We start from the raw sequence: 43,031 nt of genomic DNA on the forward strand, positions 1-43,031 counted from the left end.
CGGCCACGTAGAGCGCTGTCAGTGTGGCGATCCCGCTCATGCGCTGCACGAAGTTCAAGCCGATGCGCTCCGCCTGCAGAATGCCGCGGGCGGACCCCGACACTTCCGCCAGGGTGTCACCGGCGTCGAAGACGGTGCCGTCGGCCACGAGCATCCGAACGACGATGCGCGCGTCGGTCAGTCGGAAGGCCGCCGCGAACACGGCACCACCGCTGAAGACGCCGGATTCCCGGGCGACCAGCTGCGCGGTCGCGGCGGCGTCGGCGGGGATCAGCACCTGTGAGGTGAGGTCACCCCAGGGGGCGTCCTCCTCGAGCGCGGCGCGCACGACGGTGTCGATGGCGTTCATGGTCAGCATGCAATGGCCTCCTCGGCCTCAGTGGGGTGGTCCAGATTCAGGGTGCTCCGCATGCCGTCGGCTGTGTCCGGGGCTGTGCCGCGGGTCCAGGCGACGGTGCGGGCGAACTCGGGCCGGCCGTCGGGGTAGTCGGAGCGGTGATGTGCGCCGCGCGATTCCTCCCGGGCCAGGGCGGAAGCCACGGTGACCCGCGCCAGGTCGAGCAGGTTGGTGTCTTCATATGCCCGAACCCGCATATTAGGTGCAGTGGTTTCGTCCGGGCCCGTCGGGCGGGTGGCCCAGTCGGCCAGGGTGACGGATGCCTCGGCGAGTTTCTCCCCACTCCGCAGCACTCCCGCGCACTCCCACATCAGCTGCTGTACCGCGTCACGGTCGACGCCGGCAGGCAACCCCCCGGTGGTCGAGCCGGTCACGACCGAGACCCCCGCCGACACCCGAACCGGCAGGCGCAGCGCGCGCACGGACCGGTCGGCGAACACGGCCGCCTCGAGCAGAGAGTTGGAGGCCAACCGGTTGGCGCCGTGGGCGCCGGTGCGGGCCACTTCCCCCACGGCGAACAGGCCGGGCAGGCTGGTGCGGCCCCAGATATCCGTGAGCACCCCGCCCATCCAGTAGTGCGCCGCCGGGGCGACCGGGATCGATTCGACGGCCCAGTCCAGGTCGGCAGCACGGCAGGCCGCGGTGATGGTCGGGAAGCGTCGCTCGAGAAGTTCGCGGCCGAGACCGGTGGCGTCCAGTCGCACCGGTTCGCCGCCCTGGCTGGTCATTTCTCGGGCGATGCCTCTGGCCACGATGTCGCGCGGGGCGAGTTCCGCATCGGGGTGCAGGTCGAGCATGAAGCGGTGGCCCGACGCATTTCGCAGCACGGCGCCTTCCCCGCGCACCGCCTCGGAGACCAGCGGGGTACCGGGAACGGCGAGTGCGGTCGGGTGGAACTGGTAGAACTCGAGGTCGGCGACGGATGCCCCCGCGCGCCACGCGGCGGCCACGCCGTCGCCCGTCGCCAGAGCCGGGTTCGTGGTGTGCGGGAAGAGCTCGCCGGCACCGCCGGTCGCCAGGATCACCGTGTCGGCCAGGATCGTGCGGAGTGCTTCGTCGGGCCCGAGGAGGACAGCCCCGGTCACGCGACCGTCCTGCACGGTCAGATCAACCAGCATTGTGTGTTCCTGCACGCGCAGGCGGGCGCCCACGCCCCGCAGCGAGCGGGCGGCCCGTTCACGCACCGTCGCCACGAGGGCAGCCTCGATGGCTGCGCCCGTGGCGTCCCCGCCGGCGTGCAGCACCCGCGAGCGGGAGTGGGCAGCCTCCAGTCCGCGGGTCACCCCGGACTCGTCGCGGTCGAAGTCCACACCGAACCGGATCAGGTCCCGCACCCGAGCCGGTCCCTCGGAACAGAGCACGTGCACTGCGACCGGGTCGCAGAGTCCGGCCCCGGCTCGCAGGGTGTCCTGTACGTGTGACTTGACCGAGTCGTCGGGGAACATGGCCGCGGCGATCCCGCCCTGGGCCCAGCGGGTGTTGCTGTCGGGCAGGGCCGCTTTCGTGACGAGGGTGACCTGGTGGCCGGCATCCGTCGCACGCACCGCGGCGATGAGTCCGGCCAGCCCACTGCCGACGACGAGCACGCGGGTCACGGTCAGGCCTCGATGGAGACGGGCGGCTTGGCGGAAAGCATCCGTTCGAGGGCGACGCGGGCGTTGCCGGCAATCTCGCCCGATACCTGGATGCGATTGAGCACCTCGGGCGCGCGGTCCGCGGTGCCGACCAGCGCTTCGAGCACCCAGGCTAGGTAGCCCGAGTGGATGCGGTACATGGTGGAGCAGGGGCAGACCACCGGGTCGAGGCAGAAGATGGTGTGCTCGGGGTGCTGTGCGGCGAGCCGCTGCACCAGGTTGATCTCGGTGCCGATGGCGAACGTGGACCCGGCCGGGGCTGCCTCGATGGCCTTCTTGATGAAGTCGGTCGAGCCGTAGGAATCGGCGGCGTCGACGACGCCCATCGGGCACTCCGGGTGCACGACCACGCGCACGTCCGGGTGCGACTGGCGGGCCGCGGTGATCTGGTCCACCGTGAAGCGCTTATGCACGCTGCAGAACCCGTGCCAGAGCACGACCTGGGCGGCCTCGAGCTCCTCGGCCGTGTTGCCGCCGAGGGCCTTGCGCGGGTTCCACATCGGCATCCGCTCGAGGGGCACCCCCATCGCCTTGGCGGTGTTGCGGCCGAGGTGCTGGTCGGGGAAGAAGAGAACGCGGCTGCCGCGGGCGAAGGCCCACTCGAGCACGGTCTCGGCGTTGGAGGAGGTGCAGACGATGCCGCCGTGCTCGCCGCAGAACGCCTTCAGCGCGGCCGAGGAATTCATGTAGGTGACCGGGATCACGGGCACGCGGCCGTCGACGCCCTGCTCGCTGCCGTAGAGGTCCTCCAGCTGTTCCCAGCAATCGGTGACGGAGTCGATATCGGCCATATCGGCCATCGAGCAGCCGGCGGCGAGGTTGGGTAGTATGACCGCCTGCTCCGGCGTGGAAAGCAAGTCGGCGGTTTCGGCCATGAAGTGCACTCCGCAGAAGACGATCGCCTCGGCATCCGGACGGCTCTTCGTGGCCTGCGCCAGCTGGAAGGAGTCGCCCACGAAGTCCGCGTGCGCCAACACCTCCTCGCGCTGGTAAAAGTGCCCGAGGACCACGACCCGGTCGCCGAGCGTGGCCTTGGCGGTACGGATGCGGTCGCCGAGTTCCTCCGTCGACGCGCGACGGTAGACCTCGGGCAGCTCACCCTGCCGCGGTGACCCGGTGGGGATGACATCGCCCATCGACGACCCCGGGCCATAGCCCGGCGTGCCGGAATCAAACTCCCACGGAGCGGTGAGCAGGTCGGGGCTGCACGTGCTGCCGGTGGCAGCTCCCGTGCTGATGAGTCGAATGGTCTGGTCGACCGATGCGATGGTCATGCGGTTACTCCTTGATATTCATACAAAGCGACAGTCGGACAAGCGGTGGCCAGCAGGAGGGTGCTGGGAGGAAGAGTCAGGCTCAGCCGATGGCCGGCTCGAGCGCACCCGGAGTGGTGGCATGAACGGAATCGTTGTAGCGGTAGAGGCGGGGCGGCCGATGCGGTACGCCGGCTACGCGCTGGCCGGTGTCGACCACGGTGCCTGACCCCTCGATCGTGCGGCGGAAGTTGGCCGGGTCGAGGGCCTTCTGCAGCACGGCCTCATGCACCTCGCGCAGCTGCGCGAGCGTGAAGGTCTCGCCGAGGAACGCGTGCGCGATGCGGGAGTACTCCACCTTGGTGCGCAGGCGCCAGAGGGCGTATTCCACGATGAGGTTGTGGTCGAAGGCGAGCGGCGACAGGTGGTCGGCCGGAAACCACCGCACGTTCTCGTCCTCGACGGCCAGCGCCGCCTCACCGGACTCGACGAGCGCCCAGTAGACGACCGAGACGACCCGGCCGCCGGGGGAACGCCCCGGATCCCCGAAGGTGTAGAGCTGCTCGAGGTACTTGGGGGTCAGGCCCGTGGTCTCGCGCAGGGCGCGCGCGGCCGCGCCGGCCAGGCGCTCATCGGCCCGCAGGCCGCCGCCGGGCAACGCCCACTGACCGAGGTAGGGTTCCCGGGTGCGGCGTACAAGCGGCAGCCACAGGGTCGAGTGGCCGGATTCCGGATCCGGCCGCAGGGCGAAAATGACTGTCGACACGGCGAGGGCCGCCTCAAGCTGGGTGTTTATTCGCGCATCCACTGTTATTCACCAAGTAAAGGTCATTGTGACTCTAACTGAATGGATTCATCTTATAGTCACTCTGACCAGAAGTCACGCCCTATGGGGCGGCCTGCGGGTCCGGTCAGCGGGCACGCGGCAGGGATGTCGGTGCAGACGCGGCAACGCGGCGAGCGTTCCTGCCGGTGAGACCCCAGATCGTGACACGGGCCATCGCCTCGGCCACGATCGCGGCACTCATCTTCGAGGAACCGACGGTGCGCTCCACGAACGTGATCGGCTTCTCGACAACGCTGAGCCCGGCCCGAACCGCATGCAGCAGCATGTCGATCTGGAAGCAGTAGCCCAGGCTCTCGACGCCGGAGAGGTCCATTCGCCGGAGGGCATGCGCCGTGAAGACGCGGTAACCGCCGGTGACGTCTCGCTGGGGCAGCCGGAGCAGCACGCGCGAGTAGACCGATCCGCCCCGCGACAGCAGACGCCGGTGCCACGGCCAGTTCCGCACCATTCCGCCCGGGACCCAGCGGGAGCCCAACACCACATCCGCCGTCTCCGCGGCCTCGAGCAGGGTCGGCAGTTGCTCTGGCAGGTGCGATCCGTCAGCGTCGAGCTGCACCAGTCGGTCGAAGCCGCGGGAGAGCCCCCAGGCGAAGGCCTCGAGATAGGCGGCTCCGAGGCCGCTCTTCCGGGAGCGGTGCAGGGCGTGCACCTGGGAATCGGTGGCGGCCAGCGCGTCAGCCAACTGCCCCGTGCCGTCCGGGGAGGAATCATCGACGACCAGAACGTCGGCCGCCGGCACGCTCGCGCGCACCCGGGACACGATCGACGCGACGTTGCCCTGCTCGTTGTAGGTCGGGATGATGATCAGAGTCCGAGCCATGGGGCTACCTTGTCATTTCGATGATCTGCGTGCGGTTCAGCATGGTCGACTCGGCGACCGTGAACCCGAGTTGTTGCAGGATGCGGATGTTGTCCCCCCGCCTATTCTCACCGCTGGCCTGGTTCAGCAGCACCCAGACCCGGTTCGTGCCGGAAAGTCGGTCGGTCACCTGCTCCAGCGGCACAGCCACGTCCCACAAGTCGTTGGTGGCGTCGAACGGTACCGCGAGGGTGACGTCCCGCAGGCCCTCGAACGCGGCCGGGTAGAGCCGCAGGGCGAGACGGGGCTTGCGGGAGGGCCGCACGCTCTCGTCGAAAACGACCGCGTCTCCGGGCTGCGCGCCGGCCCGCACGACCTCGGACGCCTGGCGCAGGTCACTGCCGTAGTTCTTGCCGAACTCGCCGCGCTGGTCGAGATAGGTGGGCAGCATGAGAGCCGTGATCAGGCCCAGCGCGGCGGCCTGCGGCCAGAGCGGCCGGAGGCAGGCGATCCCCATGGCGATCGCGATCGCCGCCGCCGGCGTACCCACCGACAGGTACCGCAGCGAGTACATCGGCGTGACGAGGTGCGTGCCGATCAGGAGCGCTGCGCTCGGCACGATCAGCCAAGCCAGCATGACCGCCAGGGCCGCCCTGTTTGCTGTTGGTGCGGCCCGCCGCCCGCGCACGGCGAAGACCATCACCACCGCCAGCAGGATCAGACCCCACGCCAGAACGGCCAGCGGTACGTTGCCGAACCACTGGTGCACTGCGGCGGTGAGCACGGCGATCGGCGGGCGCCGCCCGATGAAGGCGATCTGATCGCGCTGCTGAAGGCTGGCCGCCATCACGGGGGCAGCCAGGGCGAGCCCGGAGGCCGTGGCCAGGGTCCAGGCGCGAATGCCCGCCCACCTGTCGCCCTCCGGCGGTATCAGCAGCACGGCGAGGCCGAGCACCGGGATCAGCAGCAGCACGAAGAGGAAGAAGTAGATTCCCAGGGCCAGGAGCGCGGTGTAAGCCGCCCAGAGCGCGAAGCGGGTGGCGCGATCCTGATAGCGGCTCCGCAGCAGGTGCACCAGCAGAACGGTCAGCCACACCACAACGGCCGTGGCGACGGCGGCCGAACGGGCTTCGGCGCCCATGTAGGTGACCCGGGGGAGCAGCGCGAAGACGATGGCCGCGAGCACGCCGACCCGGTGGGAGATCAGGGTGCGTGCCAGCACGAAGGTGCCGGCCGTCGCGAAGCCGACGAAGAGGGCGCTCAGCCCGCGAGTCGCCAGCTCCGAAGAGCCGAAGAGGCCGATCCAGACGTGCAGCAGCAGATAATAGGCGCCGTGCACCGCGTCGACGTTGTCCAGAAGTCGGAAGAGCCCCGGCAGGGAACGTTCCGCCGACATCACGCTGGCCGCCTCGTCGCCCCAATACGAGGGCCGCCACGATCCTGCCGCCGAGACGAGGAGGCCGAGCAGCCCGAGGATCGCTGCCAGTCCTTCGGTTCGGCGCAGGGGCAGGGTCAGCGCCTCGGGGCGAACCAGGCGGGAGACCAGCGGAGGGGGAGACACGCATATACGTTAGGCCACCCCGCTGAACCCTGGAACCCAGGACCGGTACGGACCGAGGGCTACGGATGCCGCGACCCCGGCCGACGCGTTGCCGGCGGCTAGGCTGACGCCATGATCGATCCCCTCGAGACGCGCGATCCTGCTCCCGCTGCAGCTGCAGCTGCCGGCGCTGGCTCCTGCCCTGTGGCTGCCCTGGGGGTTGCGGTGGCCCAGTTCGCCCCCGGCCGCGAGCCGGCCGTGAATCTCGCCGCCATGCGTGCCCTCGCCGAGACGGCCGTCGGCCGCGGAGCCCGGCTGGTCGTCTTCCCCGAGTACTCCTCTTTCTTCGAACCGGTCCTGGGGCCCTCTTTCGCCGCCGCGGCCGAACCTGTGGACGGCCCCTTCGTGGCCGCCCTCGCCGCGCTCGCGGTAGAACTCGGCGTGCATGTCGTGGCCGGCATGCTGGAGGCCACGGATGACCCGAGCCGCTTCTTCAACACCCTCGTCGCGGTGGATCCGGCCGGCGAACTCGTCGCGAAGTACCGCAAGCTGCACCTCTACGACGCTTTCGGCGACCGTGAATCGGACTGGGTGCGGCCTGGCGCCGTGGAGGAACCCGAGACGTTCGAGGTGGCGGGACTGCGGGTGGGACTGCAGACCTGCTACGACATCCGTTTCCCGGAGGTGACGCGCCGCCTGGTCGACGCGGGGGCCGAACTGGTGCTGGTGCCCGCCGAGTGGGTGCGGGGACCGTTGAAGGAACAGCACTGGCGCACGCTGCTGACAGCGCGCGCCCTGGAGAACACGGTCTACGTGGCGGCCGCCGACCACGCCCCGCCAGTGGGCGTCGGCAACAGCATGGTGGTCGACCCGATGGGCGTGGAACTGGTCACCATCGGCGAGACAACGGATGTCGCCGTCGCCTGGGTGCTGTCGGAGCGCCTCACAGCCGTGCGCGCCCGCAATCCATCGCTGGCCCTGCGTCGCTTCGCGGTCGTGCCCCGCTGAGCGTGCAGCCAGCTCAGAGTTCGGTGGCGATGGTGTCCTGCGAGGCGGGCGCCGCGCGCACCGTGAACTTCTGATCCGGGCGATGACCGCGGTCGGTGCGCTCCGGATGTTCGGGTTCACCCATCGCCCGCTCCTCGCCGGTGGCCACCAGACCCTGGGAACTGTTAGCGGAACGGGTGAGCTGGGCGAGCCATAGCGGGTTGATGCTCGGCGGCTGACCGCCGGAGAACTTGAAATACAGGGGAATGGCCGGGTGCAGCCACGCGGAACTGCGACCGTTTCCGGCTTCGGCGGCGTTTCGCCACGAGAGCAGGAAGCTTTCGCCCCGGCGGAGTTTCTGTACGATCACGATCTGGAGATGCGCCAATATCCGGTCGTCGAATTCGACCGTGACCCTGTCATACGTCAACGAACCCATGGGGAGCCGCTTTCAATCGGTGGGGCTGTTCAGAGGCCGGCCGCACAGGGTGACCAGATCTCAGGACTGCTCCTCAGTTTGGTCGCTATGAACTCGCTTGACAAGGGAAACAGCCGTGCCGCGGGATCGTCCAGGACACAGCGACTACTACTGCGGGAACACGCCTGACCGGGGCAGGCATCCGTTCGGCAACAGGTGAAGCAGCGTCTCATACGGTTTCTCCACGTGCGCGAAATGCCCGGTGCCCGGCACCGTGACCAGATCGAAGCCGCGGATGACCGCGCGGAGCCTGGCCGCATCCGTCGCCGCCACGAAAATGTCGGCGTCACCCTGGGTTGCGTGCACGGCGCACTCGATCCGGGCCCAGCGGTTGGCGTCGTAGGTTCCGGCGAGGTCGGATGCCACGGCGAACGCCTGCGGGCGCAGCTCGGTCGCAAGGGCCCCGATGACGCTCTCGTGCAGCAGCTCCGGTCGGCGGAACAACGGCGCCGCCAGCGTGCGCAGCAGCCCGGTGCGGTGGAGCAGGCGGATCAGACCGTGGCCGGCGCGCCCGGCCCGGGCGACGGCCCGCAGTACCGGCAGCAGGGCGCTGTACCCCGGCAGCGCGGCGAACCGGGCGACCGGGTGCCGCACGGTGTCGATCACCGAGAACGTCGTGGCCGAGACGAGGCCGACGAACGCGGTCGACCGGGTCTCGCTTGCGGCAAGTTCGAGTGCCACGAAGCCGCCGAGGGAGTGGCCGATCACGGTCCAGGAGCGGTAGCCGAGCGCCCAGGCGATCTCGGCCACCACCGCAGCGGTTGCCTCGATGGAACGAGAGGGTCCCGCCGCCGGAAGCGGCGAGTCCCCCCAGCCGGGCAGGTCGGGGATGATCAGGTCGGTCAGGCCGAGACCGGAGGCTTCGGCCGCGGCCAGCAGCGGCGTCCAGGTCGTCCAGGATCCCGCGGCGCCGTGCAGCAGGATGGTCGCGGTTTCGCTCCCGGTACGGCGGCCGTGCCGCACCGAAACCGTTGCCTGGCGCAGCCGCATGGAGCTCGTGGTCAGTCCGAAGGCCCGGGCGTCGGACGACAGAGGGAACGGGCAGTATCCGGTGCGGTCCGGGTCCTCCCGGGTCGGTGCATCCGGGGTCGGGAAGCTCCGTGGCGACGTCGTCGGCCGGGTCTCGGCGATGGTGCTCATAATGTTGGTTCGGTGCGTCGGCTCCTGTGGATTGCCCGACCGTGACGGGTGAGGGGAATGCGCGGGAGAGCAGGGCCGTTGGCCCCAGGGGGAAGCTTCTTCCCCTGTCCGAGACGGCGCACGCTTCGTCCGGCGACACCCTGACCCACAGAAAGAGCTATTCGTGAATCTTTTCTCCCCGTTGTCCCTCGGCGACCTGGAACTGCCCAACCGGCTCGTCATGGCGCCGCTGACCCGGGTTCGGTCCGGAATCGAGGGCGTTCCCGGCCCCCTCGTCGTCGAGCACTATAAGCAGCGTGCTTCGCTCGGCTTGATCGTGACCGAGGGCACCTACCCCAGCCACGCCGGTCAGGGCTTCCCCGGCCAGCCAGGGCTGGTCACCCCCGAGCAGATCGTCGGCTGGACCAACGTCGCCGACGCCGTGCACTCCGCCGGCGGGCGCCTGGTCGCCCAGGTAATGCACGCGGGCCGCGTCACCCACGAGGGCACCAACGGCGGCCACGAGGTCGTGGCTCCCAGCGCCATCGCCATCCAGGGCGATACCCGCACCTACGCGGGAAAGGCTGCCTACCCGGTACCGCACGCCCTCACACTCGACGAACTCCCCGGCGTGATCGCGGACTTCGTGCAGGCCTCCCGTAACGCCATCGCCGCGGGACTCGACGGCGTCGAGATTCACTCCGCGAACGGTTACCTCCTGCACGAGTTCCTCTCGCCGGCCTCCAACCAGCGCGACGACATCTACGGCGGCTCCCCGCAGAACCGGGCCCGTTTCGTCGTCGAGGTCGTCACCGCGGTGGCCGAGGCGATCGGCGCCGGCCGCGTCGGCATCCGGGTCTCGCCGGAGCACAACATCCAGGATGCCCTCGAAACAGATGCCGCCGACCTTATGGCCACCTATGGCGCGCTCGCCGACGCACTCGCTCCGCAGGGCCTTGCGTACCTGAGCATCCTGCACCGCGAGCCGGCCGGCGAACTGGTGCAGCAGCTGCGTGCCCGTTTCGCTGGGCCGCTCCTGGTGAACAGTGGCTTCGGCGAGGTCACCGACCGGGACGAGGCGATGGCCATCATCGCCGACGAACTGGCGGATGCGGTCGTCGTGGGCCGTGCCGTGATCGCCAACCCCGACCTCGTGTCGCGCTGGCTCAAGGACCTGCCGCTGAACACTCCCGACCCTCTTACCTTCTACGGTGCCGGAGCCGAGGGCTACACGGACTACCCGGCACTGGCGCACTAGAACCCCTGTCGGCACCTCCAAAGCGGCGGCTGCCGGGCTGCTAACGGGCGATGATGCCGGCCAGCTGGGCGGCGGCGCGCTCAAGCACGTCCACCTTTTTACAGTAGGCGAATCGCACCAGCGAGGCATACTCGGACCGGTGCCGGGCGGAGCAGAACGCGCCGATCGGAACCGCGACCACCCCGGCGAGATCGGGCAGCACCCGGCAGAACTCGGCGCCGTCAGGGTAGCCGAGCGGCGCGGCATCCGCCACGATGAAATACGACCCCTGAGGTCGACTGACCGTGAACCCCGCTTCGATCAGGCCGCTCTCGAGAACATCACGCTTGGCCTGCAGGTCGGCGGCGACACCAGCGTAGAAGGTGTCCGGCAGGTCGAGGCCCCGCGCGATCGCCGGCTGGAACGGCGCGCCGTTCACATAGGTGAGGAACTGCTTCACGGCCAGGATTGCGGTGACAAGAGCGGATGGGGCGGTAAGCCAGCCGATCTTCCAGCCGGTGGTGTTGAACGTCTTCCCACCGGAGGAGATCGTGATGGTGCGCTCGCTCGCGCCCGGAATCGTCGCGACGGGCACGTGGGCGACACCGAAGGTGAGGTGCTCGTAGACCTCGTCGGTCACGATGAGCGCGTCGTGACGGTGTGCGAGGGACACGATGAGTTCCAGGGTCTCGCGCGGCAGCACGGCCCCAGTGGGGTTGTGCGGATTGTTCACGATAATCAGTCGGGTGCGGTCCGTGATGGCGGCGCGCAGTTCGTCGGGGTCCGGCTGGAAATCGGGCGCCCGCAGGCGCACCGTGCGATGGATGCCCCCGCCCAGCGCGATCAGGCCCCCGTAGGCGTCGTAGAACGGCTCCAGCGTGACAACCTCGTCGCCGGGGTCGAGCAGTGCGAGAATGGTTGCCGCCAGCGCCTCGGTGGCACCCGCCGTCACCAGGACCTCGGTATCCGGATCGACGGACAGGCCGTAGAACCGGTGCTGATGCCGAGCGATGGCGCCTCGCAGCACGGGCAAGCCGCGCCCCGGCGGGTACTGGTTCGCACCGTCGGAGATCGCCTGGCGTGCGGCTTCGAGAACCTCGGTAGGGCCGTCCTCGTCGGGGAATCCCTGGCCGAGGTTGATGGCGCCGGTGCGCAGGGCGAGGGCACTCATCTCCGCGAAAATGCTCGCGGCGACGGTGCCGTCCGCGGCGAGCAGGCCGGCCCCACGGGCCGTGCGTCGCCAGGCCCCGGAGATTGTCATGATGTCACCTGCATGGCTCCAAACTACGACATGTGGAAAGTTCGAGCGGGGCTGCGCCGGATGCCCTAGGTTGGCCGCATGCGGACCGTGCAGCGCGACCTCCTCGTTCTGGGCCCGCTGCTGCTGCTCGGCACACTCGCGCTGACCGGTTGCACGCCCGAACCGGTGCCCCAAGCGCCCCAGGCGTCCGAGACGACCGGGCCGACGGATGCCCCCGTCTTCGCGTCCGATGAGGAAGCTCTGGCTGCGGCCACCGAAGCCTATGCGGCGTATCTGGCTGCCAGTGATGCTGCGGGGGAGGCCGGGACGCCGTCGCGAGATCTTTTCCTGAGCCTCAGTTCCGGAAGAGCCCATGAGGAGGAACTTTCCGTTGCGACGTCCTTTGATGAGCGCGGGTGGAAGCAGATCGGCTCTACCTCTTTTGACTCAATGGCTATCCAGTCCGTCGAAATCAACGCAGAGAAGAAGTGGGAGATAAGGGTCTATGTATGTCTCGATGTAACGAAAAGCGACATTGTGGATTCCTCAGGCGTTTCGGTCTCTCAGCCTGACCGCCCGCTGCGGATGCCATTGACAGTTGCCTTCGTGGGAACTGACCAACATATTGACCATTTTAAGATGACGGAGTCGCAGGTATGGTCCGGATCAGATTTCTGTTAGTCGCAGCGATCGTCATGCTGCTCGTAGCTCCTTCTTCGATCTCGGCTGCCGCTGCAGGGGATAGCTGCCTTCCCAAACTGTTGGTCTCAGGTTTGTGCCCGGAGGCTAACGGTGCCATCAACAACGGCGGGGTGGACCTTTCTGCGGGGTACGAGACCGGCGGGGGACAGGGGTCCGGGAACGAAGCCGGTGGCGGAGCGGGATCCGGGGCGGGCGGGTCCGGTTCCGGCAGCGGCAGCGGCAACGCCGGTGGCGGCCAAGTCGGTGCAGCACCCGTCGTCGATCCGCTGGCGTTCGTGCGCGACGACTTCACGGTCAACTGCATTCCGGGGTCGCCGTGCGACCCGAACCTCGTGGTGAGGGTTAGTGATCTGGTCAACTTCCAGCCCGCGGCGCCGTCCCAGACGATGGAACCGCGCGGCTGGAGCGTGGCGGGTTTGCCCGCGAACTTCATCGCGTCGGCATCCGAGCACTCCCGTACCGGCGCCTTGCTGGGATATCCGGCGGAGGTCCATTTCACCCCGGTCGGCTACCGCTGGTCCTACGGCGACGGTGCCCAGGCAAGCACGAACTCGGGCGGCGCGACCTGGGCGGCACTGGGCCTCCCGGAATTCTCCGACACCGCCACCAGCCACGCGTTCGCCAGTCCGGGAAGCTATGCCGTGGTCGTCGCGGTGGTGTACTCGGCCGAGTATCGCTTCGCGGGCCTTGCCTGGCGGCCGGTGCAGGGTACGCTGTCGACCTCGGCCAGCCCGCTCGGCGTGATCGTGGGGGATGCCCAGACGGTGCTCGTCAACCGCGAGTGCACGACAAACCCGGCCGGTCCGGGTTGCTAACTGTGTTGATCGACCCGGCACCGCTCAAGTCGTGGCGTCGTCATTGAATGCTCCCAGGCTGCACAGATCATTCGTTCAGGTTCAGGAGTCAAGGTGGAAACGCTTGGAAGGAGCACACCATGACCGACAATCCGCAGGCACCCGGCACCACTCCCGATCCCGACAACGCAGTCCCATTCGAAGTCAATGCGGCCGGCGAGGCTTCCGCCACGGCCCAGCCCTCTGCGGATCACTCCTCCGGCGACGCCCCCGGCGACGAGAAGCCGACCGAGGTCATCCCCGACACAGTTTCCGCCTCTGAGCAGTCGCCGGCCCAGCCCACCGCGGCCCAGCCCACCTCCACCTCGGCCGCGCCCGCGCGCGCGCACGCCACGGATTCCTTCGGTCGCCCGGTCGCGGGAAGTACCACCTCGAATCCCTACGCGCCGAATACCCAGCCGCAGTCCAACGCCCATCAGACCGGGTACGCCGCCGACCAGCCCGGCGGCCCGCGCACGCAGCCCCGCCGCTCGGGTAATATCGCCCTGATCGCGGCCCTCGCCATCGGCGCTCTCGTCGGAGGGGCATCCGGCGCCGGCGTCACGGCCTTCGTGGTCACCAACCAGACCGTCGGAATCCCGACCAGCCAGGCCGACGGCCCCAGCACGGTCGTGGTCAACAACACCGACAGCGTCAACCAGATCACGGCGGTCGCCGCCAAGGCCACGCCTAGTGTCGTCACCATCGCCGCCTCCGACGGCAGCTCCGGCGGAACCGGTTCCGGCGTCATCCTGTCCGAAGACGGCTACATTCTCACGAACACGCACGTCGTCACCCTCGACGGCGCCGCCGCCGACGCCAGCATTCAGGTCACCGCCAGTGACGGCAAGCTCTACGCCGCCACCATTGTCGGCACCGACCCGGTTTCCGACCTCGCCGTGATCAAGCTGGACGGTGCGAGCGGCCTGACGCCGATCAAATGGGCCGATTCCGGCAAGCTCAACGTCGGCGACAGCGCCATCGCGATCGGCGCACCGCTCGGCCTCTCCGGCAGCGTCACCGACGGCATCGTCAGTGCACTGAACCGCAGCATCTCCATCGCCTCCTCGGCTGCCCCGTCGACACCCGAGAACTCCGCACCCGACGAAGAGCAGAGCCCGTTCTTTTTCGACCTTCCCGACCAGAACGGCGGCGCGGCCCAGGCTCCCTCCACCGGCAGCATCTCACTCTCGGTCATCCAGACGGATGCCGCGATAAACCCCGGCAACTCCGGCGGAGCCCTGCTCAACGCCAAGGGCGAGCTGATCGGCATCAACGTCGCCATCGCCAGCGCGGGCGGCGACTCGGCGGCCGCCGGCAGCATCGGCGTGGGCTTCTCCATCCCGTCGAACCTGGCCAAGCGTATCTCCGACGAACTGATCGCCACCGGCACGGCCAGCCACGGTCTGCTCGGCGCCAGTGTCACCAGCGCTGCCGGCAGACCGGAGAGCGCCACCGTCGGCGCCCTGATCAGCGAGGTCTCGGCGGGCGGTGCAGCGGAAAAGGCCGGACTCCGAAAGGGCGACATCGTCACCAACCTCAACGATCTACCCATCACCGACGCGAACGACCTCACCGCCCAGGTGCGCGCTCTCGCGGCCGGCGAGACGGCCGACCTCACCTTTGTGCGCGATGGAAAGTCGGCCACGGTATCCGTCACGGTCGGCGCACTCTCCAGCTGACCACTCGCTCCTTCCAGAGAACAACAGCTGCGCCGCCGGTGATCCACCGGCGGCGCAGCTGTCGTTTGCGGCCCCGATGCAGGCAGGAAACACCCGGCTGGTAGGCTCTTACATCCCGCCAGAAGAATGGAACTATGACCAGCCAGGATCCCTCTTCCGGAGCCGCATCCCTGCTCGGGGTTTCCTATGTGATGCCGGTGCTGAATGACGTCACCCATGTGCGCGCCGCCGTGACCAGTCTGCTCCGCCAGGACTACTCGGGGCCCTTCGAGGTCACCCTGGCCCTCGGCCCGAGCATCGACGGCACAACCGAACTGGTTGAGGAGATGGCCGCGGTCGATCCGCGCATCCGCATCGTGGCGAACGAGATCGGCTCCACTCCGGCAGGCCTCAACACGGCTATCCGTGCCTCGCAGTACGCGTTCGTCATTCGCGTCGACGCCCATTCGGTGCTGCCGCCGGACTACGCCCGCATCGCCGTGGAGACCCTTGAGAGCACCGGCGCCGACAATGTCGGCGGCGTCATGGACGCCCAGGGCGAGAGCCCGTTCCAGAAAGCCGTCGCGCGCGCTTATGGCACGAAGATCGGCCTCGGCGGCACTCCCCTGCACATCGGCGGCCCGGAGGGCCCCGCGGAAACCGTCTACCTGGGCTGTTTTCGGATGGACAGCATCGTGCGCGTCGGCCTCTTCGACGAGGGCATCAAGCGCGGCCAGGACTGGGAACTCAACCGCCGTCTGCGCGACCAGGGCGGCATCGTCTGGTTCACACCTCGGCTCCGGGTCGTCTATCGGCCCCGGCCGAGTCTGGCCCGGCTGGCCCGGCAGATGGTGTCCACCGGCCTCTGGCGAGGGGAACTCGCCCGCCGATATCCCGAGGACAACGGCATCCGTTACTTCGCCCCGCCCGTCATGGTCCTGGGTGTCACTGTCGGCACTCTGGCCGGGCTGGCCGGCCTGGTTCAGCTCCTCACCGGGGCGAACCCGTGGTTGCTGCTCGGTTTTCTGATTCCCGCCGCCTACCTGGGGCTCGTCGCCGTGGCCACGGCCCTGGTGACCCGGCCGGACGGGTTTCGTGCCGGGCTGTGGTTTCTCGTAGTCTTGCCCTGCATTCACTTCTGCTGGGGGATCGGCTTCCTGCTCGGGTTTCTGAAATTCACCACCAACATCACGGCCCATACCGGAAGGCACCAATGACGTCAGCGAATCCCGCGGCGACTCGACCCTCCTCAATCGCCGAGCTGCGCCACGTGGCCCAGCCGCCGGAAGTTCGGCTGCGGGCGAACGCCGAGCACTGGACGGCGTCGCTCTACCTGCGCGACATCTCCCCGTATCTGACCTGGATGCTTCTGAAGACCTCTATCTCGGCGAACGGCGTCACCGGCCTGATGATCCTGGTCGGCTGGTCCACGGCGGCCGCGCTGCTCATTCCCGGCATCTGGGGCGCGATGCTCGCCCTCCTGCTTGGGCAGCTGCAGATGTTGGTCGACTGCTGCGACGGCGAGGTCGCCCGCTGGCGCCGGCAGTCCTCCCCGGCCGGCGTGTTCCTCGACAAGGTCGGGCACTACACGACAGAGGCCCTCATCCCGATCGCGTTCGGGATCCGGTGCGCCTTCTACCCGTTCGAGGCCCCCGCCGACTTCCTGTGGACCACGCTCGCACTGCTGCTCGCCCTCGTCATCGTGCTGAACAAGGCCCTCAACGACATGGTGCACGTGGCCCGCGCGAACGCCGGCCTGACCAAACTCGCCGATCGCAAGCACGAGCAGACCCCGACGTCGAGCTTCATCGCCCGCGCCCGCCGCCTGGCCCGGTTCCTCCCGTTCCACCGGCTGTACCACTCGGTCGAACTGACCATGCTGATCTTCGTCGCCGCGGTCGTCGGCAGCTTCCTCGGCGAGCCGGCGGTCGACCGGTTCGTGCTGATCGTGCTCGTCCCGCTGGCCTTCCTCTCACTGGTGGGCCACTTCGTGGCCATCATGGCGTCCAAGCGTGTCCGGTCCTAGCGCTTCACCGGTCGGGCCCGCCCTGCCGACAGTGGGGGTCGTGCTGCTCACCCAGGGCACCCGTCCCGACGACCTTGCCCGCGGCATCCGCAGTCTGCTGGCCCAGCAGGGAGTTCTCCTGGACATCGTGTGCGTGGGCAATGGCTGGCAGCCGACCGGGCTGCCGGACCAGGTGAAGACGCTCGGCCTGCCCGAGAACCTGGGCATTCCGGCCGGCCGCAACCGCGGGGTCTCCCGCGTCGCGGGAGAGTTTCTCTTCTTCCTCGACGACGACGCCAGCATCCCGGACCCGCACTTTCTGCGAGATGCCATCGGCGTGCTTCGGGCGGATTCGACCATCGGCCTTCTGCAGCCCCGAGTGGTCGACCCGGCCGGGATCGTGTCGCCGAGACGCTGGATTCCGCGCATCCGCAAGGGCGAAGCCACCCACTCCAGCAACGTCTTCTCGGTCTGGGAGGGTGCCGTGCTGCTACCCCGGGCCGCCTTCGACGCCACCGGGGGCTGGGCCGAGCCGTTCTTCTACGCCCATGAGGGCATCGAGCTGGCCTGGCGTGTCTGGGACCTGGGCCTGCGCGCCTGGTACGCCGGCGAGCTGGAAGCGAATCATCCCGTGATCGCGCCCACCCGGCACGCCGACTACTACCGATTGAACGCCCGCAACCGGGTCTGGCTGGCCCGCCGCAACCTTCCGGTCCTGCTCGTGCCCGTCTACGCCGGGTCCTGGCTTCTGATCCAGGTACTGCGCTGGGCTCGAAATCCGGGCGCGCTGCGCGCCTGGCTCACCGGTTTCCGCGAGGGGTGGACCACCGACCCGGGGGAGCGGCGTCCCCTCAGGGCGCGCACGGTGTGGCGGATGACGCTGGCCGGACGGCCGCCCATCGTCTAACGATTCCGTCGTCACGTCCCCTTCGGGGGGCCAGAGGCGCTCGGTCGAGTGGCATCGTCGGTACTCTTGATGGGTGGGTATTCAACGAGACGTCAGGCTTGGGCTCAAGCTGGTCAGGGACGTCACGGCGTCCCGCAAGGCACAGCGGCTGCTGAACGGGCGGCTGTCCACGCGTGAGCCGCTGCCCCGGAATCACTTCAAGATCGCGGTCTACTTCGCCGACGGCGACGTCAATCTGTACCAGATGCGGCAGTGGTACAAGCCGCTCGCGAAGCTCGCCGAGACCTGGCCCGTCCTGGTGCTGAGCCGCAGTGGGGCAGGTGCCCTGCCGCTGATCGATGAGTCCCCGCTCCCGGTTGCCTACGTTCGCCGGGTCGTCGACCTCGAGCAGGTGCTGGCCCAGCAGGACATCCGGATCGTGTTCTACGTGAACCAGAACACCCGCAACTTCCAAATGATGCGCTACGGGGGCCGCTGGCACGTTTTCATCAACCACGGTGAGAGCGACAAAATGTACATGGTCACGAACCAGATCAAGGCCTACGACTACGCCTTCGTCGCCGGCGATGCCGCGATCGCCCGTCTCGACAAGGTGCTTTGGGACTATGACTTCGACAAGCGCGCCCTGAAGATCGGCCGCCCCCAGGCCGACTTCTACTCCGGCGCGACGCCGTTCGCCCCGGACGAGCGCCAGGTCATCCTCTACGCTCCGACCTGGGAAGGCGACCGGCCAGCCGCCGCCTACGGCTCGATCGCGTCCCACGGCGTTGCCCTGGTGACGTCACTGCTGGCCTCGGGCCGGCACCGCGTGATCTACCGCCCGCACCCCCGCAGCGGCGTGGTGAGCAGCGAGTACGGCGCGGCGAACAAGACCATCATCGCGGCCATCGCGACGGCGAATGCGCGCGATGCCTCGGCCCGGCACATCTACGACGCGAGCCCCGACCTGGGCTGGCAGTTGTCGGCAGCGGATGTCGCCATCGTCGACATCTCGGCGATGGTCTACGACCGTCTGGCCTCAGGCAAGGCCCTGATGGTGACCCGCCCGGTCGACCCGGCCGCTCAGATCGACTCAGGAGGCTATCTCTCCGACTGCGAGTGGCTGAACGTCGACGATGTGGGAAGTATCCTCGGCGTGCTCGACGATCTCACCCATGACAGCGAGGCCCATGACCGGCTCAAGATCTGGGTCGAGCGTTACTTCGGCGACACCGGTCCCGGAGTCGCCACGGAGCGTTTCCACGCCGCTGTGGCGCACCTGATGGACGAGTGGGAGCGCTTCGACACATCCCACCCGCAGGCCGTGAGCCTGGAAGTGGTCGAACCAGCCATCGACGCTCCGACGGACGAGGTCAGCGACGTCGAGAAGCTCTAGTCTGCACGGGGCGGTGTCGGCGTTGTCGGGTGCGGTGCTCCGGGCATCCGTCGCCGGGGGGACAGCCGGCCGGACAGGCCGGTCAGGGACAGCCGGGTGATCCCCGGGATGCGGCGGGCCGGCGATTCCCGAACGACGATCCGCACCCGGGGGTCCAGTTCCTCGCGGAAACCGACCGGCGGCTGGCCGAACGCGAGCCGCGACGAGTGAACGACCCGCGAGCCCAGGATGTGGTTGCCCGCACCCCCGATGATGGCGCCCACACCGAACGGCAGGGCCTTGCCGATGAAGCTGGCGCCGCCCCTGGCGGCGAACTGCCGGATGAAGCTGCTCTTCAGCCGATCGGTCAGCGGTCCCATGATGGCCCGGGGAATGCTGGTCGTGATGAGTTCGCCCCAGTAAGCGGCGCGCGGGACGCCGGAGCCGGAGACCTGGCCGGCCAGCTGGCGCACCAGGTCTGAGCCTTCGCGGCCGAGCATCATCGTCATCACCAGAGCGCGTGCCCGCTCGGGGTCCTCGACCGTGATGCCGTGCACCTCGCTCACCGACTGCGTGAACAGGGCGGTGGCCTCGAGGAACCCGGCCGTCTCCACGCCGGAGATGGCCAGGGTGACGGCGGTGCCGACCCCCGGGATGACCGCCGTCGCGCCGACCGCGGCACCCCCGGTGGTGACGGCGGCGAGGTAACGCCGCTCCAGGATCCGGATGATCTCCACGGGCGACGCCTGTGGGGAACGGCGGCGCACGGAACGGATGTGCGCGAGCACGGCAGGACGGTGAATCGCCATCACGCGGTCGAAGCCCGTGACGATCCCGGTGGGGAGCTGGCCGCCTTTCGGCAGGCCACCCGTCTCGGAAATAATCGGCTTGGTTTTTTTGGCCATCAGAGTGCCCTCCGTCAGTGTCCCGATGAGTTTACGTGCCCCGGCTGGGTGCCACTGGCGGAAAACTCGGTGCGCGCCTATACAAGGAGAATGCCTGAGCCGAAGTCAGAAGCATCCCGAATCCTCGGTGTTCGCCTGCGTCGTCGGCGGCGCCAGCTGTCCCTCAATCAGGAGGCCGTCGCCCACCTGGCCGGCCTCAACGTGTCCAACTACGCGCGGATCGACCGGGGACTTGGCAACCCCACTTTCCATACCCTGATCCGGCTTGCCACAGTGCTCGGCATTGAGCCGGGCGATCTGATGACCGGGTTCAATTCCGCTCAACTGCCGCCCTCCCGGGACGGCCTGGAAGATCCGGATGCCGTGATGGCCTCGGCCCGTTAGGCCGGCTTGATCCCGTATTGCGAGTTGTAGAGCGCCAGCACCTCGGTGATGGGGGCATCCAGAACCAGCGCACCCTTGTCAAGGTAGAGGCCTCGGGTGCAGAAGCGCTTGAGGTCCCGCTCGTTGTGGGACACGAAGAACAGAGTTCGCCCACCGGCGAGCAGTTCCTCGATCCGCCGGTAGCACTTCTCCCGGAACGCCTTGTCGCCGACGGCGAGCACCTCGTCCACGAGCAGGATGGGCTCCTCGAGCCGGGAAATCACGGCGAACGCGATGCGCACCTTCATACCACTGGACAGGTGCTTGTAGGGCGTGTCGACGAAGTCGGCGATCTCCGCGAAGGCGATGATCTCGTCGAAGCGCGCCGCGATCTGCTTCTTCGTCATCCCGTGCAGGCCCGCGGTCAGGTAGACGTTCTCGCGCACAGTGAGGTCGTCCACGAAGCCACCCGTGATCTCGATCAGCGGGGCCACACCCTCGGTCACGCGCACCGAGCCCTCGTCGGGCAGCACGACGCCGGTGACCAGCTTCAACAGGGTCGACTTGCCCTGCCCGTTGCGACCGACCACGCCGATCGCCTCGCCGCGCTGCACCGTGAACGCAACGTTCCGCAGCGCCCAGAATTCGTTCGGGCGGATGCGCCGCCTCCGGGCGGCGAACAGGTCCTTGAACGAGCGCCGACCGCGTCGATTGCGGCGGAAACGGATGCCGACACCCGTGAGGGTGATCACCGGTGCCGACACTAGATCTCCTTCAGGACGGCGCGCTCGGTGCGCGTGAAGACAACCAGGCCGGCGACAAGAAAGAGGACCGACATCAGCGCGCTGATCAGCACGAGATTCCAATCGAGCTGCTCGGGGAAGAACGCGGCCCGGTACAGGCTGAACAGGCCGCTGAGCGGATTGAAGCCGGCCCAGAACTGCAGTTCCGTGGGCAGGTCCGCGGTGCCATAGATGATCGGCGATGCGTAGAACAGGAAGCGGAGGATGAGCTTCACGGCCCGCTCAAGGTCGCGGAAGAAGACCACGAGGGGAGCGACGATCAGCCCGATTCCTGCGGTCAGGATCGTCTGAAGCAGGATCGCGAGGGCGAAGAGGGCCGCACCCGCGCTGAGTTCAGCCCCGGAGATGAGTGCGAACAGCAGAAGCACCGGGATGGACGCCACAAACTCGATGCCCTTGGACAGCACGAGCCGGTTCACCCAGATCGTGCGGGGTATTCGGGTGGACCGAATCAGCTTCGCTTCGCGCAGGAACGCGCGCGTGCAGTCGGACACGGTGCCGTTGAACCACATCCACGGCAGCAGCGCCGACAGCAGGAAGACGATATACGGTTCGTTGCCCACCGTGCGCTGGAAAACCTGGGTGAAGACGAACCAGTAGATACCGGCCATGACCAGAGGGTCGAGAATCGACCAGAAGTAACCGAGCAGCGACGTCGAGTAGCGCACCCGCAGATCCCGCTGCGTGAGCAACCAGAGGGAATGACGGTACCTGGCGAAAGACGTGCGCTGCTCAGGGCGCACTTCCGCATATCTACTCACGCGCTCTATCGTAGGGGCGCGGCGCGCGCCCCCGCGAAAGGCGCCGCTAGACGAAGAGGTTCGCCCGTTCGAGATCCTCGGCGAAGTCGACCTCGACCGCGTAGAAATCGGAGATGTCGAGAGGCTCGACCAACAGGTTGTTCTTCTCGATCGCGAGTTCGATGCCGCGCTCGAAGTAGTCCTGGTCGGCGACCTTCGTCAGGTGGTGGACCAGTACGGCCTTGTACGCGCTGGAAATGTAGTTGATGCCCACTGCCTCGCCCAACCCGCCCTTGACAGTCTTGGAGAGTTCTTTGATGTAGCCCTCGGCGCTGGTCGTGTACTTGACCTCCTCGTCGGACACCTTGGAGGTGTTGACGGTGACGAAGGACTGGTCGCGAGCGACCATCGCGGCAGCGCGGTCGAGAATGGCCGGGTCGAAGACGACGTCACCGTTCATCCAGAGCACACCGCCGGTGGTGGACGCCTGGAGAGCGCGCAGAAGGCTCTTCGAGGTGTTGGTCTGGTCATACTCTTCGTTGTAAACGAAGGATGCCTGCGGGAAGGCCTCGATGATGTGCTCGAGCTTGTAACCGACCACGATGGTAACTTTCGCCTTCTTGCCGAAGGCGTGCGCGATGTTGTCGAACTGCTGCTGCATGATTGTTCGACCGTCGTTGAGTTCGGTGAGCGGCTTCGGAAGCGAACGTCCGAGTCTGCTGCCCATACCTGCTGCCAAAATGACTACCTGGGTGGTCACGATTGTCTCCTCAAAAAAGAATTCGAGTGACCGAGACTCCCTCAGATTCAGATCGAGTTTGTCTAGGGTTCACTTGTACGTTCACGTATAGACACACCGTTATGCCAACACGAGAGTACCCTACGCCCTCGGTTGGGGGGAAGAGCGGACTCCTTTCCGTGTTGCTTTCGTGACCCGGGCGCCCGTGGCTGGGCAGCGCCTGACTGTGTTTCCGGGTGACCCCCGAAGCCTGCGATGTCAGACGGTCCTTGGTAGGTTAGCGAGGTGACTCCAGCGCCCCCGACATCCGAGCCCGACGAGCAGAAGGTGCCCTCTTCTGCGCTAGATTCTGCTGAAACACAGGCCACGACGCCGGCTGTTGTGCGCACCGTCCCGGTGCGCAAGGCCCCTGTCCCCAAGGCGCCGCCGCGCACGAAGGCTACCCCCCGTGTGGCCGCCGGGCGACCGAGTACGGCCCGCGCAAAAGCGGCTGCAGAGGCGAGGGAGGGCACCCCCAGGGCGCCCCTTCCGAAGAAACCCGCGGCCAGGGCCAGCCCAAAGCCCGCACCGAGACCGGCTCCGAAAAGGCCCGTCGCAGCGCCGGAGTCTGACTCTGAAGGCACGTCGCCGACGGCCGACGCCCCGACACTCGCCACTCCTCCCATCACCGCGGCTCGCACGACGTCGGCTCGCACGACGTCAGTACGGGCCACGGCCGCGCGCACGGCAGCGGCGAAATCTGAGTCCGTCGCGAAAACCGGCGCGGCCCGGTCCAGTGCGGCCAAGGCCAGCGCAGCGCGGGCTGCGGCCATCCGGGCGGCGACCTTGGCTGCGGCCGCGGCCGCCGTCGCCGAACCTGACGCGAGGTCAGTCGAACCTGTCTCTGAGCCTCTCACTACTGACTCTGAGAGTGTCGAACCTGACGCGGAGCCCGCCACGCAGGTTCTGCCGGAGTTCATCCCGTCGCCGGGCGAGGAGGCCGAGCCGGTCCTGGTCGCCGCGCTGTCCGTGCCCCGGCCATTCGCTGCCGACGCATCCGGTGCCGACGCATCCGGTGCCGACGCATCCGTGTCGGCAGGCATCGAACTGGTGCCCGTACCGGTGCAGCTGCCTGGGTCCGCCGAAACGGAGCTGCTGCCTGCCGCCGCCCCCGCTGCCGCGGAACCGCCCGTCGTGAAACGGGCCTCCCGCAAGCGCGCCCCGGTGATTGCGCCGACTGCGCTCGATCTCGCCCCGCCGGTTGTGCTCGCGGTCAGCGGTCTGCACAAGAGCTTCGGCCGGACCGTGGCGGTATCGGGCATCGACCTCGAGGTTCGCGCGGGGTCGTTCTTCGGGATCGTCGGGCCCAACGGCGCCGGCAAGACCACGACGCTCTCCATGGTCACCGGGCTGCTCCGGCCGGATGCGGGCACCGTCACGGTGAACGGCATCGACGTCTGGGGGAGCCCGATGGCCGCCAAGCGCATCATCGGCGTTCTGCCTGATCGACTGCGCCTGTTCGACCGCCTGACCGGAGCCCAGTTGCTCTATTACTCCGGGGTGCTCCGGGGTCTCGACGACGTCACCGTGCGGCAGCGCGCGGCCGACCTGGCAACCGCCTTCGGCCTCGAAGACGCGCTTAATCGCCTCGTCGCCGACTACTCGGCCGGCATGACGAAAAAGATCGCACTCGCCTGCGCGATGATCCATTCGCCGCGACTGCTCGTGCTCGATGAGCCGTTCGAGTCCGTCGACCCGGTCTCCGCCGTCAACGTCACGGAGATCCTGCAGAAATACGTCGCCAGCGGTGGAACGGTCGTGCTGTCGAGCCACGGAATGGATCTGATCCAGCGCGTCTGCGATCGTGTCGCCATCATCGTGGAGGGTGCGGTGCTGGCCTCCGGCACCATCGACGAGGTTCGCGGCGAGAAAACGCTCGAGGAACGGTTCATCGAGCTGGCCGGTGGACGCAAGGTGGCGGAGGGCATGGAGTGGTTGCACAGTTTCTCGGACTGAAAGTCCGCCTGCTCGCCAATCTGTTCCGGCGCAGCCCCTGGCAGGTCGCCGGCATCGTGATCGGCCTGCTCTACGGCCTCGCCCTGGCCGTCGGCCTCTTCGTAGTGCTCGTCGGGCTGCGCTTCACGGGAGATCCCGTCGCCATTCGCGACGGCCTGGTCGTCGCTGGATCACTCGTCGTGCTCGGCTTCCTGCTGTTCCCGCTGGTCTTCGGGATCGACGACACCATGGACCCGCGCAAATTCGCGACCATGGGCATCCCTAGCCGGAGGCTTTCGCTCGGTCTGGCGCTGTCCTCTCTGGTCGGGGTGCCCGCGTTCGTGCTCTCGGTCGTGCTGCTCGGCACGGTCGTGACCTGGTCCCGCGGCCTCTTAGTGACGGTGCTCGCCCTCGCCTCCGCCACCCTGCTGCTGGCCACCTGCATGCTCGTGTCCCGGGTGAGCACGTCGCTGGGGGCGTTCCTGCTGGCAACGCGTCGATCCCGGGAATTCACCGGAATCATCGGGGTGCTTCTTCTGGTGATGATCGCCCCCGTCGTGCTTCTGGCGCTCAACTTCGATTGGGGTCGCTACGGCCTCGACCTGATCGGCGGGCTGGCGGGCATCCTCGGCTGGACGCCCCTCGGTGCGGCCTGGGCCGTTCCCGGGGATGCCTCCACCGGGCTCTGGGGTGCGGCCGTGCTCAAGCTCTCGATGGCCGCGGCAACGACGTACCTGCTGTGGCTGGCCTGGCAGGGACTGGTGGCACGGATGCTCGTCACGCCCGGCCGCGAGGCTCAGGCCCGCCAGTACGGCGGGCTCGGGTGGTTCGACAGCATGCCGCACACTCCGATGGGTGCGATTGCGGCCCGTAGCCTCACCTACTGGCGCCGCGACTCCCGGTACTGGATGTCGGTGATCGTCATCCCGGTCATTCCTCTGATCGTCATCTTGCCGCTGTCGTTCGCGGGGTTGCCGATCTCCTACCTCGCTCTTCTGGCGGTGCCGTTGATGAGTGTGTTCCTGGGCTGGACCCTGCACAACGACGTCGCCCTGGACCACACCGCGGTCTGGCTGCACGTGGCCTCCGGCACCCGCGGATTCGAGGACCGGATGGGCCGGTTGGTTCCCGCACTCTTCGTGGGGATCCCGATGATCGCGGCGGGGTCGGCGATCAGCGTGTCGGTCTACGGCGACTGGGCGGTGATGCCGTCCATCCTGGGGGTGAGCACCAGCATCCTGCTGACCGGGCTCGGGCTCTCGAGTTATTCATCGGCGCGCTTCCCCTATCCGGCGACCAAGCCGGGAGACAGCCCTTTCGCTCAGCCTCAGGCGTCGGACACGGCGGCCGCGCTGATCCAGTCGTTCACCTTTGCGGGGTCGATCCTGCTTTCGCTCCCGGCTCTCGCCTGCGCGCTGCTCGGCGTCTTCGTCGACCCGGTCTGGAACATTCCGGCGCTCGTGCTGGGCGTCGCCAGCGGACTGATCACGCTCGTGGGCGGGGTCTTTCTGGGTTCGCTCGCGTTCGAACGGCGCGGGCCGGAGATGATCGCCTCCGCCGTGCGGGCCTAGGCGTCCTGACGTTCGCGTGGCGCGCGTGCTGCGCCGCTGCGCCGCTGCGCCGCCGGCACGCCACGCGCGGAGGGGCGCAGCTCCCGCGCGACTCGCTCGCGGTATCCTCCGGGCTCCGGCTCGCGGGCAGGATCGGCAGGCCTGCCGGTGTGCCCGCGGGTTGTTTAGACTGAGTGCATGACTGATCACTTTCGCGCGAGCATCGCAGAACCCGGAAACCCCGGCAGCGGCGGCGGCACCTCGACGCTCGACCGTGAGCTCGAGCAACTCCTCAACCAGGAGCACATCGAGCCGGGCGACCACGAGCGTTTTTCGCATTACGTGCCCAAAGACAAGATTCTCGAATCGGCTATTTCCGGCAAGCCGGTGCGCGCCCTCTGCGGCAAGAAGTGGCTGCCCGGACGCGACCCGGAGAAGTTCCCGGTCTGCCCGGCCTGCAAGGCCATCTACGAGAAGATGAAGGCCTGACCTGCCGGTTGAGCGCTACCGGTACAGGGTCGGGATGACGGGGTCGCCGCGCCCGAGGCGGAAGGCCTCGATCGGCAATTCCTGCATGACGGCTGCGTGGTGCGCGCGGGCGCGGGTCGTGCCGGCCGCCCCGAGGTAACTTTCGTCGATCACGCCGTCGGTGATCAGAGGCACCAGCAGCACGCGGTCCCGGCCCGAAGGCTCTGCGGGCGGAGTGGAGTCGGCCGGATCCTCGCCGATCAGGACGACCTCGGCGCGCGCGATCCCGGCGGAGTCGAGCCGGCGCACGGCCCGCTTTCGGCCGCCGACCGAGCTCTTCGCGGGTGAGGTCTTGGCGACGGGCACCCAGTCTCCGGCGTCGTCGCGGTGCGCGACGAGTTTGTAGACCATCCCGGCGGCGGGGGAGCCCGAACCGGTCACCACCGATGTGCCCACGCCGAAGGCGTCCACGGGCGACGCGGACAGGGCGGCGATGGAGAACTCGTCGAGGTCGCTGGTGACGGTGATGTGCGTGTTGACGGCACCGAGCGAGTCCAGTTGGCTGCGGGCCTCCGCCACCCTGGTCGGCAGGTCGCCGGAGTCGATCCGGATCGACCCGAGCGCCGGTCCGGCCACCCTGACGGCCAGTTCGATGCCCGCGGCGACGTCGAAGGTGTCCACGAGCAGAGTGGTGGCCGGTCCGAAGGCCGCGATCTGGGCACGGAAGGCGTCTTCCTCGCTGTCGTGCAGGAGAGTGAAGGAGTGGGCGGCGGTGCCCATGGTGGGCACGCCCCAGCTGCGGCCGGCCTCCAGGTTGCTGGTCGAGGCGAAACCGGCTATGTAGGCGGCCCGGGCGGCGGCGACCCCGGAGTACTCGCCAGTGCGGCGCGAACCCATTTCGGCGAGGGGGCGGCCCAGGCTGACCGAGACCATCCGTGCGGCCGCGCTGGCGACGGAGCTGTCGTAGTTGAGCACGCTGAGAATCAGGGTTTCGAGGATGACGCATTCGGCGAAGGTGCCGTCCACCGTGATCAGGGGCGAGCCCGGGAAGTAGGCCTCGCCTTCCCGGTAGCCCCAGATGGTGCCGCGGAAGGCGTAGTCGGCGAGCCAGGCGATGGTGGGCTCGCGCACCACACGGTTGTCTCTCAGCCAGGTGAGTTCGGCATCCGTGAACCGGAAGGCCCGGATGAGATCGAGCAGCCGCCCGGTGCCGGCCACGATGCCGTAGCGGCGGCCGGAGGGGAGGTGCCGGGCGAAGGCCTCGAACTGGCACTCTCGTGCGGCGGTTCCACTTTGGATCGCGGCGTCCACCATGGTGAGTTCGTACCGGTCGGTGCGGAATGCTGAGGTTTCGGTCACCCGGAAAGCTTATCCGCCCGGCCCGATACGTGTTCTTGTCGGAGCAGAAGGCCTACAGCGCCCCGAAGGCGACGATGCAGTTCTGCCCGCCGAAGCCGAACGCATTCGCCAGGGCGAACTTCACCGGCTTCTCCCGGGCGACCCGCGGCACGTAGTCGAGCGTGCAATCCGGGTCCGGGGTCGTGTAGTTGATGGTGGGCGGGATGATGCCGGTTCGGACCGACAGGGCGCAGAGCAGGCCGGAGAGGGCACCCGCGGCGCCGATCATGTGGCCGGTCATCGACTTGGGGGCGGTGACGGCGATGGAATCGGCAGCGTGCCCGAGTGCCTGGCGTATCGCCGAGGTCTCGGCCCGGTCGTTGGCTTGGGTGGACGTGCCGTGGGCGCAGATCATGTCGATGTCGCTCGGGTTCAACTTCGACTTGATGAGTGCGCGGGTCATGGCCAGGCTCGCGAACTTGCCGGTGGGTTCGGGCGCGACGATGCTGTGGCCGTCGCTGGTGAGGGCGCCGCCCAGCACCTCCGCGTAGATCTGGGCGCCGCGGGCTCGGGCGTGGGAGAGCAGCTCCATCACGAAGATGACCGCTCCCTCACCGAAGACGAGTCCGTTGCGGTCGGCGTCGAACGGCCGAGAGGCCTCGGCCGGGGAATCGTTGTTCTTGGAGGCCGCGTGCATGGCGTTCAGGCCCGCGAACATGACGGGCGTGATCGCAGCCTCGACCCCGCCGGCGATGACGACGTCGGCGTCACCCATGACGAGCATGGTGCGTGCCTCGAGGAGTGCGTAGGCCCCGCTGGCGCAGGCAAGGGCACTCGCGTTGACCGGTCCGTGGACGCCGAGGTCGATCGCGATCTCGCAGGCGGCCATGTTCAACAGGGCGGAGGGCACGAAGCGCGGCGGGATGCGCCGGGAGTCGCCGGAGTTGACGAGCTCGGTGGCTTCCTGGATCTCCGCGAAGCCGCTCACGGCGCTGTTGACGACGACCGCCGTGTCGATGCCTTCCATGGAGGCGCCGAAACCGGCGTCAGCCACCGCCTCGCGGGCTGCGGCGATCGCGAGCTGCGAGGCTCGGGATGCGCGCTTAACCTGCTTCACGGTCATCCGCTCGGCCGGAATGAAGTTCTTCACCTCGCCGGCGATCTGCGTCGGCAGACCGGCGGGATCGAATTGGGTGATCCGGGCTACGCCGCTGCGGCCGCCGGTGAGACCCGACCACGTGTCGCGCCAATTGTTGCCCAGGGGCGTCAAGGCGCCCAGCCCGGTGATTACGACTCGATCATTCACGGCGATCATCTCCTCAAACAACGAATGTGACGTCATTCTGTTGCGGCGTCCGTCGGTTGGCGGGAGCCATATTCCGAGTGTAGTTACGGCCATATTCCCCGAATGGAACGTGCTGACGCTACCGGGGCGAGACTGGGAACATGCCGTCAATCTTCCTGTCCGAGAGGTGATCTCCGGCCGCGCCGGACCGGGTGCCGCGCGTACACGGGTGGGGGTCAGGGATTCCGACTAGGCTCAACTGTCGTGACGGATGCACCGATTGGAATCTTTGATTCCGGAGTGGGCGGCCTGACTGTCGCCCGGGCAATCAAGGATCAACTGCCGAATGAATCGATCCTCTATATCGGAGACACTGCGCATTCTCCGTATGGCCCGAAGAGGATCGCGGATGTGCGCGGTTTCGCCCTTGACGTTCTCGACGACCTGATTGCCCAAGATGTGAAGATGCTGGTCATCGCCTGCAATACCGCTTCGGCCGCGATGCTCCGGGATGCCCGTGAGCGCTACAGCGTTCCCGTGGTCGAGGTCATCCAACCGGCTGTGCGCCGTGCCGTGCGCACCACCCGCAACAACCGGGTCGGCGTGATCGGAACACTGGGCACAGTCAAATCGCGCGCCTACGACGACGCGTTCGCCGCGGCCACCGACATCCAGCTCCTGACGCAGGCCTGCCCACGGTTCGTCGAATTCGTCGAGGCGGGAATCACCACGGGCGACGAACTACTGTCGGTCGCCGAAGGCTATCTCGCCCCGCTGCGGGCCGCGGAAGTCGACACGCTCGTTCTCGGATGCACGCACTACCCCTTCCTGCGCGGTGCCATCTCCTACGTGATGGGGGACACCGTGACCCTCGTCTCCAGCGACACTGAGACGGCCAACGACGTGTACCGGCTGCTGGTGAGCCAGGGCCTGGAACGCACCGAGCAGGCGCCGCCCAGCTACCGGTACGAGGCCACCGGCGACAGCGCCGACGATTTTCTGCACCTGGCTCACCGGCTGATCGGGCCGGAAATCGGTCGTGTCGACCTGGTCGAGACCGGGTCCTTCAGTTTGAGCGAGCTTGCCGAGTTCGCCGCATCGCATCCCAACCCCAAGGAGACCCCGTGACCGACACCGTGCGCGTAGACGGACGAACGAACGACCAGCTGCGCCCCGTCACGATCGAGCGCGGTTGGAGCGACCAGGCCGAAGGGTCGGCCCTGATCTCGTTCGGGCGCACCAAGGTGCTCTGCACGGCCTCGTTCACCAACGGCGTACCCCGCTGGATGGCCGGCAAGGGCAAGGGCTGGGTCACGGCCGAGTACTCCATGCTGCCGCGCTCCACCGACTCTCGAATGGACCGCGAATCGGTCAGGGGCCGCATCGGCGGGCGCACCCACGAGATCAGCCGCCTGGTCGGACGCAGCCTGCGCGCCGTGGTCGACATGAAAGCACTCGGCGAGAACACCATTGTGCTGGACTGCGACGTGCTCCAGGCCGATGGCGGCACCCGCACCGCGGCTATCACGGGAGCCTACGTGGCTCTGGCCGACGCCCTCGAGTGGGGCAGGGAGAAGAAGTTCCTCAGCCAGAAGGCCCAGCCTCTGATCGACAGCGTCGCGGCCATCTCCGTGGGCATCGTGGGCGGTGAGTCCATGCTCGACCTTGCCTACACCGAAGACTCCCGGGCCGAGACCGACATGAACGTGGTCGTAACCGGCCGCGGCCTTTTCGTGGAGGTGCAGGGCACGGCCGAGGCCGCGCCGTTCGACCGCACCGAACTTAATTCTCTGCTCGACCTGGCGCTGGCCGGGACGATCTCCCTGACCGAGTTCCAGACGACGGCGCTGGGGCGCTAGGGCCATGCAGGTCGTTCTCGCCACCCACAACCAGCACAAGGTCGAGGAGCTGCGGCGCATCCTCGCCCCCCGGCTCCCCGACCTCGACGTGCTGGCCTACGACGGCCCCGAGCCGGTCGAAGACGGCGTCACCTTCGCCGAGAACGCTCTGATCAAGGCGCGCGCCGCCGCCGCGCACACCGGTCTGCCGGCCATCGCCGACGACTCCGGCATCTGCGTGAACGTCCTCGGCGGTTCGCCCGGCATCTTCTCGGCACGCTGGGCCGGGCCCGCCCGGGACTCCGACCAGAACCTGCAGCTGCTGCTCTGGCAGTTGGGCGATGTGGCCGCCGAGCACCGCGGCGGACACTTCACCTGCGTCGCCGCGCTGGCCATGCCCGACGGCACGGAGTGGCACGTGACCGGGGAATGGCTCGGGCAGATCCTGACCGAGCCGAGCGGCGCCGGCGGCTTCGGCTATGACCCGATCTTCCTGCCCGACGGCTATGCGATCTCCGCCGCCGAGCTGACCCCGAACGTGAAGAACGAGCACAGCCACCGGGCGAGGGCCTTCGGCAAGCTGATTCCGGTGCTGGAGACGCTGCTGGAAGCCTGACTGGCGCATCCGTCTCGACTGCTGAGAACGGCACTCATTCCGAACTGACGGCTGAACTGGCGGCCGGGTGCCCGCGGCCCTAGCGTGGAGGCATGGGCCATGATCACGCGCACACCTCGCAGACGAACCGTGCGCGTCTGTCGGTGGCGATCGGGATTGTCGCCGCGGTGCTCGTGGTGGAGGTCGTCGGCGCCTGGCTGACCGGTTCCCTGGCCCTGCTGGCGGATGCCGGCCACATGTTCTCCGACCTCGCGGGTCTGATCATCGCTCTGACGGCCACCGTGGTGGCCGCGCGGCCGGCTACCGACCGGCAGACGTTCGGTTACCAACGGGCCGAGGTGTTCGGTGCCCTGCTGAACGGGCTCATCCTGGTGGGGGTTGCCATCGCCGTCGTGATCGGCGCCGTCGGCCGACTGGTCGACGCCGGCGGCAGCGAGGTGCGGGCAACTCCCATGCTGGTCGTGGCCGTGATCGGCCTCTTGGCCAACGTTGCGGCCCTGCTCCTGCTGCGCCCGGCGGCCGAGTCGTCGATCAATATGCGCGGCGCTTACCTCGAGGTGCTCGGGGACACCCTGGGCTCAGTGGCGGTCATCGCCGCGGCCGGGGTCATCCTGGTGACGGGCTTTGTACAGGCCGATGCGATCGCGTCGCTGGTCATCGCCGGCATGATCGCGCCCCGAGCCCTCGTGCTGCTGCGCGACGTGGTGCGGGTGCTGAGCGAATCGGTGCCGGCCTCAACGGATGTCGCAGAGATCCGACGGCACCTGCTGGAAACGAACGGCGTGGTGGCGGTGCACGATGTGCACGTGTGGATGATCACCTCCGGAGCCCACGTCTTCAGTGCCCACGTCGTGGTCGAACCTGTGGTGCTCGGCTCGGGTGGCTCCGGCGCACTTCTCGATGAGCTTTCCGCGTGTCTGGCCGACCATTTCGATGTGGACCACTCGACGTTCCAGCTCGAGCCGGCCGAGCACGCGGCGCACGAGGAGAACCCGCACCGGTAGCGTGACCCGCCGGGAGCAGCCCGGACTGTGTTGAGCCCGGACTGTGTTGAGTCCGACTGCGTTGAGCTCAGAGGTCGTGCTTGTGCTCGTCGTGCGTGTGCTCGTCGTGCGTGTGCTTGTGGATGTCCTCGAAGGCGTCGGCGTCGAGGACGAGGCTTCCGGTTTGGATGGTCCGTCCGGTGCGTGCGTCCCGGCGGGCTCTGGACGCGGACTGTAGGTAGTGGAAAACGGTGGGGATGAGCGTGATGAAGACCGCGGCCAGCAAAATGATGTCGATGTAGTTCTGAACGAAATCTGCGACTGGCGGGATGTAGCCCAGGAAGAAGCCGAAGTAGGTGAGGCCGGTGCCCCAGAGGAGGGCGCCGATCAGGTTGTACAGCGAGTATTTGCGGTAGTCCATGTGGCCGACGCCGGCCGCGACCGGGGCGAAGGTGCGCACGATCGGCACGAAGCGGGCCACGATGACGGCCACGCCGCCGAAGCGAACGAAGAACGCGTTCGTGCGCTCGACGTTCTTGATGCTGAACAAACCGGATTCTTTGCGCTCGAAGACCCTGGGCCCGAACTTGTGCCCGATCAGATAGCCGACTTCTCCGCCGAAAAAGGCCGAGAATCCGATGGCCAGGGCCACCCACCAGATGTCGATCTGGATGACCCCGGCAAAGGTCAGCAGGCCGGTGATGACCAGCAGGGTGTCGCCGGGAAGCAAAAACCCCACCAGCAGGCCGGTCTCGGCGAAGACGATCGCGCAGACGCCCAGGAGGGCCCAGGGTCCGAACCCGTTGATCAGGACTTCCGGGTCGAGCCAGGGGATGACTGCCGTGGGAAGCAGGGCTGTATGAATCACTAAGAAACTCCTGTGGGCGTCGGTCAGATCGGCCGGGCGGCGGGATCACTGTGTGCTCTGTTATAGGCTAACGCGGTTTTCCGACAGTGCGCCGTGGGCTCGCAGTGGGTCAGGGAGCCTGGACCACTGTCGGGTCGTCGGGGAGCGCGCTGCGGGCATCCAGCCGGTTCTGGGCGCGATCCATCAGCAGGGTGCGCATGCCGAAGACGATTGAGGCGGTGATGAAGACCCCGGCGATGACATAGGCGGTGCTCTTCACGCCAGGGATGGCGGCCGCGTAGTAGCCGGTCAGAGTAAGACCCACGCCCCAGGCCAGGGCTCCGACCAGATTGCTGGTCAGGAACGTGTAGTAGTTCATGCGGCCGACGCCGGCGATCACGGGCACGAAGACGCGGCCCCATGGCATGAACCGGGCGACGACCACTGACCACCAGCCGTACTTGCGGTAGAAGGTCTCCGTCTTGGCGATGGCCGTGCGGGTGTGGCGGCCGCCGTGGCGGTCCAGGTAGGAGCGGCCGAAGTGGCGCCCGAGCAGGAAACCGACCTGGTCACCCAGGAACGCGGCGATGCCGGTTCCGACGGCCAGAACGGCGATGCTCAGGCTCGGCGTGGATGCAGCCACCAGGCCGGAGCCGAAAAGCAGGGAGTCGCCGGTGATGAACGGGATGAAGACCCCAAGGAACACCGCCGTTCCGGCGAAGACCAGGGCCCAAACGAGCAGGTAGAACAGAACGACGCTGGTACTCTCCAGCAGTTCGTTCAATTGGCCGTCCAGGGCCGAGATGTGACTCATGTGCGGGAGAGGGGACTTGAACCCCCACGCTCGAAAGCACAGGAACCTAAATCCTGCGTGTCTGCCAATTTCACCACTCCCGCGAAGTGCGCTTCCAGTGTACTTCGAGGGAGAGCCCCGCCCGTGAGCGTTGGCCACCTCTCTGGACCGGGCACCGGGGCCACCGCACTGTCGCATCGCCGCACGGGTCGGCCAGATCTGCACGTCTCCGGGCGCGTGGCTGTGGATAAGTCGGGCGTGGTCGGCGAGGGATGGGCGATCATGCAGGAATGAGCGAAGCCGTGCGCATCATCACCGAGCAGGTTCGCACTCGGGTGCGTCGCGACGGCGTCGACCTGGCGTCGAACTCCGGGCTCGCCGAGCAGTACGTGCGCGACGAGGTGCAGCGCTACGCCGAGCGGGCGCTCGGCAACTCCCTGCCGCTGATCGCCGACGAGCGCCAGGCGGCGCGCGAGGTCGTGGCCTCACTGACCGGGTTCGGGGCGCTGCAACCGTTCCTCGACGATCCCGGCATCGAGGAAATCTGGATCAACGCGCCCAGCCGGGTGTTCGTGGCCCGCGACGGGGTGCCCGAGCTGACCACCATGGTGCTCACCGCGCGGGAGGTGCGCGACCTGGTCGAGCGGATGCTGCAGGCCTCCGGCCGCCGCGTCGACCTCTCCTCCCCGTTCGTCGATGCCTCTCTGCCCGACGGGTCGCGGTTACACGTGGTCATCCCGGATATCACGCGCCAGCACTGGGCGGTCAATATTCGCAAGTTCACCCGGCGCATCCGCGACCTGAACCAGCTGGTCGGGCTCGGGTCGCTCACGCAGCAATCGTCCGAGTTTCTGCGCATGTGCGTGCTGGCCGGGCAGAATATCCTCGTCTCCGGTGCCACCCAGACCGGCAAGACCACCATGCTCAACGCCCTGCTCTCGGCCACGCGCAAGAACGAGCGCATCGTGACGGTGGAGGAGACGTTCGAACTCGACCTGGCCGCGCGCGACGTCGTGGCGATGCAGTGCCGCCAGCCGAGCCTCGAGGGAACCGGGGAGATCACCCTGCGCCGCCTGATCAAGGAGTCGCTGCGGATGCGCCCCGACCGGCTGATCGTCGGCGAGGTGCGCGAAGCCGAGAGTCTCGACCTGCTCATCGCCCTGAACAGCGGGCTGCCGGGCATGTGTTCGATCCATGCCAACAGTGCCCGGGATGCGCTCGGCAAACTGTCCACGCTGCCGCTTCTGGCGGGCCGCAACATCGACTCCTCGTTCGTGCTGCCGACCGTGGCCGGCTGCATCGACATCGTCGTGCACTGCGAGATCGACCGGCACGGACGGCGCCGGGTGACGGAGATCCTTGCGCCGAGCGGCCAACTGTCAGGGGCGATGATCGAGGCCAGCCCGATCTTCCTGGCCCAGCGGGGCGCCCTTGAGCCGACCGGGGGGTATCCGACGAAGCTGGCCAAGTTCCACGCGGCCGGACTCGACCCGGCCATCGTGCTGCGGGCCGGGGCCGTATGACGCTCGCACTCGGGGCTCTGCTCGGCACCGGGCTGCTCCTGGTCGCCGCGCCGTTCCTCTGGCCGCGCACCAGGGGCAAGGCCCGGTCCCGCACGCCGGGACGGCTGCGGGCGAACCTCGCCCAGGCCGGACTCGGCAGCCTGCCGCTGCCGGCCTTCGTCGCCCTCTCGGTGGTGCTGGGGCTGGCGGTGTCGGCGCTGAGCCAGGCCCTCCTGGGCATCGCTGCCCTGTCGATCGTCACCGCGCTCGCCGGGCTGTCGCTGCCGACGCTGATGGTCGTCTGGCGGGTGCGCGCCCGGCGGCGGGCGAACCGCGCCGTCTGGCCCGACGTCGTTGACCACCTGGTGTCAGCGGTGCGGTCGGGCCTGGCACTGCCGGACAGCGTCGGCAGCCTGGCAGGGGCTGGCCCGCTGTCGACGCGGCCCGCCTTCGCCGAGTTCGCCCGGGAATATCAAGCGACCGGCAACTTCGGTTCCGCCGTCGACGGGCTCAAGGTCTCCCTGGGTGACCCGGTGGCCGACCGCATCCTGGAGACGCTGCGCATGGCCCGGGAGGTAGGCGGCAGCGACCTCACGGTCGTGCTGCGCAGCCTCGCGGCCTGGCTCCGGCAGGATGCCGCCATCCGCTCGGAGGTCGAGGCGCGCCAGTCCTGGATCGTCAACGCGGCGCGGCTGGGCGTGGCCGCGCCCTGGATCGTGCTGCTGCTCCTGGCCTCCAGGCCGGAGGCGGCGGTTGCCTACAACACCTCCGCCGGTGTCGTCGTGATCGTCGGCGGCCTCGGCGTCTCCGTGGTTGCCTACCGCCTGATGGTGGCGCTGGGACGGCTGCCAGAGGAACGCCGGTGGTTCAAATGAGCGCCGCGCAGGCCTGGGCGCTGTTCTGCGGCACCGCGTTGGGCGTGGGGCTCTGGTCGCTCGCCAGCTTGGTGCCTCGGCTGAGTCGGCCGCGCCTCGCGCAGAGGCTGGCGCCGTACATCCTCGACGTGTCGGCGGAGGCGCGGCTATTCGTGGGGCGCACGACGGTGCATCCGTTGCCGGTGCTCGGCACCCTGTTCGCGCCCGTGTTCGGCGCCCTCAAACGAGCGTTCGGCGCCGTTCTCGGCGGCACGGAGACGATCGCCCGACGGCTCCGGCAGTCGGGGTCGGTCCGCGGCACCGACGAGTATCGATCGGAGCAGGTGGTGTGGGCGCTCGCTGGACTCTTCGTCGGGGCAGGTGCGGTGGTTGCCCTGCCGGCGTTTCGGTCGATGCCGGTGCTGGTGCAGGTCGTTCTGCCGGTGGTCGCCGCGGCGGGCGGCGCGCTGGCCCGCGATTGGATGCTCGGCCGCGCCGCCACCGCCCGCCTCGCGCGCATGCAGAGCGAGTTTCCGACCGTCCTCGAGTTCATGACGCTGTCTCTGTCGGCGGGGGAGGGCATCCTGGATGCGCTCGCCCGGGTCTCGCGCACGAGCACGGGCGAATTGTCGCGGGAGCTGGCGGGGGTGGTGGCGGATGTGCGCACCGGGGTGCCGCTCGCCACCGCCCTGCACGCGTTGTCACGTCGGATCGCGCTGCCTGCGGTGACCCGGCTGGTCGATCAGGTCACGGGTGCGCTCGACCGGGGAACCCCGCTCGCGGAGGTGCTGCGCGCCCAGGCGCAGGATGCCCGCGACGAGGCCAAACGCGAACTGATCGAGGTGGCCGGCAAGAAAGAGGTGGCCATGCTCGTGCCGCTCGTTTTCCTGATTCTACCCATGACGATCCTGTTCGCGATCTTCCCCGGCCTATTCATCCTGCAGAGCGGATTCTGAACCACTGAACCACTGAACCACTGCCGCACGAGAGAACCACTGTCCCCACGAGAGAAAGTGAGTCAATCATGAAGACACTGCAGCGACGTGTGCGCGACCGGTGGAGCGATGCCGGGGGCGATGAACGAGGCGACGTTCCGGGATGGGTGCTCATCACCCTGATGACGGCCGGGCTGGTCATGATCATCTGGGGTCTGGCCGGTCCGGCGTTGAGCGGTGTGTTCCAACAGGCGATCGACCGGGTCAGCGGAATGTGACCGGCCGTGACGCGCACGCGGGGGAACCGAACCCGATCGCTCGGTGGTGAGGAGGGGTCGGCGGCCGCCGAATTCGTGATGGTCGGCGCACTGCTGACCGCGCTGACGCTCGGCGTCATGCAGCTGGGGCTGACCCTGCTCGTGCGCAACACCGTGCTTGACGCCGCCGCCGAGGGAGCCCGGTACGCCGCGCTCGCCGACAGCGGGCTGGGTGAGGGTGCGGCACGCACCCGCGAGCTGATCACGACGTCGATCGGGCCCGCGTATGCAACCGATGTGGAGGCCAGCTATGGGGACTATGGCGGGTTCCCGAGCGTGCAGGTGCGCGTCGTGGCGCCGCTGCCGCTGCTGGCCCTGTTCGGCGTCGATCGCGGGCTGGAGGTGGTCGGACATGCGGCGGTCGAGACCCTGCGGTAGTGGGGGCCGAGTCAGCCGTTGGCGTGTGTGGTCGGCGAACGGAGAGCAGGGTTCGGTCTCGCTGGAGTTCATCACGGCCGGCCTGATCCTGCTGGCGCCGCTCGTCTACCTGGTGTTGGCGATGGCGGCGCTGCAGGGCGGCGCCCTCGCCGTGGAGGGAGCAGCCCGCCAGGCCGCACGCGTCTACGTCCAGGCGCCCGATGAGGCCGCGGCGAACGCCCGCGCCGAGCGGGCCGTGCAGTTCGGGCTCACGGACTACGGCATCGACCCTGCGGGTGCCGAGGTAAACGTGGCCTGCGAGGCCGGTGTGAACGGATGCCTGACCCGGCAGAGCACAGTCACGGTCACCGTGCGCATCCGGGTGGCCTTGCCGCTGCTGCCGGACCTCCTCTCACTGCGCGACTCGGCCAGTGTTCCCCTGGAGGCCCAGGCCACGCAGACGGTGTCCCGCTTCTGGCGGGCCGGATGAGCGGCGGCGGAGGCTCGGCGGTCGCCTGCGCGGCCGCGCTCGCGGGCACGCCATCGGGATCGCGGGCGGCGCGGTGGCGGCGCCGGCTGCCGATCCGGCCCGGAGGCGAGAAGGGATCGACGCTCATCCTCACGATCTTCTACGGCTTCCTCGCCCTGCTGCTGATCCTCGTCGTCGTGGCCGCGACCTCTCTGTACCTGGAGCGCAAACGCCTGCTGACCCTCGCGGACGGCGCTGCGCTCGCCGGGGCCGAGGCGTTCGACCTGGGCGCGATGGCCGTCACGGTCGACGGCTCGGGCGCGGAGTTGCGACCCTCCCTGTCGTCTGCTGGAGTGCGGACGGCCGTGGAAGAGTTTCTCGCAGCCACCCCGGATGGCCGGATGGAGGGACTGAGGGTGAGCGGTGCGGCATCCGTCGACGGGCAAAGCGCCACGGTTTCACTGAGTGCCTATTGGCGTCCGCCGGTGCTGGCCGTGCTGCTGCCGGCCGGGGTGCCGCTGGAGGTCACGGCGGTGGCGCGCTCGGTGTTCCGCTAGCGTTAGCGAAACGCGCCTGACCCGGCGCAGGGGAGGAGAACCGTGACGGCCGAGCGCGACCGCCTGACCGGTGCCGGCGCCCAGGTCGTGACCGAGGTGAGCATCAACTTCGGGTCGTCCCTCGCCGGTCTGGCCATTCCGCTTGTCGGCTCGCCCGTCGTCGTCGCAGTGCGGCAGCTGGTGATGGCCGCCACGGTGCTGCCCTTTTACCGGCCAAAACTGGCCGGCCTCAGCTGGCGTCGGCTGTGGCCGGCGCTGGCGCTCGGTGTCGTGCTCGCGGTGATGAACCTCACCTTCTACGAGGCTGTCGACCTGCTCGGGCTCGGCATCGCGGCCACGATCGAGTTCCTCGGTCCGTTTGCTCTGGCGCTGGCCTCGTCGCGCCGCCTGCTCGACTTCGTCTACGCCACCGCGGCGGCCGGTGGGGTGTTCCTGCTCACCTGGTCTGACGGGGCACTCAATCTGCTCGGCATCCTCTTCGCCCTGACCGCGGCGGCGTCATGGGCGGCCTACATTCTGCTGACCCGCAAGGTGGCCGTGACCTTCCCCGGGCTTGAGGGCATTTCCGTGGCCAGCGTCGTCAGCCTGACTTTGCTGGTGCCGTTCGCGCTGCTCACGGTCGACTGGCCGAGCCTCAATTGGGGCGTGATCGGGCTGCTGCTCGCCATCGGCGTGCTTTCGTCGGCGTTCCCGTACACGCTGGACACCTTCATCTTGCGCCGCATCACCCCGCGCCTCTACGCGATCATCACCAGCTTCGGCCCCGTGATCGCGGCGCTGTTCGGCGCGCTGGTACTGGGGGAGACCTTCCTGGTGCAGCAGCAGATCGCCATCCTTGTGGTGTGCGTGGCGGCCGGCGCGGCCATCGCCAGCCAGCGCGAAACGCCGAAATCCGAACTCGAGATCATCGCGGGCGCGATTCCCTGATCGGGCGCGATTCTCCGATCGGGCGCGTGCGGGCATCCGTCGCCGGCTGCCCGGCGTTGAACCAATTCGACGGAGATATTGTCTCAAAGGCCTGTTTTCAGCGGGTCTGGGGCTGATTTTGGCAAAATCTCCGTCGAATTCGTTGGGGACAGGCTATCTGCGCAGCGCCCGCGGCTCGGGGACTGACTCGGCTAGGTGACGATGATGCCGAGGTGTGCGGCGAAAACGGGCGCAAGCAGGCTGAGCTGGGCGTCATCGATGGTGGCGCTGCGCAGCCCCTCAAGCCCGTGGATGGCACTGAAGTCGCTCGAGCGTAGGTCGGCGTCCTTGAGGGTGGCACGGGTCACATCGAGGGTGCCGACGCGGCAGTCGCGCATCTCGAAGCGCTGCACGGTGGCGCCGCCGAGGTCGAGCTCCTCGATGATGCAGTTGGAGAGCAGCACATCGATCAGCGTCGCCCCGCGCAGGTTCACGAAGTCGAGCTTGGACTCGTCGATGTGCACCGAGCGCAGGGTGGCCTCGTAGAGCTCGAGCGACCCGAGCCGGGAGTGCTCCACCCTGACGTCCCGCCAGCTCGAGCGGGGCGCGCAGAAGACGGCCGCGTGCAGCTCGCGGGCCACGCAGTCGGCGACGGATGCCCCGCGCAACTGCGTGTCGCTGAGGGAGACTCCGCGCAGCTCGCACTCCTGGAAGCCGATGCCGGTCAGGTCCCGGCCGGACAGGTCGCATGCGCTGAAGCGCTCGGCCTCCCGGCTGTCACCGGCGCGGAGGTCGCTGCCGTCGGAGTCGGTCAGGCCGGCCAACACGATTCGGTCGATTCGGGGACCGCGGGTATTCGCGCGTGCCACCGTCAGGAGACGGGAGCAGCCGCGGCGGCAGTAGTAGTGGCGGGAGCGCCGGCAGCGGGAGCGGCGGGGGGAACCGCTTCCAGCACGAACACCGGGATGACCCGGTCGGTCTTTTTTTCGTAGTCGGCGTAGTCGGGGAACGCGGCCACGGCCCGCTCCCACCACGCAGCGCGTTCGGTGCCGGTGACCTCGCGGGCCAGCATGTCCTGACGGCTGGGGCCATCCTGCAGCTCGATGAGAGGGTGGGCCACCACATTGCCGTACCAGACGGGGTTCTTCGGGCTGCCGCCGAGGGAGGCGATGGCGGCGTAGGCACCCTCGTGCTCCACGCGCATCAGCGGGGTCTTGCGCAGCTTGCCCGACTTGGCCCCGAGGGTGGTGAGCACGATGACGGGCATCCCGCGCAGGGTGGTGCCTTCCGTGCCTCCGGAGCTTTCGTACAGGTCGACCTGGTCGCGCACCCACTGCTGGGTGCCGGGCTCGTATTCTCCGATGAGGGGCATACGACCATTAAACGCCCTCGGTCGGACTCCCATTCCCCCGGGTTCAGCGCGTCGGGGCCGAGGCAGCGTCAGGGACGCATGCGCGGCCGGCGAGGCGCGTAGCGGGGGATGTAGCGGCCCAGAATCACGGCGCCGAACAGTCCGAACACTCCCATCACGACGCTGGCGATCGAGATGGTGGCGACCGCGGTCAGGCCGGCCACGGCCAGGGGGGCGACGGCCCCGCCCAGGTCGGCGGTGAAGCGCCATGCGCCCAGGAACGGTGCCGGGCTGTTGTTCTTCGGGGCCAGGTCGGCGCCGAGCGTCATCAGGAGGCCACTGCCGATGCCGTTGGCGAGCGACAGGATCATGGCCACGGCGACGAACCACTCCACGTTGCCGGGCAAGTCGTGTGTGAACGCGAGAATGAGGTGCCCGGCACCTAGGCCGATCATCGACGGGATGGCGGTCCACAGGCGGCCGAAACGGTCCATGATCTGGCCACTGACGTAGAAGAGGGCGAAGTCGACCGCGCCGGCGATGCCGATGATCAGGGCGATGTCGGGGACGCTGATGCCGATGCTGACCGCCCAGAGCGGGAGCAGCACCGTGCGGGAGGCGCGCATCGCCCCGATCAGGCCCGCGCCCGTGCCAAGGCGCAGGAGCACCGCTCGGTGGCCCCAGATGGTGCGGAACAGCCCCTGGGATTCCTCGGCCGCGAGCTCCCGCCCGGCCGGCATGACAGATCCGTCGGGCGCCTTCACCAGTTGCGGGCCACCGAAAGTGCTCTCGGGATCGGGCAGCAGGAGCAGCATCGCGGCCGCGCCGAGGCAACAGACCACGAACACCCAGAACACCGACTCGGTGCTGTCGGTGAGGCTGAGCAGGGCGGCGGCGATGAACGGGCCGATGAACCAGCCGGCGCGGAAGATGCCGCCGAGGGTCGACAGCGCCCGGGCCCGGTAGGCCAGAGGCACGAAGCTGGTCATGAACGCGTGGCGGGCCAGGGCGAACACGGCGGTGGCCAGGCCGATCAGGAAGATGCCGATGCCCAGCACGAGCGGGTTGGGAGCGACGATGCAGATCAGTACGGCGATGATCGTGAGCAAGGATGCCCAGATCATGGCGTTGCGCTCCCCGATGAGGGAGACCACCCAGCCGCTGGGGATGTCCCCGGCCAGTTCACCCACCATGATCATGGCGGCGATGAACCCTGCGATCGCGAGTGTGGCACCCAGGTCGTTGGCCACGATCGGGATCAGCGGGATGATCGCGCCCTCGCCGATCGAGAACAGGAGGGTCGGTAGGAACGCGGCGAGTGCGACGGAACGCATCTGGAAGGGGCGGTCGGCGTTACTCATGGCTTGTCGATGTTATCCCCGGGCGGGTGTTGGTGTTTCGAGTCCGCACCCTTACGGCACCTTCGACCCGAACGAATTCGACGGAGATTTTGGCTCTCCTGCTTCATCTGTGGGTGTTTCGGAGCGCCTTAACGGCCGCACGCCGCTTCCTGTCTAGGTTTCTGACTGTCTAGGAACAGAAACTCAA

General features: G+C 68.2%; 46 protein-coding genes and 1 tRNA gene (1 of these 47 running past the window's edge). 26 read left to right on the plus strand and 21 right to left on the minus strand.

What is annotated here, in order from left to right; translation table 11 throughout:
* From nadC to E3N94_RS05865, 6 genes are all read right to left on the minus strand, one after another.
* Positions 1-358: the beginning of a carboxylating nicotinate-nucleotide diphosphorylase gene (nadC, locus tag E3N94_RS05840; protein WP_104100238.1), read on the minus strand. It extends 503 nt beyond the left edge of the window; 358 of the gene's 861 nt are visible here — the first part of the coding sequence; its start codon is at positions 356-358; the stop codon falls past the left edge of the window.
* Positions 352-1,992 (minus strand): L-aspartate oxidase, encoded by a 1,641-nt coding sequence (gene nadB, locus E3N94_RS05845; protein WP_104100237.1) that lies wholly within the window; start codon positions 1,990-1,992, stop codon positions 352-354. Before nadB ends, nadC begins: the two co-directional genes overlap by 7 nt.
* A 2-nt stretch (positions 1,993-1,994) precedes the next feature.
* Positions 1,995-3,305 (minus strand): quinolinate synthase NadA, encoded by a 1,311-nt coding sequence (gene nadA / locus E3N94_RS05850; RefSeq protein WP_134569945.1) that lies wholly within the window; start codon positions 3,303-3,305, stop codon positions 1,995-1,997.
* Between the two features lie 82 nt (positions 3,306-3,387).
* On the minus strand, positions 3,388-4,092 hold the full coding sequence (locus tag E3N94_RS05855; protein ID WP_134419884.1) for an NUDIX domain-containing protein: 705 nt from the start codon (positions 4,090-4,092) through the stop codon (positions 3,388-3,390).
* 103 nt (positions 4,093-4,195) lie between these two features.
* Positions 4,196-4,951 (minus strand): polyprenol monophosphomannose synthase, encoded by a 756-nt coding sequence (locus tag E3N94_RS05860; RefSeq protein ID WP_104100234.1) that lies wholly within the window; start codon positions 4,949-4,951, stop codon positions 4,196-4,198.
* Positions 4,952-4,955: 4 nt separating this feature from the next.
* Positions 4,956-6,491, minus strand: coding sequence for a glycosyltransferase family 39 protein (locus E3N94_RS05865; RefSeq protein ID WP_104100233.1), 1,536 nt, complete (start codon positions 6,489-6,491; stop codon positions 4,956-4,958).
* Positions 6,492-6,602: 111 nt separating this feature from the next.
* On the opposite strand from E3N94_RS05865, the gene E3N94_RS05870 reads away from it, so the two are divergent.
* Positions 6,603-7,478: a carbon-nitrogen hydrolase family protein gene (locus E3N94_RS05870; RefSeq protein WP_104100232.1), complete on the plus strand. Its 876-nt coding sequence runs from the start codon at positions 6,603-6,605 to the stop codon at positions 7,476-7,478.
* 13 nt (positions 7,479-7,491) lie between these two features.
* On the opposite strand, the gene E3N94_RS05875 is transcribed toward E3N94_RS05870, so the two are convergent.
* Positions 7,492-7,896, minus strand: a complete 405-nt coding sequence (locus E3N94_RS05875) for an ATP-dependent DNA ligase (RefSeq protein WP_233191304.1) — start codon at positions 7,894-7,896, stop codon at positions 7,492-7,494.
* A 147-nt stretch (positions 7,897-8,043) separates the two neighbouring features.
* Positions 8,044-9,075 carry an alpha/beta hydrolase gene (locus tag E3N94_RS05880; protein ID WP_158250232.1) on the minus strand — a complete coding sequence of 344 codons (1,032 nt, stop codon included), beginning with the start codon at positions 9,073-9,075 and terminating at the stop codon, positions 8,044-8,046.
* 163 nt (positions 9,076-9,238) lie between these two features.
* Here E3N94_RS05880 and E3N94_RS05885 point away from each other — a divergent pair, with 163 nt between their 5' ends.
* On the plus strand, positions 9,239-10,312 hold the full coding sequence (locus E3N94_RS05885) for an alkene reductase (RefSeq protein ID WP_104100230.1): 1,074 nt from the start codon (positions 9,239-9,241) through the stop codon (positions 10,310-10,312).
* A gap of 40 nt (positions 10,313-10,352) precedes the next feature.
* Here the strand turns inward: E3N94_RS05885 and E3N94_RS05890 are convergent, their stop codons facing one another.
* The gene (locus E3N94_RS05890; protein ID WP_104100229.1) at positions 10,353-11,552 is read right to left on the minus strand and encodes an aminotransferase class I/II-fold pyridoxal phosphate-dependent enzyme; all 1,200 of its coding nucleotides are present in this window, start codon (positions 11,550-11,552) and stop codon (positions 10,353-10,355) included.
* A 78-nt stretch (positions 11,553-11,630) separates the two neighbouring features.
* On the opposite strand from E3N94_RS05890, the gene E3N94_RS05895 reads away from it, so the two are divergent.
* From E3N94_RS05895 to E3N94_RS05925, 7 genes are all read left to right on the plus strand, one after another.
* The gene (locus E3N94_RS05895) at positions 11,631-12,212 is read left to right on the plus strand and encodes a hypothetical protein (RefSeq protein ID WP_134569946.1); all 582 of its coding nucleotides are present in this window, start codon (positions 11,631-11,633) and stop codon (positions 12,210-12,212) included.
* Between the two features lie 131 nt (positions 12,213-12,343).
* Positions 12,344-13,048: a hypothetical protein gene (locus E3N94_RS05900; RefSeq protein WP_134400684.1), complete on the plus strand. Its 705-nt coding sequence runs from the start codon at positions 12,344-12,346 to the stop codon at positions 13,046-13,048.
* Between the two features lie 119 nt (positions 13,049-13,167).
* Positions 13,168-14,748: a trypsin-like peptidase domain-containing protein gene (locus E3N94_RS05905; protein WP_134569947.1), complete on the plus strand. Its 1,581-nt coding sequence runs from the start codon at positions 13,168-13,170 to the stop codon at positions 14,746-14,748.
* A gap of 134 nt (positions 14,749-14,882) precedes the next feature.
* The gene (locus E3N94_RS05910; protein WP_233191302.1) at positions 14,883-15,944 is read left to right on the plus strand and encodes a glycosyltransferase family 2 protein; all 1,062 of its coding nucleotides are present in this window, start codon (positions 14,883-14,885) and stop codon (positions 15,942-15,944) included.
* The gene (locus tag E3N94_RS05915; protein WP_134342955.1) at positions 15,941-16,753 is read left to right on the plus strand and encodes a CDP-alcohol phosphatidyltransferase family protein; all 813 of its coding nucleotides are present in this window, start codon (positions 15,941-15,943) and stop codon (positions 16,751-16,753) included. Before E3N94_RS05910 ends, E3N94_RS05915 begins: the two co-directional genes overlap by 4 nt.
* On the plus strand, positions 16,740-17,639 hold the full coding sequence (locus E3N94_RS05920) for a glycosyltransferase (protein WP_104100224.1): 900 nt from the start codon (positions 16,740-16,742) through the stop codon (positions 17,637-17,639). The genes E3N94_RS05915 and E3N94_RS05920 overlap by 14 nt, the downstream gene beginning before the upstream one ends.
* A gap of 73 nt (positions 17,640-17,712) precedes the next feature.
* Complete coding sequence (locus tag E3N94_RS05925; protein WP_134569948.1) at positions 17,713-19,014, plus strand: hypothetical protein; 1,302 nt, start codon at positions 17,713-17,715, stop codon at positions 19,012-19,014.
* Here E3N94_RS05925 and E3N94_RS05930 read toward each other — a convergent pair.
* Positions 19,011-19,898 carry a hypothetical protein gene (locus tag E3N94_RS05930; protein ID WP_233191299.1) on the minus strand — a complete coding sequence of 296 codons (888 nt, stop codon included), beginning with the start codon at positions 19,896-19,898 and terminating at the stop codon, positions 19,011-19,013. The two genes, E3N94_RS05925 and E3N94_RS05930, sit on opposite strands and share 4 nt — an antisense overlap.
* Before the next feature lie 90 nt (positions 19,899-19,988).
* Between E3N94_RS05930 and E3N94_RS05935 the strand changes: the two genes are divergently transcribed.
* Positions 19,989-20,282 carry a helix-turn-helix transcriptional regulator gene (locus tag E3N94_RS05935; RefSeq protein WP_104100222.1) on the plus strand — a complete coding sequence of 98 codons (294 nt, stop codon included), beginning with the start codon at positions 19,989-19,991 and terminating at the stop codon, positions 20,280-20,282.
* On the opposite strand, the gene E3N94_RS05940 is transcribed toward E3N94_RS05935, so the two are convergent.
* The 3 genes from E3N94_RS05940 to E3N94_RS05950 are packed head-to-tail and all read right to left on the minus strand — an operon-like array spanning position 20,279 to position 22,564.
* Positions 20,279-21,025 (minus strand): ABC transporter ATP-binding protein, encoded by a 747-nt coding sequence (locus E3N94_RS05940; RefSeq protein ID WP_104100221.1) that lies wholly within the window; start codon positions 21,023-21,025, stop codon positions 20,279-20,281. The genes E3N94_RS05935 and E3N94_RS05940 overlap by 4 nt on opposite strands.
* Positions 21,025-21,825 (minus strand): ABC transporter permease, encoded by an 801-nt coding sequence (locus E3N94_RS05945; RefSeq protein WP_233191298.1) that lies wholly within the window; start codon positions 21,823-21,825, stop codon positions 21,025-21,027. The genes E3N94_RS05940 and E3N94_RS05945 overlap by 1 nt, the downstream gene beginning before the upstream one ends.
* Positions 21,826-21,871: 46 nt before the next feature.
* Complete coding sequence (locus E3N94_RS05950) at positions 21,872-22,564, minus strand: phosphocholine cytidylyltransferase family protein (protein WP_104100219.1); 693 nt, start codon at positions 22,562-22,564, stop codon at positions 21,872-21,874.
* A gap of 804 nt (positions 22,565-23,368) precedes the next feature.
* Here E3N94_RS05950 and E3N94_RS17130 point away from each other — a divergent pair.
* The 3 genes from E3N94_RS17130 to E3N94_RS05965 all read left to right on the plus strand — a co-directional run bounded on the left by E3N94_RS17130 (position 23,369) and on the right by E3N94_RS05965 (position 26,556).
* On the plus strand, positions 23,369-24,538 hold the full coding sequence (locus E3N94_RS17130; protein WP_233191296.1) for an ABC transporter ATP-binding protein: 1,170 nt from the start codon (positions 23,369-23,371) through the stop codon (positions 24,536-24,538).
* Positions 24,514-26,088, plus strand: a complete 1,575-nt coding sequence (locus tag E3N94_RS05960) for a PAM68 family protein (RefSeq protein ID WP_233191295.1) — start codon at positions 24,514-24,516, stop codon at positions 26,086-26,088. The genes E3N94_RS17130 and E3N94_RS05960 overlap by 25 nt, the downstream gene beginning before the upstream one ends.
* A gap of 177 nt (positions 26,089-26,265) precedes the next feature.
* Positions 26,266-26,556 carry a DUF3039 domain-containing protein gene (locus tag E3N94_RS05965; protein WP_104100218.1) on the plus strand — a complete coding sequence of 97 codons (291 nt, stop codon included), beginning with the start codon at positions 26,266-26,268 and terminating at the stop codon, positions 26,554-26,556.
* 15 nt (positions 26,557-26,571) lie between these two features.
* Here E3N94_RS05965 and E3N94_RS05970 read toward each other — a convergent pair whose 3' ends face one another.
* Both E3N94_RS05970 and E3N94_RS05975 read right to left on the minus strand, forming a co-directional pair.
* Positions 26,572-27,894: a nicotinate phosphoribosyltransferase gene (locus E3N94_RS05970; protein ID WP_104100217.1), complete on the minus strand. Its 1,323-nt coding sequence runs from the start codon at positions 27,892-27,894 to the stop codon at positions 26,572-26,574.
* A gap of 52 nt (positions 27,895-27,946) precedes the next feature.
* A complete protein-coding gene (locus E3N94_RS05975; RefSeq protein WP_198411977.1) occupies positions 27,947-29,179 on the minus strand; it encodes a beta-ketoacyl-[acyl-carrier-protein] synthase family protein in 1,233 nt (410 codons plus the stop codon).
* A gap of 243 nt (positions 29,180-29,422) precedes the next feature.
* Here E3N94_RS05975 and murI point away from each other — a divergent pair, with 243 nt between their 5' ends.
* From murI to E3N94_RS05995, 4 genes are all read left to right on the plus strand, one after another.
* Positions 29,423-30,286, plus strand: coding sequence for a glutamate racemase (gene murI, locus E3N94_RS05980; RefSeq protein WP_104100215.1), 864 nt, complete (start codon positions 29,423-29,425; stop codon positions 30,284-30,286).
* A complete protein-coding gene (gene rph, locus E3N94_RS05985; RefSeq protein ID WP_104100214.1) occupies positions 30,283-31,017 on the plus strand; it encodes a ribonuclease PH in 735 nt (244 codons plus the stop codon). Before murI ends, rph begins: the two co-directional genes overlap by 4 nt.
* A gap of 4 nt (positions 31,018-31,021) precedes the next feature.
* A complete protein-coding gene (gene rdgB / locus E3N94_RS05990) occupies positions 31,022-31,612 on the plus strand; it encodes an RdgB/HAM1 family non-canonical purine NTP pyrophosphatase (protein WP_104100213.1) in 591 nt (196 codons plus the stop codon).
* Between the two features lie 92 nt (positions 31,613-31,704).
* Positions 31,705-32,616, plus strand: a complete 912-nt coding sequence (locus E3N94_RS05995) for a cation diffusion facilitator family transporter (RefSeq protein WP_134569949.1) — start codon at positions 31,705-31,707, stop codon at positions 32,614-32,616.
* A 67-nt stretch (positions 32,617-32,683) separates the two neighbouring features.
* On the opposite strand, the gene E3N94_RS06000 is transcribed toward E3N94_RS05995, so the two are convergent.
* The 3 genes from E3N94_RS06000 to E3N94_RS06010 all read right to left on the minus strand — a co-directional run bounded on the left by E3N94_RS06000 (position 32,684) and on the right by E3N94_RS06010 (position 34,339).
* On the minus strand, positions 32,684-33,448 hold the full coding sequence (locus tag E3N94_RS06000) for a VTT domain-containing protein (RefSeq protein WP_104100285.1): 765 nt from the start codon (positions 33,446-33,448) through the stop codon (positions 32,684-32,686).
* Positions 33,449-33,572: 124 nt separating this feature from the next.
* Positions 33,573-34,256 (minus strand): DedA family protein, encoded by a 684-nt coding sequence (locus E3N94_RS06005; protein ID WP_134371733.1) that lies wholly within the window; start codon positions 34,254-34,256, stop codon positions 33,573-33,575.
* Position 34,257: 1 nt separating this feature from the next.
* Positions 34,258-34,339 (minus strand) — tRNA-Leu (locus tag E3N94_RS06010).
* Between the two features lie 40 nt (positions 34,340-34,379).
* On the opposite strand from E3N94_RS06010, the gene E3N94_RS16480 reads away from it, so the two are divergent.
* The 9 genes from E3N94_RS16480 to E3N94_RS06050 all read left to right on the plus strand — a co-directional run bounded on the left by E3N94_RS16480 (position 34,380) and on the right by E3N94_RS06050 (position 40,153).
* Positions 34,380-34,529 (plus strand): hypothetical protein, encoded by a 150-nt coding sequence (locus tag E3N94_RS16480; protein ID WP_166790071.1) that lies wholly within the window; start codon positions 34,380-34,382, stop codon positions 34,527-34,529.
* Positions 34,526-35,758, plus strand: coding sequence for an ATPase, T2SS/T4P/T4SS family (locus tag E3N94_RS06015; protein ID WP_104100210.1), 1,233 nt, complete (start codon positions 34,526-34,528; stop codon positions 35,756-35,758). Before E3N94_RS16480 ends, E3N94_RS06015 begins: the two co-directional genes overlap by 4 nt.
* Entirely contained in the window at positions 35,755-36,612 is an 858-nt protein-coding gene (locus E3N94_RS06020; protein ID WP_104100209.1) for a type II secretion system F family protein, read from the plus strand. Before E3N94_RS06015 ends, E3N94_RS06020 begins: the two co-directional genes overlap by 4 nt.
* Positions 36,609-37,547 carry a type II secretion system F family protein gene (locus E3N94_RS06025; protein WP_134569955.1) on the plus strand — a complete coding sequence of 313 codons (939 nt, stop codon included), beginning with the start codon at positions 36,609-36,611 and terminating at the stop codon, positions 37,545-37,547. Before E3N94_RS06020 ends, E3N94_RS06025 begins: the two co-directional genes overlap by 4 nt.
* A 68-nt stretch (positions 37,548-37,615) precedes the next feature.
* Complete coding sequence (locus tag E3N94_RS06030) at positions 37,616-37,804, plus strand: hypothetical protein (RefSeq protein WP_104100207.1); 189 nt, start codon at positions 37,616-37,618, stop codon at positions 37,802-37,804.
* A 6-nt stretch (positions 37,805-37,810) separates the two neighbouring features.
* Positions 37,811-38,221 carry a TadE family protein gene (locus E3N94_RS06035; RefSeq protein WP_233191293.1) on the plus strand — a complete coding sequence of 137 codons (411 nt, stop codon included), beginning with the start codon at positions 37,811-37,813 and terminating at the stop codon, positions 38,219-38,221.
* Positions 38,222-38,246: 25 nt separating this feature from the next.
* A complete protein-coding gene (locus E3N94_RS06040; RefSeq protein ID WP_134569950.1) occupies positions 38,247-38,690 on the plus strand; it encodes a hypothetical protein in 444 nt (147 codons plus the stop codon).
* Complete coding sequence (locus tag E3N94_RS06045) at positions 38,687-39,226, plus strand: pilus assembly protein TadG-related protein (protein WP_104171588.1); 540 nt, start codon at positions 38,687-38,689, stop codon at positions 39,224-39,226. Before E3N94_RS06040 ends, E3N94_RS06045 begins: the two co-directional genes overlap by 4 nt.
* A gap of 42 nt (positions 39,227-39,268) precedes the next feature.
* Complete coding sequence (locus E3N94_RS06050) at positions 39,269-40,153, plus strand: EamA family transporter (RefSeq protein ID WP_104193868.1); 885 nt, start codon at positions 39,269-39,271, stop codon at positions 40,151-40,153.
* Positions 40,154-40,344: 191 nt separating this feature from the next.
* On the opposite strand, the gene E3N94_RS06055 is transcribed toward E3N94_RS06050, so the two are convergent.
* The 3 genes from E3N94_RS06055 to E3N94_RS06065 all read right to left on the minus strand — a co-directional run bounded on the left by E3N94_RS06055 (position 40,345) and on the right by E3N94_RS06065 (position 42,844).
* Positions 40,345-41,001, minus strand: coding sequence for a pentapeptide repeat-containing protein (locus E3N94_RS06055; RefSeq protein ID WP_166790072.1), 657 nt, complete (start codon positions 40,999-41,001; stop codon positions 40,345-40,347).
* 2 nt (positions 41,002-41,003) lie between these two features.
* Positions 41,004-41,504: a nitroreductase family deazaflavin-dependent oxidoreductase gene (locus E3N94_RS06060; RefSeq protein WP_134342960.1), complete on the minus strand. Its 501-nt coding sequence runs from the start codon at positions 41,502-41,504 to the stop codon at positions 41,004-41,006.
* Between the two features lie 68 nt (positions 41,505-41,572).
* On the minus strand, positions 41,573-42,844 hold the full coding sequence (locus E3N94_RS06065) for an MFS transporter (RefSeq protein ID WP_134569952.1): 1,272 nt from the start codon (positions 42,842-42,844) through the stop codon (positions 41,573-41,575).
* Between the last annotated feature and the right edge of the window lie 187 nt (positions 42,845-43,031).

The sequence above is a fragment of the Cryobacterium sp. Sr3 genome (assembly GCF_004402835.1).
In the GTDB taxonomy this organism is placed as follows: Bacteria; Actinomycetota; Actinomycetes; order Actinomycetales; family Microbacteriaceae; genus Cryobacterium; species Cryobacterium sandaracinum.

Bases quoted from the DNA above. Each gene is read 5' to 3' on its own strand.
- nadA (WP_134569945.1), bottom strand. From the start codon at position 3,305: ATGACCATCGCATCGGTCGACCAGACCATTCGACTCATCAGCACGGGA.
- E3N94_RS05860 (WP_104100234.1), bottom strand. From the start codon at position 4,951: ATGGCTCGGACTCTGATCATCATCCCGACCTACAACGAGCAGGGCAAC.
- E3N94_RS05870 (WP_104100232.1), top strand. From the start codon at position 6,603: ATGATCGATCCCCTCGAGACGCGCGATCCTGCTCCCGCTGCAGCTGCA.
- E3N94_RS05875 (WP_233191304.1), bottom strand. From the start codon at position 7,896: ATGGGTTCGTTGACGTATGACAGGGTCACGGTCGAATTCGACGACCGG.
- E3N94_RS05880 (WP_158250232.1), bottom strand. From the start codon at position 9,075: ATGAGCACCATCGCCGAGACCCGGCCGACGACGTCGCCACGGAGCTTC.
- E3N94_RS05890 (WP_104100229.1), bottom strand. From the start codon at position 11,552: ATGACAATCTCCGGGGCCTGGCGACGCACGGCCCGTGGGGCCGGCCTG.
- E3N94_RS05895 (WP_134569946.1), top strand. From the start codon at position 11,631: ATGCGGACCGTGCAGCGCGACCTCCTCGTTCTGGGCCCGCTGCTGCTG.
- E3N94_RS05905 (WP_134569947.1), top strand. From the start codon at position 13,168: ATGACCGACAATCCGCAGGCACCCGGCACCACTCCCGATCCCGACAAC.
- E3N94_RS05910 (WP_233191302.1), top strand. From the start codon at position 14,883: ATGACCAGCCAGGATCCCTCTTCCGGAGCCGCATCCCTGCTCGGGGTT.
- E3N94_RS05915 (WP_134342955.1), top strand. From the start codon at position 15,941: ATGACGTCAGCGAATCCCGCGGCGACTCGACCCTCCTCAATCGCCGAG.
- E3N94_RS05930 (WP_233191299.1), bottom strand. From the start codon at position 19,898: ATGGCCAAAAAAACCAAGCCGATTATTTCCGAGACGGGTGGCCTGCCG.
- E3N94_RS05935 (WP_104100222.1), top strand. From the start codon at position 19,989: ATGCCTGAGCCGAAGTCAGAAGCATCCCGAATCCTCGGTGTTCGCCTG.
- E3N94_RS05965 (WP_104100218.1), top strand. From the start codon at position 26,266: ATGACTGATCACTTTCGCGCGAGCATCGCAGAACCCGGAAACCCCGGC.
- rdgB (WP_104100213.1), top strand. From the start codon at position 31,022: ATGCAGGTCGTTCTCGCCACCCACAACCAGCACAAGGTCGAGGAGCTG.
- E3N94_RS05995 (WP_134569949.1), top strand. From the start codon at position 31,705: ATGGGCCATGATCACGCGCACACCTCGCAGACGAACCGTGCGCGTCTG.
- E3N94_RS06005 (WP_134371733.1), bottom strand. From the start codon at position 34,256: ATGAGTCACATCTCGGCCCTGGACGGCCAATTGAACGAACTGCTGGAG.
- E3N94_RS06015 (WP_104100210.1), top strand. From the start codon at position 34,526: ATGAGCGAAGCCGTGCGCATCATCACCGAGCAGGTTCGCACTCGGGTG.
- E3N94_RS06020 (WP_104100209.1), top strand. From the start codon at position 35,755: ATGACGCTCGCACTCGGGGCTCTGCTCGGCACCGGGCTGCTCCTGGTC.
- E3N94_RS06025 (WP_134569955.1), top strand. From the start codon at position 36,609: ATGAGCGCCGCGCAGGCCTGGGCGCTGTTCTGCGGCACCGCGTTGGGC.
- E3N94_RS06030 (WP_104100207.1), top strand. From the start codon at position 37,616: ATGAAGACACTGCAGCGACGTGTGCGCGACCGGTGGAGCGATGCCGGG.
- E3N94_RS06045 (WP_104171588.1), top strand. From the start codon at position 38,687: ATGAGCGGCGGCGGAGGCTCGGCGGTCGCCTGCGCGGCCGCGCTCGCG.
- E3N94_RS06060 (WP_134342960.1), bottom strand. From the start codon at position 41,504: ATGCCCCTCATCGGAGAATACGAGCCCGGCACCCAGCAGTGGGTGCGC.
- E3N94_RS06065 (WP_134569952.1), bottom strand. From the start codon at position 42,844: ATGAGTAACGCCGACCGCCCCTTCCAGATGCGTTCCGTCGCACTCGCC.